Origin of the sequence: Amycolatopsis sp. WAC 04182 (assembly GCF_003947465.1) — a bacterium.
GTDB lineage: Bacteria > Actinomycetota > Actinomycetes > Mycobacteriales > Pseudonocardiaceae > Amycolatopsis.
The window spans coordinates 452,857-510,527 of the sequence record NZ_QHJJ01000007.1; the positions used below are offsets into that span (position 1 = coordinate 452,857).

General features: G+C 69.2%; 48 protein-coding genes (2 of these 48 only partly in view). 22 read left to right on the forward strand and 26 right to left on the reverse strand.

Annotated elements, in window-relative coordinates:
* From DMH01_RS34305 to DMH01_RS34325, 5 genes are all read left to right on the forward strand, one after another.
* Nucleotides 1-659, forward strand: partial view of an ABC transporter ATP-binding protein gene (locus DMH01_RS34305; protein ID WP_125682214.1) — the 3' portion only. The gene continues 409 nt to the left of window position 1, outside the view; 659 of the gene's 1,068 nt are visible here — the last part of the coding sequence; its start codon lies beyond the left edge, outside the window; its stop codon occupies nucleotides 657-659.
* Entirely contained in the window at nucleotides 656-2,512 is a 1,857-nt protein-coding gene (locus DMH01_RS34310; RefSeq protein ID WP_125682216.1) for a DUF5107 domain-containing protein, read from the forward strand. The genes DMH01_RS34305 and DMH01_RS34310 overlap by 4 nt, the downstream gene beginning before the upstream one ends.
* Before the next feature lie 126 nt (nucleotides 2,513-2,638).
* Nucleotides 2,639-3,424 (forward strand): DeoR/GlpR family DNA-binding transcription regulator, encoded by a 786-nt coding sequence (locus tag DMH01_RS34315; protein WP_125682218.1) that lies wholly within the window; start codon nucleotides 2,639-2,641, stop codon nucleotides 3,422-3,424.
* A gap of 235 nt (nucleotides 3,425-3,659) precedes the next feature.
* Complete coding sequence (locus DMH01_RS34320) at nucleotides 3,660-6,755, forward strand: TIM-barrel domain-containing protein (RefSeq protein ID WP_125682220.1); 3,096 nt, start codon at nucleotides 3,660-3,662, stop codon at nucleotides 6,753-6,755.
* Nucleotides 6,756-6,848: 93 nt separating this feature from the next.
* A complete protein-coding gene (locus DMH01_RS34325) occupies nucleotides 6,849-8,240 on the forward strand; it encodes an amidase (protein WP_125682222.1) in 1,392 nt (463 codons plus the stop codon).
* Nucleotides 8,241-8,255: 15 nt separating this feature from the next.
* Here the strand turns inward: DMH01_RS34325 and DMH01_RS34330 are convergent, their stop codons facing one another.
* Nucleotides 8,256-8,897: an FMN-dependent NADH-azoreductase gene (locus DMH01_RS34330; RefSeq protein WP_125682224.1), complete on the reverse strand. Its 642-nt coding sequence runs from the start codon at nucleotides 8,895-8,897 to the stop codon at nucleotides 8,256-8,258.
* An 82-nt stretch (nucleotides 8,898-8,979) separates the two neighbouring features.
* Between DMH01_RS34330 and DMH01_RS34335 the strand changes: the two genes are divergently transcribed.
* Entirely contained in the window at nucleotides 8,980-9,459 is a 480-nt protein-coding gene (locus tag DMH01_RS34335) for a MarR family winged helix-turn-helix transcriptional regulator (protein ID WP_125682226.1), read from the forward strand.
* On the opposite strand, the gene DMH01_RS43590 is transcribed toward DMH01_RS34335, so the two are convergent.
* A complete protein-coding gene (locus DMH01_RS43590) occupies nucleotides 9,456-9,713 on the reverse strand; it encodes a DUF6506 family protein (RefSeq protein WP_370323580.1) in 258 nt (85 codons plus the stop codon). The genes DMH01_RS34335 and DMH01_RS43590 overlap by 4 nt on opposite strands.
* Between DMH01_RS43590 and DMH01_RS34340 the strand changes: the two genes are divergently transcribed.
* Nucleotides 9,691-10,272, forward strand: coding sequence for an ATP-binding protein (locus DMH01_RS34340; protein WP_233621768.1), 582 nt, complete (start codon nucleotides 9,691-9,693; stop codon nucleotides 10,270-10,272). The two genes, DMH01_RS43590 and DMH01_RS34340, sit on opposite strands and share 23 nt — an antisense overlap.
* Complete coding sequence (locus DMH01_RS34345) at nucleotides 10,269-10,802, forward strand: hypothetical protein (protein WP_125682228.1); 534 nt, start codon at nucleotides 10,269-10,271, stop codon at nucleotides 10,800-10,802. The genes DMH01_RS34340 and DMH01_RS34345 overlap by 4 nt, the downstream gene beginning before the upstream one ends.
* 47 nt (nucleotides 10,803-10,849) lie before the next feature.
* Here the strand turns inward: DMH01_RS34345 and DMH01_RS34350 are convergent, their stop codons facing one another.
* From DMH01_RS34350 to DMH01_RS34370, 5 genes are all read right to left on the reverse strand, one after another.
* On the reverse strand, nucleotides 10,850-11,563 hold the full coding sequence (locus DMH01_RS34350; protein WP_044851129.1) for an ABC transporter ATP-binding protein: 714 nt from the start codon (nucleotides 11,561-11,563) through the stop codon (nucleotides 10,850-10,852).
* On the reverse strand, nucleotides 11,553-12,326 hold the full coding sequence (locus tag DMH01_RS34355) for an ABC transporter ATP-binding protein (RefSeq protein WP_037313341.1): 774 nt from the start codon (nucleotides 12,324-12,326) through the stop codon (nucleotides 11,553-11,555). Before DMH01_RS34355 ends, DMH01_RS34350 begins: the two co-directional genes overlap by 11 nt.
* Nucleotides 12,323-13,462, reverse strand: coding sequence for a branched-chain amino acid ABC transporter permease (locus DMH01_RS34360; protein ID WP_125682230.1), 1,140 nt, complete (start codon nucleotides 13,460-13,462; stop codon nucleotides 12,323-12,325). Before DMH01_RS34360 ends, DMH01_RS34355 begins: the two co-directional genes overlap by 4 nt.
* On the reverse strand, nucleotides 13,459-14,430 hold the full coding sequence (locus tag DMH01_RS34365) for a branched-chain amino acid ABC transporter permease (RefSeq protein ID WP_034315979.1): 972 nt from the start codon (nucleotides 14,428-14,430) through the stop codon (nucleotides 13,459-13,461). The genes DMH01_RS34360 and DMH01_RS34365 overlap by 4 nt, the downstream gene beginning before the upstream one ends.
* A 114-nt stretch (nucleotides 14,431-14,544) precedes the next feature.
* Nucleotides 14,545-15,699 carry a branched-chain amino acid ABC transporter substrate-binding protein gene (locus DMH01_RS34370; protein ID WP_125682232.1) on the reverse strand — a complete coding sequence of 385 codons (1,155 nt, stop codon included), beginning with the start codon at nucleotides 15,697-15,699 and terminating at the stop codon, nucleotides 14,545-14,547.
* Nucleotides 15,700-16,136: 437 nt separating this feature from the next.
* On the opposite strand from DMH01_RS34370, the gene DMH01_RS34375 reads away from it, so the two are divergent.
* Entirely contained in the window at nucleotides 16,137-16,949 is an 813-nt protein-coding gene (locus DMH01_RS34375; RefSeq protein ID WP_125682233.1) for a S9 family peptidase, read from the forward strand.
* Here the strand turns inward: DMH01_RS34375 and DMH01_RS34380 are convergent.
* Nucleotides 16,915-17,883 (reverse strand): LysR family transcriptional regulator, encoded by a 969-nt coding sequence (locus tag DMH01_RS34380; RefSeq protein ID WP_125682235.1) that lies wholly within the window; start codon nucleotides 17,881-17,883, stop codon nucleotides 16,915-16,917. The two genes, DMH01_RS34375 and DMH01_RS34380, sit on opposite strands and share 35 nt — an antisense overlap.
* Nucleotides 17,884-17,948: 65 nt before the next feature.
* A complete protein-coding gene (locus DMH01_RS34385) occupies nucleotides 17,949-18,377 on the reverse strand; it encodes a PaaI family thioesterase (protein ID WP_125682237.1) in 429 nt (142 codons plus the stop codon).
* A gap of 222 nt (nucleotides 18,378-18,599) precedes the next feature.
* Here DMH01_RS34385 and polA point away from each other — a divergent pair, with 222 nt between their 5' ends.
* From polA to DMH01_RS34420, 7 genes are all read left to right on the forward strand, one after another.
* A complete protein-coding gene (gene polA, locus DMH01_RS34390; RefSeq protein ID WP_125682239.1) occupies nucleotides 18,600-21,341 on the forward strand; it encodes a DNA polymerase I in 2,742 nt (913 codons plus the stop codon).
* A gap of 64 nt (nucleotides 21,342-21,405) precedes the next feature.
* A complete protein-coding gene (locus DMH01_RS34395; RefSeq protein ID WP_233621770.1) occupies nucleotides 21,406-23,010 on the forward strand; it encodes a serine protease in 1,605 nt (534 codons plus the stop codon).
* Nucleotides 23,007-25,247, forward strand: a complete 2,241-nt coding sequence (locus DMH01_RS34400) for a serine/threonine-protein kinase (protein ID WP_125682242.1) — start codon at nucleotides 23,007-23,009, stop codon at nucleotides 25,245-25,247. Before DMH01_RS34395 ends, DMH01_RS34400 begins: the two co-directional genes overlap by 4 nt.
* Nucleotides 25,248-25,257: 10 nt before the next feature.
* Complete coding sequence (locus DMH01_RS34405; RefSeq protein ID WP_125682244.1) at nucleotides 25,258-26,673, forward strand: VWA domain-containing protein; 1,416 nt, start codon at nucleotides 25,258-25,260, stop codon at nucleotides 26,671-26,673.
* Nucleotides 26,670-27,758, forward strand: a complete 1,089-nt coding sequence (locus DMH01_RS34410; protein WP_125682246.1) for a hypothetical protein — start codon at nucleotides 26,670-26,672, stop codon at nucleotides 27,756-27,758. The genes DMH01_RS34405 and DMH01_RS34410 overlap by 4 nt, the downstream gene beginning before the upstream one ends.
* Nucleotides 27,755-29,044, forward strand: coding sequence for an ABC transporter substrate-binding protein (locus tag DMH01_RS34415; RefSeq protein ID WP_125682248.1), 1,290 nt, complete (start codon nucleotides 27,755-27,757; stop codon nucleotides 29,042-29,044). The genes DMH01_RS34410 and DMH01_RS34415 overlap by 4 nt, the downstream gene beginning before the upstream one ends.
* Before the next feature lie 9 nt (nucleotides 29,045-29,053).
* Nucleotides 29,054-29,377 (forward strand): CU044_2847 family protein, encoded by a 324-nt coding sequence (locus DMH01_RS34420; RefSeq protein WP_125682250.1) that lies wholly within the window; start codon nucleotides 29,054-29,056, stop codon nucleotides 29,375-29,377.
* On the opposite strand, the gene DMH01_RS34425 is transcribed toward DMH01_RS34420, so the two are convergent.
* The 6 genes from DMH01_RS34425 to DMH01_RS34450 all read right to left on the reverse strand — a co-directional run bounded on the left by DMH01_RS34425 (nucleotide 29,374) and on the right by DMH01_RS34450 (nucleotide 35,368).
* Entirely contained in the window at nucleotides 29,374-29,952 is a 579-nt protein-coding gene (locus DMH01_RS34425) for a TetR/AcrR family transcriptional regulator (RefSeq protein ID WP_034315955.1), read from the reverse strand. The genes DMH01_RS34420 and DMH01_RS34425 overlap by 4 nt on opposite strands.
* Nucleotides 29,949-31,844, reverse strand: a complete 1,896-nt coding sequence (locus DMH01_RS34430; RefSeq protein ID WP_125682252.1) for a YhgE/Pip domain-containing protein — start codon at nucleotides 31,842-31,844, stop codon at nucleotides 29,949-29,951. Before DMH01_RS34430 ends, DMH01_RS34425 begins: the two co-directional genes overlap by 4 nt.
* The gene (locus DMH01_RS34435; protein WP_125682253.1) at nucleotides 31,841-32,530 is read right to left on the reverse strand and encodes an ABC transporter ATP-binding protein; all 690 of its coding nucleotides are present in this window, start codon (nucleotides 32,528-32,530) and stop codon (nucleotides 31,841-31,843) included. Before DMH01_RS34435 ends, DMH01_RS34430 begins: the two co-directional genes overlap by 4 nt.
* Before the next feature lie 137 nt (nucleotides 32,531-32,667).
* Nucleotides 32,668-33,597: a GNAT family N-acetyltransferase gene (locus DMH01_RS34440; protein WP_125682255.1), complete on the reverse strand. Its 930-nt coding sequence runs from the start codon at nucleotides 33,595-33,597 to the stop codon at nucleotides 32,668-32,670.
* A gap of 20 nt (nucleotides 33,598-33,617) precedes the next feature.
* A complete protein-coding gene (locus tag DMH01_RS34445; protein ID WP_125682257.1) occupies nucleotides 33,618-34,520 on the reverse strand; it encodes a GNAT family N-acetyltransferase in 903 nt (300 codons plus the stop codon).
* Entirely contained in the window at nucleotides 34,517-35,368 is an 852-nt protein-coding gene (locus DMH01_RS34450; RefSeq protein WP_125682259.1) for a class I SAM-dependent methyltransferase, read from the reverse strand. The genes DMH01_RS34445 and DMH01_RS34450 overlap by 4 nt, the downstream gene beginning before the upstream one ends.
* Nucleotides 35,369-35,672: 304 nt before the next feature.
* On the opposite strand from DMH01_RS34450, the gene rpsA reads away from it, so the two are divergent.
* On the forward strand, nucleotides 35,673-37,175 hold the full coding sequence (rpsA, locus tag DMH01_RS34455; protein WP_125682262.1) for a 30S ribosomal protein S1: 1,503 nt from the start codon (nucleotides 35,673-35,675) through the stop codon (nucleotides 37,173-37,175).
* A gap of 168 nt (nucleotides 37,176-37,343) precedes the next feature.
* On the opposite strand, the gene DMH01_RS34460 is transcribed toward rpsA, so the two are convergent.
* Nucleotides 37,344-37,577: a hypothetical protein gene (locus DMH01_RS34460; RefSeq protein ID WP_125682264.1), complete on the reverse strand. Its 234-nt coding sequence runs from the start codon at nucleotides 37,575-37,577 to the stop codon at nucleotides 37,344-37,346.
* 197 nt (nucleotides 37,578-37,774) lie between these two features.
* Here DMH01_RS34460 and coaE point away from each other — a divergent pair, with 197 nt between their 5' ends.
* Nucleotides 37,775-38,959, forward strand: coding sequence for a dephospho-CoA kinase (gene coaE, locus DMH01_RS34465; protein ID WP_125682266.1), 1,185 nt, complete (start codon nucleotides 37,775-37,777; stop codon nucleotides 38,957-38,959).
* 6 nt (nucleotides 38,960-38,965) lie between these two features.
* Here coaE and DMH01_RS34470 read toward each other — a convergent pair whose 3' ends face one another.
* The 3 genes from DMH01_RS34470 to DMH01_RS34480 all read right to left on the reverse strand — a co-directional run bounded on the left by DMH01_RS34470 (nucleotide 38,966) and on the right by DMH01_RS34480 (nucleotide 42,762).
* Nucleotides 38,966-40,486 (reverse strand): glycosyltransferase family 39 protein, encoded by a 1,521-nt coding sequence (locus DMH01_RS34470; protein ID WP_125682268.1) that lies wholly within the window; start codon nucleotides 40,484-40,486, stop codon nucleotides 38,966-38,968.
* Between the two features lie 89 nt (nucleotides 40,487-40,575).
* Entirely contained in the window at nucleotides 40,576-42,108 is a 1,533-nt protein-coding gene (locus tag DMH01_RS34475; RefSeq protein WP_125682270.1) for a glycosyltransferase family 39 protein, read from the reverse strand.
* A 138-nt stretch (nucleotides 42,109-42,246) separates the two neighbouring features.
* Entirely contained in the window at nucleotides 42,247-42,762 is a 516-nt protein-coding gene (locus tag DMH01_RS34480; RefSeq protein WP_125682272.1) for a DUF402 domain-containing protein, read from the reverse strand.
* 143 nt (nucleotides 42,763-42,905) lie between these two features.
* On the opposite strand from DMH01_RS34480, the gene DMH01_RS34485 reads away from it, so the two are divergent.
* Together DMH01_RS34485 and uvrB are read left to right on the forward strand one after the other, a co-directional pair.
* Nucleotides 42,906-44,189: a DUF5685 family protein gene (locus DMH01_RS34485; RefSeq protein ID WP_125682274.1), complete on the forward strand. Its 1,284-nt coding sequence runs from the start codon at nucleotides 42,906-42,908 to the stop codon at nucleotides 44,187-44,189.
* A gap of 51 nt (nucleotides 44,190-44,240) precedes the next feature.
* A complete protein-coding gene (gene uvrB / locus DMH01_RS34490; RefSeq protein WP_125682276.1) occupies nucleotides 44,241-46,397 on the forward strand; it encodes an excinuclease ABC subunit UvrB in 2,157 nt (718 codons plus the stop codon).
* A 71-nt stretch (nucleotides 46,398-46,468) separates the two neighbouring features.
* Here uvrB and DMH01_RS34495 read toward each other — a convergent pair whose 3' ends face one another.
* The 5 genes from DMH01_RS34495 to DMH01_RS34515 form a co-directional block, all read right to left on the reverse strand.
* A complete protein-coding gene (locus tag DMH01_RS34495) occupies nucleotides 46,469-47,878 on the reverse strand; it encodes a S28 family serine protease (protein ID WP_125682278.1) in 1,410 nt (469 codons plus the stop codon).
* A 90-nt stretch (nucleotides 47,879-47,968) separates the two neighbouring features.
* Nucleotides 47,969-48,739 (reverse strand): enoyl-CoA hydratase/isomerase family protein, encoded by a 771-nt coding sequence (locus DMH01_RS34500; protein ID WP_125682279.1) that lies wholly within the window; start codon nucleotides 48,737-48,739, stop codon nucleotides 47,969-47,971.
* Nucleotides 48,740-48,782: 43 nt separating this feature from the next.
* Nucleotides 48,783-49,205 carry a hypothetical protein gene (locus DMH01_RS34505; protein WP_125682281.1) on the reverse strand — a complete coding sequence of 141 codons (423 nt, stop codon included), beginning with the start codon at nucleotides 49,203-49,205 and terminating at the stop codon, nucleotides 48,783-48,785.
* 257 nt (nucleotides 49,206-49,462) lie between these two features.
* Nucleotides 49,463-50,422: an ABC transporter permease gene (locus tag DMH01_RS34510; protein ID WP_052121043.1), complete on the reverse strand. Its 960-nt coding sequence runs from the start codon at nucleotides 50,420-50,422 to the stop codon at nucleotides 49,463-49,465.
* A complete protein-coding gene (locus DMH01_RS34515; protein ID WP_199745733.1) occupies nucleotides 50,415-53,324 on the reverse strand; it encodes an alpha/beta fold hydrolase in 2,910 nt (969 codons plus the stop codon). The genes DMH01_RS34510 and DMH01_RS34515 overlap by 8 nt, the downstream gene beginning before the upstream one ends.
* 318 nt (nucleotides 53,325-53,642) lie before the next feature.
* On the opposite strand from DMH01_RS34515, the gene DMH01_RS34520 reads away from it, so the two are divergent.
* Together DMH01_RS34520 and DMH01_RS34525 are read left to right on the forward strand one after the other, a co-directional pair.
* Nucleotides 53,643-54,617 carry a TerC family protein gene (locus tag DMH01_RS34520; protein ID WP_125682285.1) on the forward strand — a complete coding sequence of 325 codons (975 nt, stop codon included), beginning with the start codon at nucleotides 53,643-53,645 and terminating at the stop codon, nucleotides 54,615-54,617.
* 30 nt (nucleotides 54,618-54,647) lie between these two features.
* Nucleotides 54,648-56,609: a S9 family peptidase gene (locus DMH01_RS34525; RefSeq protein ID WP_125682287.1), complete on the forward strand. Its 1,962-nt coding sequence runs from the start codon at nucleotides 54,648-54,650 to the stop codon at nucleotides 56,607-56,609.
* Nucleotides 56,610-56,841: 232 nt separating this feature from the next.
* Here DMH01_RS34525 and DMH01_RS34530 read toward each other — a convergent pair whose 3' ends face one another.
* Together DMH01_RS34530 and DMH01_RS34535 are read right to left on the reverse strand one after the other, a co-directional pair.
* Nucleotides 56,842-57,498: an RES family NAD+ phosphorylase gene (locus DMH01_RS34530; protein WP_007028108.1), complete on the reverse strand. Its 657-nt coding sequence runs from the start codon at nucleotides 57,496-57,498 to the stop codon at nucleotides 56,842-56,844.
* 97 nt (nucleotides 57,499-57,595) lie between these two features.
* On the reverse strand, nucleotides 57,596-57,671 hold the 3' portion of the coding sequence (locus DMH01_RS34535; RefSeq protein WP_125682289.1) for a DNA-binding protein. The gene runs 506 nt beyond the window's last position; the window shows 76 of its 582 coding nt (coding positions 507-582); its start codon lies beyond the right edge, outside the window; the stop codon is at nucleotides 57,596-57,598.

The following is a 57,671-nucleotide window of genomic DNA, read 5'->3' on the forward strand; positions in this document are numbered from 1 at the left end:
CCGGCGGGCAGCGGCAGCGCGTCGCGATGGGCCGGGCGATCGTGCGCGAGCCCAGCGTGTTCCTGATGGACGAGCCACTGTCCAATCTGGACGCGAAGCTCCGGGTGCAGACGCGGACCCAGATCGCCTCCCTGCAGCGGCGGCTGGGCATCACGACGCTCTACGTCACGCACGACCAGGTCGAGGCGATGACCATGGGCGATCGGGTCGCCGTGCTGAAGGACGGGCTCCTGCAGCAGTGCGACACTCCGGTGGGGCTGTTCGCGAAGCCGGTCAACGTGTTCGTCGCCGGGTTCATCGGCTCACCCGCGATGAACCTGTTGGAGACCACTGTGGACAGTGACGGTGCCGTCGCCGGTGGTACGCGGCTGCCGTTGACTCCTGCCCAACGTTCGGCGCTGACCGGCCCCGGCATCGTCGTCGGTGTCCGGCCCGAGGGCTGGACGATCGGGGACGGCGGTTTCGAGGCCGTCGTCGAGGTCGTCGAGGAACTGGGCAGCGACCAGTACCTGTACTGCCGGGACGGCGATCGCGTGCTGACGGTCCGCACCCCGGGTATGGCCCCGTGGCAGCGCGGCGAACCGATCACCCTGACACCGCAACCGGGCGCGGTGCACCTGTTCGACGCCGCCACCGGCGATCGGCTCCCGGACGCATGACCCGCCTGTACCGCACCGGGCTGGTGCTCCCGGCCGCCGAGCTGGGGCCGGAGAACCCCTTGCCACCTCTTCGGAAACCCGAAGCGGTGGCGAAGGTGTCCAATGTGGACGAGCTGCCACGGGACCTGGCGGAGAACATCGGCTACGGCCGTCTGGACACGCCATTGCCGTGCCTGCTGCAGGACGGCTATACCCGCGAGCGCACGGAACGCGAGCTTCCGGCGCTGGTGCTGGAGAACGACAAACTCCGCGCCACCGTGCTGCCGTCGCTGGGCGGACGGCTGTACTCGCTGGTGCACAAGCCATCGGGCCGCGAGCTGCTCTACCGCAATCCGGTGTTCCAGCCCGCGAACCTCGCCCTGCGGGACGCGTGGTTCGCCGGTGGTGTCGAATGGAACCTCGGGAGCACCGGGCATACGACGTTGACCTGCGATCCGATGTTCGCCGCAGAGATCGAGGGCCCGGACGGCACGCCGGTGCTGCGGCTGTGGGAGTGGGAACGCACTCGCGACCTGCCGTACCAGATCGACTTCTGGCTGCCCGACGACTCGGAGCACCTGCTCGTGGCCGTACGGGTGCGGAACCCGCACCCCTATGACGTCCCGGTGTACTGGTGGTCGAACATCGCGGTGCCCCAGAACGAAGGCACCCGCGTGCTCGCTCCCGCGACTCAAGCGTGGCACTACGGCTATTCGGGACGGCTCGACCTGGTCGACGTGCCCGGTGAGCTGACCTATCCGGCCCGCGCCGAAGCCGCGGCGGACTACTTCTTCGAGGTGACCGGAAGGCCGTGGGTCGCGGCCGTCGAGGCGGACGGGACGGGGCTGGCCCAGCTGTCCACCGGCCGTCTGCGCGGCCGGAAGCTGTTCCTGTGGGGCGAATCCACCGGTGGACGCCGCTGGCAGGAATGGCTGGCGCCCGGGGCCGGCGGCTACCTGGAGATCCAGGCCGGGCTGGCCCGCACCCAGCTGGAGCATCTGCGCTTGCCGCCGGGGGAGAGCTGGGACTGGCTGGAGGCCTACGGTCCGGTCGCCGCCGAATCGCTCACGGTGCACGGGGAAGACTGGACGGCGGCCCGCGAAGCCGTCGCCGTCGGCCTGCCGTCTGCGGAAACCCTGGACGAGTATCACGGCGACTGGCGGAAGATCGCCGACGTCACCCCGGAATCGTTCCTCGCCACCGGTTCCGGCTGGGGCGCGCTGGAGAACCGGCGCGCGCCGATGTGCCTGCCCGGCACGCCGTTCCCGGACGAGTCGCTCGGGCCGGACCAGGAGCCGTGGCTCGCGTTGCTCGACGGTACGCCGCCGGACGGTGATCCGCTCGCGGTGCCGCCGCCGACGCTGGTGAACCGGTACTGGGCGGATATCCTGGAGCACGCCCCGAAGAACTGGCTGACCTGGTATCACCGGGGCGTCGCGCACTGGGCCGCCGGACGGCATTCGGACGCTGTCGGCGCCTGGCGCGAGTCCGTCTCGGCGGCCGAGAACCCTTGGGCCCTGCGGAATCTCGCAGTCGCCACGGCCGGGCACGAGGCCGCCTGGCTGTACCGGCGTGCGGTCGCCCTCGCGCCGTCACTGCGTCCTCTGGTCGTCGAGGCCATCGCGGCGCAACTCGCCGCGGGGCTCCCGGGCGAAGCGAGCGAACTGCTGGCCGGGCTGCCCGTGGAGGGGCGGATCGCCCTGCTGACCGCCCGCACCCGGCTCGCCCTCGGCGACGTCGCCGGGGCCAAGGCCGTGTACGACACCGGTTTCGAGGTCGCGAACATCAGGGAAGGGGAAACGTCCTTGTCGGACACTTGGGCGGCGGTTTCCGGGGAACCGCTGCCGGAACAGCACGACTTCCGGATGAAGTGACCGGCCGGGCCACTCGACCGGCGTGCCGCTCGCGGTGGACAACCGCGATGCAGCATACTGCTCGAAACAGTGGCCAACAGCGCAACGTCATGCGCGATAGGCCGCAGCGAGCTAGGAGTGGCGCCGATGGCCCGGCACGAACGGCTGAGCACCCTGCTGGACCTGCTGGGGCAGCGGGAAAAGATCGACGTCGAGGACGTGGCCGAGGAGTTGAACGTCTCCGCGGCGACGATCCGGCGCGACCTCGATCACCTGGCGGAGCAGCAGTTGCTGACCCGCACCCGAGGTGGCGCGGTGGCCAACGATCTCGCCTACGACCTGCCGTTGCGGTACAAGACCGCGCGGCACGTGCCCGAAAAGCAGCGGATCAGCGTCGCCGCGGCGGCGCTCGTCGCGCAGGGCATGGTGGTGGGCCTCAACGGCGGGACGACGACGGCCGGGGTCGCGCGATCGCTGGCGACACGGTCCGATCTGGCCGGTCTCCGCGATTCGCCGGGGCTGACCGTGGTCACCAACGCGCTGAACATCGCGCACGAACTCGCGGTGCGGCCGCATGTGAAGATCGTGGTCACCGGTGGTGTCGCGCGTCCGCAGTCGTTCGAGCTCAGCGGTCCGCTGGCGACCCGCGTGCTCAGTGAACTGACGATCGACCTGCTGTTTCTCGGCGTCGACGCGTTCGATGCCGACGCCGGCGCCTTCGCGCACCACGAGGGCGAGGCGAGTATCAACCGGCTGATGGTCGAGCGGGCGGAACGCGTCGTCGCGGTCGCCGACGGTTCGAAGCTGGGACGCCGCGCGTTCGCGCGGATCTGCGCGACGACGCAGGTGCACGCCCTGGTCACCGATTCCAACGCCGATCCGAAGGTGCTGCGGGCGTTCGAGGCCGCCGGCGTCGAGGTCCAGGCGGTTTGACCCAGTCCGTGAAGGCCCCCTTTCCTACCTTCAGGGTAGGGAAGGGGGCCTTCACGTCTTTTGCGCACTCCTTGTGACATAAGGATCTTCGCGTCACCCGACGAAAGTCGGCAGCACCGCTTCGGCGGATGACTTTGCGCGAACCGTGCGCTATACAGAGACCATCTTGCGTATTCATGCGCGAAATGTGTCTCGAATGAGCAGAGTTGCGCAATCCCTGAGTTGTTTGGCCGCAGTGGCCTTACTCGGGCTTTCCCCGGTCGCCGCCCACGCCGATCCGGCCGCGGCGGCGTCCGGCAAGCTGGGCGATCTGACCGGGATCTCCGGCGAGGGCGCCACGGTCACCCTGAATTCGGGAAGCGCCGCGGTGCGCGTCAGCTTCCCGGCCGAAGGCGCCGTCCGGGTCTGGCTGGCGCCGGACGGCGCGTTCACCGATCCGGCCGGGAGCAAGATCGTGCTGCCGCGCACCGGCGACCCGGTCACGCCGAAGAGGACAGACAAGGGGGACTACTGGGCGGTTTCCACGGCCAAGGCGACGTTGCGGGCGTACAAGCATCCGTTGCGGCTCGCGTTGTACGACGGCTCGGACCGCAAGCGCCTCTGGGAGGAGTCGGCGCCGCTGTCTTGGACCGACAAGCAGACCACGCAGACCCTGGCGCGGACGGGGGCCGAGCAGTTCGTCGGCGGCGGCGAGCAGAACGGCCGCTTCAGTCACCGTGACCAGACGATCCGGATCTTCGCCGACTACAACTGGAACGACGGCGGGGCCCCGAATTCGCAGCCGTTCTACGCCTCCACGGCGGGATACGGCGTGCTGCGCAACACCTTCGCGCAAGGCACCTACGCCTTCACCGAGCCGGTGCGCACCACGCACGACGAGCGCCGCTTCGACGCGACCTACGTCGTCGGCGACGGGCTCAAGGACGTCATCACCGGCTACACCGATCTGGTCGGAAAGCCTTTCCTGCCACCGCTCTACGGTCTCGAACACGGGGACGCCGACTGCTACCTGCACAACGCCAACCGCGGTGAGCGGCACACGCTGGACGCGGTGAAGGTCGCCGAGGGCTACACCGAGCACGGGATGCCCAACGGCTGGATGCTCGTCAACGACGGCTACGGCTGCGGCTACGAAAACCTCCAGCAGACCGGCGAAGGCCTCCGCAAGAACAACATGCAACTCGGGCTGTGGACCGAGAACGGCGTGCCGAACCAGGTCGAAGAGGTCAAGGCCGGGGTCCGGGTCCGCAAACTCGACGTCGCGTGGGTCGGTCCGGGCTACCAGTTCGCCTTGGACGCCTGCGACACCGCGCACAAGGGCATCGAGGACAACAGCGACGCGCGCGGTTTCGTCTGGACACCCGTCAGCTGGGCGGGCGCTCAGCGCTGCGGCGTGCTGTGGAGCGGCGACCAGGCCGGTTCCTACGACTACATCAAATGGCAGATCCCGACCTACGCCGGCGCCACGACGTCGGGGATCGCGTACAACACCGGCGACATCGACGGAATCTTCGGCGGCAGCCCGCAGACCTACGTCCGCGACCTGCAGTGGAAGGCGTTCCTGCCGGTCTCGATGACGATGGACGGCTGGGCCGCGTCGGACAAGCAGCCGTGGCGGTACGGCGAGCCGTACACCTCGATCAACCGCAAGTACCTGCTGCTCAAGGAAAGGTTGCTGCCCTACACCTACAGCCATTCGGTGGAGGCGCACAAGACCGGCGTCGGCCAGGTCCGCCCGCTGGCGCTCGAATACCCGGACGACCCAAACGTCTGGGGCGAGAAGGCGAAGTACGAGTTCCTGTCCGGCAAGGACTTCCTGGTCGCGCCGGTGTACGAGAACTCGACCGTGCGCAACGGCATCTACCTGCCGAAGGGCACCTGGGTCGACTACTGGAGCGGCAAGACCTACACCGGACCGACCACTGTGGACGGTTACGACGCGCCGCTCGACACGCTGCCGCTGTTCGTCCGCGCCGGGGCCGTGGTGCCGATGTGGGCCGAGGGCACGAAGTCGTGGCAGACCAGGGACAAGGGCGTGCTCGACCTCGACGTCTATCCGCAGGGCAAGGGTTCGTTCACGCTCACCGAGGACGACGGTGTGACTCGCGCCTACAAGAACGGGGACCAGGCGAAGCAGACGTTCACCGTCGACGCGCCGACGTCCGGCCTGGGCACGGTGACGGTCGGGATCGGCGCCAGTTCCGGTTCCTACGCCGGGAAGCCCGCGTCGCGGAACTACCAGCTGACCGTCCACACGGGAAGCAAGCCCGCGACGGTACTGGCCGGGACTTCGATCCTGCGGCAGTACGGCAGCAAGGCCGAACTGGACGCGGCGGCGTCGGGCTGGTGGTTCGACCCGGCCGCCGGTGGGGTCGCGCGGGTCAAGACCGGCAAGATCGGCGCCGGTGACCGTCGGGACGTGCGGCTGTTCGGCACCAGCGCGGTCGGCGGGATCTTCCCCGAAGACCGCAACGGTTCGGTCGCCCTCTCCGTGCCGGCGGTCGCCGGTCCGGGGCAGACCGCGACGGGCACGCTGAGCTTCACCAACGGCACGCCGCTGCCGGTCCGGGACGTCAAGTTCTCCCTGCCCGCCAACGGTTTCCGCGCCGAGGTTCCTGCCGGGCCGCGACTGGTGATGCCCGGCGAGACCGTGCGGGTGCCGGTGAAGGTGACGCCGGACGCGGGGATCAAACCGGACGACTACCAGCTCACCGCGTCGGCGTCGTACCGGGCGCGGCTCGGGGAGAACCGCGTCACCGACTCGGTGACGGTCACCGTGCCGCACGCTTCGCTGGCCGCGGCCTACGGAAACGTCGGCGTCACCGACGCGGCGCACGTCGCGGTGGGCGATCTCGACGGCGGCGGCAGCAGTTTCCGAGCGGAAGGTCTCGCCGAAGCCGGTCTCAAACCCGGTGCGGGCTTCTCCACGCTCGGTGCTCGGCTGACCTGGCCGCAAACCGGTACCGGGCAGAAGGACAACGTCCTCGCGTCCGGTCAGACCATCGCGGTGCGCGGAACGGGGGCCAAGCTGGTGCTGGCGGGAACCGGCACAGGCACGGCGAAGGGCACTGTCGTCGTCCGCTACGCCGACGGCAGTACCAGTCAAGCCGAACTCGGCTTCCCCAACTGGTGCTGCGCCGATCCGGCCCAGTACGGAGCGACGACGGTGGCGACCGTGATGGGCAAGAACACCCGCGCGGGGGCGGCGTACCCGACCACGCCGTACCGGGTGTTCGCGAACTCCGTCCCGCTGACCGCGGGGAAGGAGGTCGTCGCGGTGACGCTTCCGTCGAACACCGCGATGCACGTCTTCGCGGCGGGCATCGGCTGAGTCAACGGTCCGTGAGGGCCTCCTTGCAGGGAGGCCCTCACAGACGCCGGAATGCATATCCGTATTCAGATACAGGTGTGTATATTCGTCGCCATGAGCGAGCTTTGGACGTGGTCCGCGGCGAAGATGGCCGACGCGGTGCGCGGCGGAAAGGTGCCGGCCCGCGTGGTTCTGGAGGTCCACGCGGCCCGGATCGCCGAGGTCAATCCGCAGGTCAACGCGGTGACGGCCGAATTCGGCGAGGCGGCGAGCGAAGCGGATCGGATCGACGCGCTCGTCCGCGACGGCGTCGACCCCGGTCCGCTCGCGGGGGTTCCGATGACGGTGAAGGAGAACATCGACGTCGCCGGACATCCGACGACCCATGGCGTCCCGCGGTTCAAGGACGCCGTGGCGAACGCGGACGCACCGCCGGTCCGGCGGTTGCGCGCGGCGGGCGCGATTCCGATCGGGCACGGCAACATGCCGGACCTGACGCTGGCGGGCAACGTCACGGTGAGCCAGTTGTTCGGCGAGACCGTCAATCCCTGGGGTGCGATCCGGACACCCGGTGGGAGCAGCGGTGGTGACGCGGCCGCGGTGGCCTCGGGGATGGCGGCGATCGGCCTCGGCAACGACTCCGGCGGCTCGGTCCGGTTACCCGCCTTGTTCTGCGGCCTGACCGCGTTGAAGCCTTCGTACGGGCGGGTCGCGACGGACCATCGGATCGGCGGGTCCGATCCGACGCTCGCGTCGCAGCTGTTCCCGGTCGACGGCCCGATCGCCCGAACCGTCGAGGACCTCGCGCTCACCTTCGACGTGCTCGCGGGCACCGATCCGGCGGATCCTCGGGCCATCCCGTACGGCGGGCGGCTTCCGGCGGTGCCTCGCCGGGTCGCCGTCTGCACGGACCCCGCCGGACTCGGTGTCGACCCGCGGATCCGGGCCGAGATCGACAAAGCCGCCGCCGCACTGGCCGAAGCGGGTTACGAGGTCGAGGAAGCCGAACCGCCGCGGCTGGCGGACGCGCTGACCTCCTACGGCACGCTGATCACCGCGGAGTTCAGCCGTCGCTGGCCGTCGATCCGGCCGCTGCTCACCGAAGAATCGGCGCAGCACATGGAACTCTCGTTCGCTCAGCGTCCTGAATCGACACTCGACGACTATCTGGACGCGACCGCAACCCGGTTCGGCGTGATGCGCGAATGGGCGGCCTTCGCCGAGCGCTATCCGGTGATTCTCGGCCCGGTCTCGACCTGGCGCCCGTTCGACGCCGACCCGTTCGACCCGGAACAGGGTCTGCGGGTCATGTTCGGCATGCGGCTGTGCACCGCCACCACCTGTGTCGGGGTTCCCGCCGTCGCCGTGCCCACCGGGATCGACGACGGCCAGCCACTCGGTGTGCAGCTGATCGGACCGCGCCATCGCGAGGATGTCTGCCTGGCCGCCGCCGGCGAACTCGAAGCCCGCTTCGGGACCTTCGGCCCCGTCCGGGAACCACGATGATTCCCTTCGAAACGATCAAGCGGGAACCGGTGTCCACAGCGCGTCGATGGCGCGTTCGGCCTCGGCCTGGCTGGCGTCGGCTAGCGGGATGAGGTCCGCCATCGCCGGGTTGATCTTCGCCAGGGTCAGCTCGGCGGTGACGAAACGCGGTTCGAGGCCGATCTGCGAGACACCATGCGGGATCCACGACTGGGCGTGGTCCCAGCCTTCGCGCGGGGTGCCTTCGCCGTAACCGCCGCCGCGCGAGGTCACGACGATGAAGTCCCGGCCGCCGAGCAGGCCTGCCCGGGTCTCGGCGTCGAGCGTCAGTCCCGGCACGATCAGGTGGTCGACCCAGGACTTGACCGTGCTCGGCGGGCCGAAGTTGTACAGCGGCAGGCCCAGCAGGATCGTGTCGGCCGCCCGGACCTCGTCGACCAGTTCCGTGATGAGCCGCCATGCCGCGGCCTGCTCCGGGGTGTGCTGTTCCGGCGGTGTCACCCTGGCCACGTTGCTCGCCGCGTCGAAATGCGGCAGCGGGTCGGCGCCAAGGTCGCGGTAGGTGACGGTGCCCTCCGGATGCGCGGCGCGCCAGGCGGCGGCCGCCCTGGCGGTGAGGCGGCGGCTGGTCGAGTGCTCGCCCGTGATGCTCGAGTCGATGTGCAGCAGGTTCGTCATGACCATTATTTTGCACAGATAGTTTGTGTAACGCAAACCATTGATGCTGTGGCGGTCATCATGGGGGACGTACACTTGACGAGTGCCCGAACTCCCGGTCGTGAACCAGCCCCCGCATCGCTGCGGCGCGCTGCTCGACCACGTCACCCGCCGGATCCGGCTGCGCAGCGAGTCCGTCCTGGCGCCGCTCGGCCTGCGGACCCGGCATCTCGTCGCGCTGACCGTGCTGCGCGACCTGCGCGGCTGCTCGCAGCAGGACCTCGCGAAGACGCTGGAGATGGACAGCACGAACGTCGTCGGCCTGTTGAACGACCTCGAGTCCGCGAACCTGATCGAACGCAGGCGGTCACCGGAGGACCGGCGCCGTCACATCGTCGAACTCACCGACGTCGGCGCCAAGCAGCTCGCCAAGGCCGAGTTCGCCCTCGCCGCGGTCGAGGACGAGGTGCTCGGCGCGCTCGACAAGGATCAGCGCGAGACGCTGTACACCCTGCTTTACCAGGCGACCAGCCGGACCGAGCCCGCCGGCTGCGTCGACGCCGCGCACCTCGAGGAGTGCTAGGCCCCGGGATCGAACAGGTCGTGAAGCTGTTTGGTGGCCTCGGCGCCGTACATGACGCTCCCGACCGGGACCTCGCTTCCCACCGCGTCGATCACCCGCGCCGTCCACACGGGACCGAACGCGCCGCACAGCTCGATCAGCTGTGCCCTTCCTCCGCCACGGCGCACAGATATCGAAGACGTCGTAACTCCACCGCCGCACAGTAGCCCCGGACCAGGCAGAATCGACGGGGTGAGTGAATGGCGTAACACCACGCACGACTGGGCCGGGTCCGTGGACGCCGCGCATCTGAGGCGTATCCGCCGGAGCCCCGAGGAGTTCGCCCCCGGCGGAGTCGCGCACCTCGTGCTCGAAGTGCTCGCTTACGCGGCGGAGGAAGCCGAAAGCATCGGCGGCGGGAATGCTGTCGTCACGGTCCATCCCGACGGCTCGGTCTCGGTGGCGGACGACGGGCGAGGCACCGACACCCGCGCGGACGGGCACGGCGGCTTCGTGAAGAAACCGGTCATGTCGACCAAGGATCTGCGCTTCTTCGATTTCCCCGGAAAACAATGGCTTCCGGACGGTCATCCGCGTCGCGGGGTGTCGGTCGTGGCGGGCTTGAGCGACTGGCTCGTGCACACCAACCGGCGTCACGACGGCTCTTGGACCCAGCGTTACGAACGCGGTGTCCCGGTCACCGATCTGACGCCGATCGCCGGCGACGGTACGACCGGAACGACAGTGCGCTTCTCGCCGGGCGCGGAAGTCGGCCCCGTGCGGCTGCCGGATGTCGACGGGTGGCCGTACTTGAAGGTGGAGGTCGTCCGATGAGAGCGTGCCTGGCAGCGGCGGCTTCGGTCCTGGCCCTGCTCACGGGGTGCTCAGCCGAGCAAGGACAGCCGCCCGCCAAACCGGTCTACGATCTGCCCGCGCGCGAGGTCCGCCCGGACGAGACCGCGCTGCACCTGTCACCGGCGACGAACGGGGAGACCGAGTTCTCGCTCATCGGCCTGGCCGCCGGGCTGCCCAGCCTCACCGGCAGCCACGCCGAATTCGAGGCGAAAGGGCAGTTCGTCCGGCTCCGGCTGGTGGTCACCGGGAAAGGCCTGTCCGGGATCCTCTTCGACACCCGGCGCCAGCAACTCGTCACCGACTCCGGTGCGGTGATCGCGGTCGACAACCAGGCCATGACGATCAAACGGCAGCCGGACAAGTTCGAGCTCGGGCGGGGCGTGCGGGTCGAGTTCGACCTCTACTTCGACCTTCCCAAGGAGGCGAAACCCGTGCTGCTGCGGGCTTTCGGTGGTCCGACGCTGACCGACATGAAGAACCTCACCGGCACCGACATCAAGCTGGGATGAGAAAAGGGCCCCGCCGCGAAACGCGACGGAGCCCTTCCCGAGAGGCGTCAGACGCCCAGGTCGCCACCGAGGTAGGCGGCCCGCACCTGCGGGTCGTCCAGCAGCTCGGCACCGCGGGCGCTCTTGACCACTTGACCGGTCTCCAGCACGTACGCGCGGTCGGAGAGCTTCAGCGCCTGCTGCGCGTTCTGCTCCACCAGCAGGACCGTGGTCCCGCGTTTGTTGATCTCGCGGATGATGTCGAAGATCTGCGCGATCAGCATCGGCGCCAGGCCCATGGACGGCTCGTCGAGCAGCAGTACCTTGGGCTTGGTCATCAGCGCGCGGCCGATGGCGATCATCTGCTGCTCGCCACCGGACATCGTGCCGCCGAACTGGGTCTTGCGCTCGTTCAGCCGCGGGAACAGCTCGTAGACCTCGTCGAGGTCGGCCTTCAGGTCGTCCTTGCGGGTGTAGGCACCCATCAGGAGGTTCTCCTGCACCGTCATACCGGGGAACACGCCCCGGCCTTCCGGTGACTGGCCGATCCCGAGCTCGACCCGTTTGTGGCCAGGCGTCTTCGAGATGTCCTTGCCGTCGAAGAGGATCCGGCCGCTGGTCAGCGGACGCAGGCCCGAGATCGTCTTCAGGGTCGTGGTCTTGCCGGCGCCGTTGGCCCCGATGAGCGAAACGATCTCGCCCTCGCCGACCTCGATGCTCATTCCCTTGAGCGCGGCGATCTTCCCGTAGTGGACGTTGATGTCCTGAACCTCAAGAAGCATCTTCCGCCACCCCCAGATACGCCTCGATCACCTTCTGGTTGTTCTGCACCTCGTGGGGGAGCCCTTCTGCGATCTTCTGGCCGAAGTCGAGCACGGCCAGCCGGTCGGCGATCTGCATGACCAGGCCCATGTCGTGCTCGATGAGCAGCACGGTCCGGCCGTCGTCACGGATCTTGCGGATCAACTGCTGCAACGAGTTCTTCTCCGCCGGGTTCATGCCGGCGGCGGGCTCGTCGAGCAGCAGCAGCTTCGGGTCGGTCGCGAGCGCACGCGCGATCTCCAGACGGCGCTGGTCGCCGTAGGAGAGGTTCTTCGCGGTGTTGTGCTCGACCCGGCCGATGCCGACGAAGTCCAGCAGGTCCCTCGCCAGCTCACGGCCCCGCTTCTCTTCCTTGCGGTGCACGGGCAGGCCCAGCGTCGCCGAGATCGCGCCGGTCTTGTGGTGCGAGTCCGCACCGACCATCACGTTCTCGAGCGCCGACATGTTGTGGAACAGCCGGATGTTCTGGAACGTGCGGGCGATCCCGGCCTGGTTGATCTTGAACCGCTTCATCCCGTCGACCCGGGTGTCGCCGAAGCGCACCTGGCCTTCGGTCGGCCGGTAGACACCGGTGACCACGTTGAAGACCGTGGTCTTCCCCGCGCCGTTCGGGCCGATCAGGGCGAAGATCTCACCCTGGTTGATGGTGAGGTCGACTTCCTTCAAGGCCGTGACACCGCCGAAGCGCATCGTCACGTTGTCGAATTCGAGCAGTGCGCTCATTTCGTCACCTCCGCCGAAGCCTCGGAATCCGGACCCGCGACTTCGGCGCCCATGGCACCCATCCCGCCCGTTCCTTCGTGTAGTTCCGCCTTGCGCTGCCGCGACGGCAGCAGACCCTCCGGCCGCAGCGCCATCATCAGCACCAGCACACCACCGAAGATCAGGATGCGGTACTCGGACAGGAACCGGAACCGCTCCGGAAGCCAGGCGACCAGGAAGGCACCGAGCATGACGCCGGGCAGGTTGCCCGCACCACCGAGCACCACGGCCGCGAGGATGGTCGCGGACAGGATGAACGGGAAGTTGTTCGGCTCGATGAAGACGGCCTTGCTGGCGTAGACCACACCGGCCATACCGCCGAGCATGGCGCCGATGGCGAACGCCAGCAGCTTGAACTTGAACGTCGGGACGCCCATCAGCTCGGCGGCGTCCTCGTCCTCGCGGATGGCCGCCCACGCCCGCCCGACACGGCTCTTGTGCAGCCGCACCGAGAAGATGATCGCGATCACGATCGCCGCGAGGATCAGGTAGTAGTACGGCGCCGGGTCGAGCAGGAACTCGGTCCCGAACATCGGCTCCGGGTGCGGGATGTTGGTGATACCGCGGGCGCCACCGATGCTGTCGGTGTTCGTCGCGGTGATCCGGACGATCTCACCGAAGCCGAGGGTCACGATGGCCAGGTAGTCACCGCGCAGCCGGAGCGTCGGAGCGCCGAGGATCACCCCCGACATCGCCGCCAGGAAGATACCGAGCACGAGCGTGCCCCAGAATCCCCAGCCGTGCTGGGTGCCCATCACGGCGAGCGTGTAGGCGCCGATCGCGAAGAACGCGACGAACCCGAGGTCCAGCATGCCCGCGTGACCGACCACGATGTTCAGGCCGATCGCCAGCAGGATGTACACCCCGACCGGGAAGATCAGGACCGTGGTCCAGTCCGATTCCGGCGACATGAACGAACCGATCGCGGGCGCGGGCAGGATCAGCGCGCCGATGATCAGGGCCAGGTACACGCCATAACGTTGCCAATGCGGGGCGCGTGCCCACCAATCCCGCATGCCGTCCACGGGGTGGAAGCCGGCGCGCGTCGGCTTTCCGTTCTCTGGGGACTTTTCAGCCACTTCTTCGTTGCCCTTCATGCGCGTGCCCGCTGCAGCGATTCACCGAGGATGCCGGTGGGACGGAACATCAGGACCAGCACCAACACCACGAAGGCGGTGACGTCCTTCCAAGCCGAACCGAAGAAGATCGAACTCCAGTTCTCCACCAAACCGAGCACGATGCCACCGAGCAGAGCGCCGCGCAGGTTGCCGATACCTCCCAGCACGGCCGCGGTGAACGCCTTGATACCGAGGAGGAATCCGATGCGGTAGTCGGTGTTCTCGTACTCCATCACGTACAGCGCGGCGGCGACACCGGCCATCGCGCCGCCGAGGAGGAAGGTGAGGCGCACGATCTTGTCGATGCTGACGCCCATCAGCACGGCGGCTTCGGGATCCTGCGCCGTGGCGCGGATACCTCGGCCGATGCGGGTGCGGCTGACCAGCTGGTCGAGCACGACCATCATGATCACGGCGCCCACGACGACGAACACGTGGTCCGTGCGGACCACACCGTTGCCGATGTGGAACAGCTCCTCGTGCGGGATGAAGCGCGGCGCGTTCTGTTGCACGCGGCCGGACTTGTCCGTGATCCATTCGATGATCTCGAGGCCGAACAGTTCCTGCAGGAACAGCGAGGCGCCGATGGCGGAGATCAGGGCGGCCAGCCGGGTGGCGCCCTTCTTGCGGAGCGGCCGGTACGCCACTTGCTCCAGCAGCACCGCCGCGCCGCCGGACACGGCGGCCGAAGCGATGATGATCAGCAGCAGTACGGCGATCATCCCGAACACGCCGAGCGTGATCGGGGCGGTACCGCCCGCGATGGTGATCAGGACGAACAGGGACGTGACCGTCCCGATCATGAAGATTTCGGAATGCGCGAAGTTGATGAGCCGGAGTACGCCGTAGACCATTGTGTAGCCGAGGGCGATGAGGGCGTAGATGCTTCCGGCGACCAGTCCGCCGATGGTGCTACCGAGGAACTGGGCTTGCAGATCTTGAAGCATGACGTGGATGCCTTACGGGACGGGGCGAGGATTTCTTTCGCCACATTTGCGGGAAGCGGGGGTGCTGTGTTCGCACAGCGCCCCCGCTTCCGTTAGGTGTTCCTATCTGCTCCGTCAGCCGTTGAGCTTGGCTTCGGTCGAGACGCCGAGGTTCTTGAGGACGCCACCGGTGACCTGGTAGATGTTGATCGCGTCCGTCGACGGTTCGCCGTTCTCCTTGAACTTGATCTGCTTCGAGGCACCCTTGAAGTCGATCGTCTTGAGGGCCTCGTTGATCTTCTCCGAGGTGTTGGCGCCGGACTTGACCGCGTTGATGATGGCGGTCGCGGCGTCGTAACCCTCGCTCGAGTAGATCGCCGGGTCCACGTTGAACGCGGCCTTGTACTTGGTGCTGAACTCGTCGGTGGAGCCGGCGTCCGGGATGTTGCACGGGCAGCCGACGACGGCCTTCTCGGCGGCCGCGGCACCCGCACCGCTGACCAGCTGGGCGTCGAGCGAACCGTCACCGGTGGCGAAGGTGGCGGTCACGCCGCCGTCACGCAGCTGCTTGAGCAGACGGCCACCCTGGGCGTAGTAACCACCGAAGAGGATGATGTCGGGGTTCGCGGCCTTGACCTTCTGCACGGTCGAGGAGTAGTCCGACGCGTCCTTGGCGAACTTGTCGCGCTCGGACGGGACGTTCTTCTCCTTCAAGGTCTTCTCGAAGTTGTCGGCCAGGCCGACACTGTATTCCTGGTCGTCCGAGATGATGTAGGCCTTCTTGGGCGACTTCGCCGTGATGAGGAAGTTGGCGATGGCCGGCCCCTGGCTGGCGTCGCTCGCGACGACGCGGTGCCAGTACTTCCATCCGTTCGAGGACAGACCCGCGTTGGTGGCCGACGGCGAGACGCTCGGGATCTTGTTCTGCTCCAGCTGACCGCCGATGGCCTTCGACTCACCGGAGAAGGCCGGGCCGATCAGCGCGGTGATCTTGTCCTGGCCGACGGCGGTCGCGATCAGCGACGTCGCCTGCTCGGGCTTGCCCTGGCTGTCGTACTCCTTGAGTTCCAGCTTCGTCGCCGGGTTCGTCTTGTTGTACTCGTCGATAGCGAGCTTGGCGCCGTTGCGGGGCGGGATCACGATCCCGGAGTTCTCACCGGTGAGGTCACCCATGAACCCGATCTTCAGCGTGCTGCTGTCACCGCTGCCGGACGAGCTGCTGCCGCCTGCACAGCCCGCCAGCGCCAGCGACGCAGCCGCCGCGACGGCGAAAACCCGTCCAAAACGCACTCCTGACACCGACTACCTCCCATGACCAACCAGCCGCCGGTAGGCGTTGCCCCCGACACAGGGGCTAGGTTAGGGCAGGAAGATATCCCCCTACGCCATGATCTGCCCAGACGCCCATCACTCTGTGTCCACATCGTGACGGTCGAAACCAGAACGAATTGCACGAAAAGGCGAATGTTGCCGGTTGGCGAGTCTTCGCTGGTCACGCTGGGGATTCACCGCTACCACGTCGATCATGCTCGTGGGTAAGGATCATGTTTCGGCCGCGTATCTTGCGCTTTTTCAGGTCCTTCGTGGGCGGCCGTTCGTCGTAGCAATGCTGCCCCAAAGGGCGTCAACCGTGCCCGCTCTTCTCTTGTGCCGTGACAACCGATGGTTGTCGTCGTGGTCCGGACGGCTGTTGGATCCCGCCCCTGACCTCGCGATTAGCTGTCTCCATGACGATGAGTACCGAAGTGATCGAAGGCGTTGCCGCGGGAGTTCCGTTCGTGGCGGTGCCGCCGTCGGACGCGAAACGTCCGGCGCCGCTCGTACTGACCTGGCATCTGCTGGGCGCGCCGTTCAGCGAGGCGGCCATGGCGGCGGCGCTGCCGATGCGGGATCTGCACGCCTGGCGGGTGCACCTCGGGTTGCCGCTGACCGGTAAACGGTTCCCCGAGGGTGGTTTCGAGGGCTTCTTCCGCCTCGCGAGCGAGGACAACGTGCTCAACGTCGTCGAACCGCTCACCAGGCAGGTCGAGGCGGAGTTCCCGGCCGCGGTGGCGGAACTGCGCTCCCGCCTGTCCATTGAGGACGGACCGGTCGGGCTGGTCGGCGGCTCGCAGGGCGGCGCGGTCGCGTTGCAGATGCTGACGCACCCGGAGATCCCGGTGGCGGCGGCCGCGCTGGTGAACCCGGTGACGCAGCTGGCGCCGGTGATCGCGGCGAACGAGCGGGTCTACGACGTCACCTATCACTGGTCGGACCGGTCCCGCGCGGTCGCGAACGAGTACGACTACGTGCGGCGGGCGGACGAACTGACCGCGCCGGTCCTGCTCGTCATCGGCGAGGAGGACGACGTTTCGATCACGGAACCGGCCGCGGCCCTGCACAAGGCGTTGGGGGAGCGGCGATCCGAGCTCGTCACCATCCCGGGGATGGCGCACGAATTCGCCGATGCGCCCGGCCTCGAACCTGCCCCGCAGACGGAACACGCGAAGCTGGTCGACACCGAGCTCACGCGCTGGTTCGCCCGGCACCTAGCTGTCTGAGGTCGTCGTCCGGCAGCCAGGACCGCGCGGGATCGTAGGTGCACCAACCTTCTTCGTGGCTGGTCCGGCCGGCGAGCGCCAGCAGGCGCCGCAGGGCCGGGCCTTCGCCGCGCCGCCACACCACCGACCACGGGAACAGCGGCGACGGCTCGAACGGCAGGACCCGCAGATTGAGATCGGAGGCGAGGTCCATGTCCGCGCCGGCGAGCGTGACCCGCTGCTTCCCGTAGCGAGTCTGTTCCAGTGTGTGTCTGAGGTCGTAACTGACACCGGAGTCGTCGATCGGGACGTCGAATTCTTTGCATAGGCGTTGCAAATAAGAAAGCCATTCGATCGGCCCGCCCAATTGCGGAATCCAGATGCCCTCACCGCGGAGATCGGACAGTTTCAGGACATCGTTGCTCGCGAGTGGGTGTTCCGGTGCGAGAAGAGCGACCAAGGGCTCCAGCCGGACAAGTCGGTGCTCGAGCTCCGCAGGCACTTCGCGGCCGAGATCCGCGACGCGGCCGAACGCGAGATCGATCTCGCCGCGGACCAGCGGATCGAGGGCGTTGGCCAGCCCGCGCCCGGCGACGCGCTCGACCGCCAGCGCCGGGTCCCGCTGGGCGATGCGGCGCAGCATGTACAGGGGGGACAGACGCGGATCGATGACGTCGAGGCGGGGCGGGCGGTCCTGCAGCCCCATCGCCGCGACGGCGGCGTCGGCCGCGCGGATCAGCTCGCGCGCGTGGGGGAGGAACCGGTCGCCGTCGGCGGTCAGCTCGACGGACCGGTTGGTGCGCCGGAAGAGCTGGACCGACAGAGCGTCCTCGAGCTTCCGGACGCGTTTCGACAGCGCCTGCTGGGTGAGGAACAGGGATTCCGCCGCGCGACCGAAATGGCCGTGGTCGGCGGTGGCGACGAACGCGCGCACCTGGGCCGTGTCGAGATCCACGTCCCTGAAGGTACGTGAAGGCCCCCTTCCTGTACCTAGGCGCAAGGAAGGGGGCCTTCATGTACTCACATGCCCGGCGGCCGCTCCCGCACCACGCACGTCAGCCGCGCCGTGCACGACCGGCGACCCTGGTCGTCGGTCAGCACGATCTCGGCGGTCACGGTGCCGCGCCCGACGTGCACCGGCGTCGCCACACCGGTCACCCGGCCGGACCGGACCGCCCGGTGGTGCGTGCACGAGAGTTCGAGCCCCATCGTCGCCTTGTCGGTGCCGGCGTTGAGCGCGCAGACCATCGAACCGAGCGCCTCGGCGACGACGGCGTTCGCGCCGCCGTGGAGGAGGCCGTAGGGCTGGAGGTTGCCCTCTACCGGGATGCTGCCCACGACGCGTTCGGGACCGAATTCGCTGATCTCGAGCCCGAGCTTGTCGTTGAGCTGCTGTCCGGCGAAGGCCGGGTCGATCCCGGCGAAGGATTCGAGGGCTTGTTCGGTCACGCAACGCTCCTTAACATTCGTGAACCCGCGACCACGATCGCGTCGCCAGGGCGCACGTTATCGAGTTTTTCTCACGTCCTGCCCAAGGGCGCCCTGCCGCCCCGATCGCGGGGCCTCCGGCCAGGCGGGTTCCTGCGCCAAGGGGGTCTGAGCAGCTCCGCCGACAGGCCGCAACAGACACGACAGGTAGGACTGTCAGACCCTCACCCTAGACTCGCTCCCGTGAGCCCGAGTGAGAACACGACCGTTGCCAACGCCACACCTGCCACCGCACAGGCCGAGCGGCCCAAACTGCTGCTGATCGACGGCCATTCGATGGCGTATCGCGCGTTCTTCGCGCTGCCCGCGGAGAACTTCAAGACGAAGACCGGGCAGACGACGAACGCGGTATTCGGGTTCACCTCGATGCTCATCAACCTGCTGCGCGACGAGGCGCCGACCCACCTCGCGGTGGCGTTCGACCTCTCCCGCAAGACGTTCCGGTCGGAGACCTTCGCGGAGTACAAGGCCAACCGCAGCACCACGCCGGACGAGTTCAAGGGCCAGGTCGGTCTGGTCGAGGACGTGCTGAAGGTCCTCGGCATCCCGGCGCTGACCAAGGAGAACTACGAAGCCGACGACATCATCGCCACGCTCACGACACAGGCGACCGCCGAAGGTTTCGACGTCCTCATCTGTACGGGCGACCGTGACGCGCTCCAGCTGGTGACCGACCAGGTCACCGTGCTGTACCCGAAGCGCGGCGTGTCGGAGATGACCCGGTTCACCCCGGAGGCGGTCGAGGAGAAGTACGGCCTCACCCCGGCGCAGTACCCGGACTTCGCCGCGCTGCGGGGCGACCCCTCGGACAACCTGCCCAGCATCCCGGGCGTCGGCGAGAAGACGGCCGCGAAGTGGATCAGGCAGTTCGGGTCCTTCAACGAGCTGATCGACCGGGTGGACGAGGTCAAGGGCAAGGTCGGCGACGCGCTGCGCGAGCACCTCGGCGCCGTCATGCTGAACCGCCAGCTCACCGAGCTGATCCGCGACGTCGAGCTGGAGCTCGGCCCGACCATGCTCGAGTTGCGCCCGTGGGACCGCGAGGCCGTCCACGCGCTGTTCGACGAGCTCGAGTTCCGCGTCCTGCGAGACCGGCTCTTCGCCACCCTGCAGAGTGCCGAGCCCGAGGCCGAGGAGGGTTTCGAGGTCAGCGGTTCGAAGCTCGCGCCGGGCGCGCTCACGGAATGGCTGTCCGCGCACACCGGCCAGGACCAGCCGGTCGGCCTGGCGTTCCGCACCACCGGGGCCTCGGTCCGCTCCGACCTGAAGGCCATCACGTTCGCCGCCGCGGACGGCGAAGGCGCGTACGTCGACGTCACCGCGATGGACGCCGAGGACGACAAGGCACTCACGGCCTGGCTCGCCGACGAGAAGATCCAGAAGATCGGCCACGAGCTGAAGGTCCCGCTGCACGCCGTCCGGGCGCGCGGCTGGACGTTCGCCGGGCTCGTCATGGACACCGCGCTCGCGGCGTACCTGGTCCGCCCGGGGCAGCGCACCTTCGAGCTCGACGACCTGGCCCTCCGGTACCTGCACCGTGAGCTGCGGTCCGAGGCCGACACCGGGGACGGGCAGCTTTCGCTGCTCGACGGTGGCGCCGAGGACATGGAGCAGAAGGAGATCCAGGCCGAGCTGGTCAAGGCCCGCGCCGTCGCCGAGCTCGCGGGAGCGCTGACCAAGGAGCTCGAAGAACTGGGCGGCGCGCAGCTGCTCGCCGAGCTCGAACTGCCGCTGCTGCAGGTGATCACCGGCCTCGAATCGGCGGGTATCGCGGTCGACATCGAGCACCTGACGAACCTGGAAGCGCACTACCTCGGCCGGGTGACACAGGCCGCGGAGGAGGCGTACGCGGTCATCGGCAAGCAGGTCAACCTCGGTTCGCCGAAGCAGTTGCAGGTCATCCTGTTCGACGAGCTCGGCATGCCGAAGACCAAACGCACGAAGACCGGCTACACCACCGACGCCGAGGCGCTGCAGAGCCTGTTCGAGAAGACCGAGCACCCGTTCCTGCAGCATCTGCTGGAGCACCGGGACGCGACCAGGCTGCGCACCACGGTCGAGGGGCTGATCAAGTCGGTCGCCGACGACGGTCGCGTCCACACCACGCTGCTGCAGACGATCGCCGCCACCGGACGGCTCTCTTCGGTAGACCCGAACCTGCAGAACATCCCGATCCGCACCGAGGAAGGCCGCCGCATCCGTGACGCGTTCGTCGTCGGCGACGGGTACGCCGAGCTGATGACGGCGGACTACAGCCAGATCGAAATGCGGATCATGGCGCACCTTTCGCAGGACGAAGGGCTGATCCAGGCCTTCAACAGCGGCGAGGACCTGCACACTTTCGTGGCGTCGCGCGCGTTCTCGTTGCCGCCGGAGGAGATCACGCCGGAACTGCGCTTCCGGGTGAAGGCGATGTCGTACGGCCTGGCGTACGGGCTTTCGGCGTACGGGCTTTCGCAGCAGCTGCGGATCTCGACCGAAGAGGCCAAGGAACAGATGGAGGCGTACTTCTCCCGTTTCGGCGGCGTGCGCGATTACCTCCATTCGGTCGTGGGCGACGCGGCGAAGGTCGGGTACACCGAGACGATCTTCGGCCGCCGCCGGTATCTGCCGGACCTCAACAGCGACAACCGGCAGCGCCGCGAAATGGCCGAGCGGATGGCGCTCAACGCCCCGATCCAGGGCAGCGCGGCCGACATCATCAAGGTCGCCATGCTCAACGTGCACAAGGCGCTGACCGAGGCGAAGCTGAAGAGTCGCGTGCTGCTGCAGGTCCACGACGAGCTCGTCCTCGAGGTCGCCGAAGGTGAACGCGAGCAACTGGAAACGTTGGTGCGCCAGGGAATGGGCTCCGCCTACGAACTGGCCGTCCCGCTGGAGGTCTCGGTCGGCTACGGCCGGTCCTGGAACGACGCCGCGCATTAGGCCTCGTGAGTGGTAATGACGGTTAGAGCCGTCATCACCACTCACGATCGGTAGGGTCTTTCGCGTGACTTCCGAGCGCAGACGCTGGCGGGTGCGGCTGCGCGATCACCGTGGGCGGATCCTGGGCGCCGGGACCATGCTCGACGGCGAACACCTCCTCACCTGCGCTCATGTGATCGAAGGCCACGACGACGTCGCCGTGGATTTCGTGGCGCTTCCGGGTGTGGAGCCGGGAATCGCCACGATCCTCGCGCAGGCGGCGCCCATCGGCGACGACGGCGGGGACATCGCGTTGCTCCGGTTGCGTGACCCCGAGGAACAGATCTCCGGCGCCCCGCTCCACCGGACGGCTCTCGAAGACGGCCAGCGAGTCCGCGCGTACGGCTTCCCGGCCGGTTCGGACGGTATGTGGTCGCTGGCGACCGTCGTCGGCGACGGCGGGCACGGGCTCGAACGCGTCCAGCTGCACCGGACCCCGGACGCCGAGCCGATCACCCACGGCTTCAGCGGTTCCGCGGTGATCGCCGAGAAGACCGGGCACGTCGTCGGCATGGTCGCGACCCGGTACGCGACCGAGGCCGCCCGCGTCTCGTGGATGATCCCGGTCGAGACCATGCTCGGGTACCTGCCCGCCCTGCGCCGCTGGGCCGAGGGCAGTCCCGCGATCGATCCCGGCTTCGTGCGGTACCCGGAACCGCCCGCCATCGATCCGCTGTTCGCCCGCGAGTTCGCCGGCTGGCTGGGCGGGCACGGCCAGACGGACGTCCGGGTGATCATCATGGGTGAGGACGATTCCGCCGTCGCCGCCTCGCTGCGGCGCGCCGTCGTGCTCGCCGACCGCGAACGCGGCGCCGGCCGGAGCGTGACCGGGCCGACGGTGCCGCCGCTGGGCAGTGTGGTGCTCGCCGTCGACGCGGTCGGCAAGACCGCCGACGAGGTCCGCCGCCGGATCTCCGACCGGCTCGACGTCGCCGCGGATTCACCCGCCGGCCGTCACGGGTCCGCCCGCACCGTCGTCGTCTCCGGGATCGACGAAGCGGCCGAGCCCGACGCGCTCGTCGGTGAGGTGCTCGTGCCGCTGGCCCAGCGCGCGCACGAACTCGGGCTGCGGCTCGCGCTGGCGTTCCGCGAGGAGACCTCGCCGGGGGTGGGCGTGGTCCGGTCGAGCACGGACGTCCTGCCCGCCGAGGAGGACGACACCGAAGGCCGTCTCGCCCTCCTGGAAACACGGTTGGGTGAACTCGACAGTCTGGAGAAGGAGAATCTGGCCGACGCGCCCCGTTTCTCCGACGCCCCGCACATCCATCCCAAGACCCGACGGCTGAGGGGCGCGTTGACGCAACTGCGTTCGGCGGAGAAGGACGGCGAAACCGAGTGGGTGCAACGGCAGCTTCCGGTCTGTGAGCGAGCCGTGGCCAAGACCGTCGAGCGCGCCCGCGCCCTTCGTCGTCTTCTCGACGAGAACCTCGCGCGGCGCGCGGAACTGCGCGCCCGGCTCGACGCGTACGGGGAGATGGCGCGTAACAGCGGCCTCGTCGAAGACGTCGAACTGGATGCCGCCTACGCACCCGCCTGGCGGATGCTCTTCGAAGGACCGTGCGACCTCGCGGTCGCGGCGGCGGCCGTCGAGCGGTACGCGGACACCGTACGGAAACGGATCGACGGATGACGGCCTGCGGACACGACGGCTGCCCGGGTGTGCTCGGCAGGACCGGGTTCTGCAAGATCTGCGGATTGCCGCCCGGGAAACCGGAAGAGCCCGCGCCGCGGGAGAAACCGACCCTGGTGATCCCCGGCCCCGCCGAGGCGCCGACCAGGATCACCAGCACGGTGGTCACCCGTTCCCAGCAGATCGCGGGCCACGCGAGCGCGGACGACCGGGTGCCGCTGCCGGTCGTCGAACTCCCTGCCGTCGCGGGCCGCCTGCTCACCGAGCCGCATGTCCCGGAGGAGGAACGGTTCTGCGGAAAGCACGGGTGCGCCACCCCGGTCGGCCGTTCGATCGGCGGCGGGCCCGCGCCCACCGAGGGGTTCTGCCCGGTCTGCCGGACGCCGTTCTCCTTCTCGCCCAAGCTCGCGGCGGGTGACGTGGTCGACGGCCGGTACCACGTGCTCGGCTGTGTCGCGCGCGGCGGGCTCGGGTTCGTCTACCTGGCGACGGATTCCGGGCTCGGCGACCGGTACGTCGCGCTCAAGGGCCTGATCAACACGAACAACACCGCCGCCGTCCGGATCGCGGAGACCGAAAGCCAGGTGCTCACCGCGCTGGACCATCCGAACGTCGTCCGGATCCTCGACGTGGTCGAACACGAGGACCTCCGCTACATCGTCATGGAGTTCGTCGACGGCCTTTCCCTGCGGGAGGTCAAGAACCGCGGCCGGGCCGCGCTGGACTCCAGCGAAGGACGGCTGCTCGTCGAGCACGTCGTGGCGTACGGGCGCGAGATCCTGACCGCGCTCGACTATCTGCACGGTGAAGGCCTGCTGTACTGCGACATGAAGCCGGACAACGTGATCCACGGCGAGAAGCGGATCAAGCTCATCGATTTCGGCGCCATCCGCAAGATCACCGACGACGAAAGCCCGATCGTCGGCACCGAGCACTATCAGGTGTCCCCGCGGGAACGGGCGAAACACGGGCTCACCGTCCGATCCGACATCCACACCGTCGGCGTGACGCTGCGGGAGCTCTTCCAGGCCAGCGACGGCTGGTCGGTCACCACCGACGCGCGCGGCGTCCGGTTCGGCATCGAATCGTTCCTCCGTGTCCTCGACCGGGCGACCGCCCCGTTCGAGCAACGGTTCGCGACCGCGCGCGAGATGCTGGTCCAGCTCGACGGTGTGCTCGGCGAGATCCTTTCCTTGCGGGACAAGCAATCCAGGCCCGCCGGCTCGACGTTGTTCGCCGAAGGGGCGGTCCTGCTGGACGCCGGGCTCGGCCAGGCGCCGCCGCTGGAGCACTGGACGCGGGGGACACCCGTCTCGCTCGGCGCGCGCCCGAGCGCCGCGGAGATCGCCGTCGGTCTCCCGGTGCCGCGCGAGGATCCGGACGACCCGCAGGCGAACTTCCTCCGCGCCGTCCGCGCGCCCGACGCCGCGCGGCTGCTGAAGAAACTCGACAAGGTGCCGGGTTCGGTCGAGGTCGAGTTCCGTCGATGCCGGGCGCGGCTGGAACTCGGGGCGACCGTCGACGGCGTACTGGCGGTGGCGGAGGCCGAACGGCTGCTCGGCGAACGCGCCGCCCATGACTGGCGAGTGGCGTGGCATCGGGGCCTGCTCGCGCTCGGCGCGGGCGATTTCGCCGCGGCCAAGGAGAAGTTCACCGCGGTGTACCGCGACATCCCCGGCGAGGAGCCGCCGAAACTCGCGCTGGGGCTCTGCGAGGAGCACCTCAACGGCGCGGCCGCCGCCGAGCGGTACTACGACGCGCTGTGGGTGCGGGACCGGTCGCAGGTCAGCGCGGCGTTCGGGCTCGCGCGGGTCCGGCTGCTGCGCGGCAACCGCGCCGCCGCCGTCGAAATCCTCGACCAGGTCCCGGAATTCTCGCGTTACGACGAGGCGGCGCGGATCGCCGGGGTGCGGGTCCTGTCCGCGTCGATGCCGGGGACGGGTGATCTCCCGGCGTCGGCCGAACTCGACGACGCCGTGGTCCGGCTGACCGCTTTGGACCTCGACGGCGATTCCCTCGACAGGCTGGTGACGGCCGTGCGCGAGACGGGACTGGCGGCCGTGCTCCTCGGGCAGGACGGGATCACCGACGGCGAGCTCCTGCGCTCCACCGAACCGGGCGCCCGCACCGTGCTGGACAAGGCGTACCGGCGGCTCGCCCACCACGCGCCGACGCCGGAAGCGCACGACGTGCTGATCGATCTCGCCAATTCCGTGAGACCGGTGACCATGGTGTGAAGGGGGAGCGATGAGCGGGGAGCCGAGTCTGGGCCTCGAAGTGCACCAGAACAAGTTCCTGGCCGAGGGGGACCGGGCGATGACCGCGATCGTCCGGGTCGTCTCCCGCGGCGGTGAGGCGGCCGTGGCCACGACGGCCGCCGAAGTCCTGATGATCGACTGTTCCAGTTCGATGCGTTTCCCCAGCACCAAGATCGGCGAGGCCCGGCGGGCGGCAGCGGCGGCCATCGACGTCCTGCCCGACGGCGTGCGGTTCGCCGTCATCCAGGGCACGGACCGCGCGAAGGTGATCTACCCGGCTGAGGACGGCCTGGTGACCGCTTCCGCGGCGACCCGGGCGGAGGCACGCGCCGCCGTCGAACACCTCGCGGCCGTCGGCGGCACCGCGATGGGCGCCTGGCTCGCCAAGGCACGCGACCTCTTCGACCTCGTGCCCGGCGCCGTCCGCCACGCGATCCTGCTCACCGACGGCCGCAACGATTCGCAGACCAGGGCCGACCTGATGAGCGTGCTGAACAGCTGCGAGGGGCGGTTCGTCTGCGACGCCAGGGGGATCGGCGACGGCTGGGAGCCCGCCGAACTCACCCAGATCGGCCGCGTGCTGCGCGGGAACGTCGACTCGGTCGTCGAGGACGACGAACTCGCCGAGGACTTCCGGCAACTGGTCGAGAGCGCGATGACGAAGGTGCTGCCCGAGGTCCGCCTGCGCGTCGGCACCATGCCGTTCAGCAGGCTGCGGTCGATCAAGCAGGTGTTCCCCGACGAGTACGACCTCACCGACCGGTGCCGGGAGGTCGCCGTTCGCGAGCAGGAGCTGTCGCTCGGTTCGTTCGCGAGCGACGAGACACGGGATTACCAGCTGATCCTGGATCTCGATCCGGACCTCGAACCCACCCATGGGCAGGATCGTCAGCTGGCGTGGACGGAACTCGTGCCCGTGCCGGGAGCCACGGTCGAGGAGGACGCGCTGGCCATCGCGGGGAGGTGGACCCGTGACCCGATCCCGCCGACGCTGATTCACCCGATGGTTTCGAAATACGCCGCCCAGGCCGATCTCGGCGAAGCGCTGACCGCCGGCGGCGATGCCTATGCGGCAGGAGACCGGGCCGGGGCCGAGCAAGCCTGGGGCCGGGCGGTCGCCTTGGCCACCGCCGCGGGCGACGAAGAGACGCTCAGCCGTCTCTCGGGGGTGGTGGAGATCGTCGACGCGGAGAAAGGTCTCGTACGCCTGCGGCCGGACGCGACGCGCAGTCACGTGTTGCACGTCGTCATCCCGTCGAGGGTTTCGGAAATCGCTCTTCCGCAGGAAGATCGGCGGATGCCCGAAGGAGCACCGCTCACCTGTGCCGCCTGCCCCGCGCTTTCGCCCGCCGGGGCGAACTTCTGCGTCGGCTGCGGAAGACCGTTCGGCGAGGCGGTTTCGTGACGGCCACCCGGGTGCGGCTGGTCCGGCTCCGCACCGGCCTGCTGGCGCTCACCCTCGCGGTGCTGGTGGTGTCGCTGTGGGCGTTCCAGAACGTCCAGAACACGGCGGAGACCGTCCGCGACCGCACCGCGCACGCGGTCCTCGAAGTGACCGCCGCCCGGGCCGCGCTGGTGGCCGCCGACGCCGCGGCGATCGCGAGTTTCGCCTCCGGTGAGGCGAAACTCGCGGGGCCGGGGCAGGAGTATTCGAACCAGCTGGCGCTGGCGAGCCAAAGTCTCGCGAGGGTCGCGGAGTTCAACCAGGCGGGTGAGGAAGGCGGTAACACGCTCCAGGTGATCGAAAGCCAGGTCGCGGCCTACTCCGGCTCCATCGGACAGGCCGACGTGCACTTCCGTCAGCCGGACGCCGCCGTACTGGGCGCGGTCGACCTCTGGCACGCCTCACGGTTGCTGCACGCCCCGGGCGGTGTCCTGGAGGAGCTGGAACTGTTGCAGGGCAGGCAACGCGAGGCGCTGGATCGCCAGCTGGCGTCCACCGGGATGAGCCTCGCGATGCTCCCGCTGTGGCTTCTGCCGGTGCTCGCGCTCCTGGTGCTGCTGGTCTTCACCCAGCTGTACCTGAGGAAGCGGTTCCGTCGCGTGGCGAACGTCCCGCTGCTCGCCGCGACCGTGCTGATCGCCGCCATCGGGGTCGCCCTGGTGTTCACCCTGATCAGCCGCGACCGGCTGGACTCGGTCGGGGAGCGGCTCGACGGCGTCGCCGCCGCGCGGGCCGCGCAGATCCAGGCGGCCGACGACGAAGGCCAGCGAAGGCTCGCCGATCTGCTGGCCGGGTACTGCGACGAGGAGCAGGGATGCGGGGTGACCGTCGACGGGTTCCGGGAACGGGCACGGCAGGCCGCCGCGCCGTCGACCGACAACACGCGGGTGGCCACGGCGGGCGCGAGGGCGGTGGCGGCCGACGCCTCCGCCGCGGCCGAATCCGGCGGGCGGGAGTTCCTGATCCCGGCGGGCACCCTGCTCGCGGGCGGGCTCGTCCTGCTCGGCCTGCACGCCAGGATCGACGAATACCGGTACCGCCCGTGAAAAGACTGCTGGCCGTGGTGATGGCGCTGTCGCTGGTCGCGGGCGGCTGTTCGGCGTCGGCGGCGGACGGGCCGGTGGTCGTCCTCGCGTCCTGGACGGGGGAGGAGGAGAGGGCGTTCCGCCAGGTGCTGGACGCTTTCAAGGCCGACACCGGGATCGACTACCTCTACGAGGGCACCCGGGCCGTCGACCAGGTGCTCGCTTCGGACGTCCAGCGCGGCACGCCGCCGGACGTGGCCGTCCTGCCCAACGCCGGAGTGCTGGCGAAGTACCAGAAGTCGGGCGACCTGCTGCCGCTCGACGAAGACCTCTCCGCCGCCGTGACCCGATCCTTCAGCCCGCAATGGGTCACGCTGCAGCAGATCGGCACCGAGAAGCTGTACGCGGTCGCCGTGAAGGCCGACCTCAAGAGCCTGATCTGGTACAACCCGGCGCGGATGACCGGGGTCCGTCCCACGACGTTCGCCGGGCTTCGCGAGTACTCCGCCGGGCTGACTGCCGCCGGGGGAACGCCCTGGTGCGTCGGGATGGGCGCCCCGCCTGCCTCGGGCTGGCCGGGAACCGACTGGATCGAGGACATCCTGCTGCACTCGGCGGGCCCCGACAAGTACCGGCAGTGGGCGTCCGGCGGCCTCGAATGGACGTCGCCGGAGGTCGAACAGGCCTGGCTGGACTGGGGTTCCGTGCTCGAGCCCGCCGCGATCCGCGGCGGCACCGCGGCCGGCCTGCTGACCGACTTCGGCGACGCGGGCAAGCCGATGTTCACCGATCCGCCCGGATGCGCGCTCGAACACCAGGCGTCGTTCATCATGAGCCGGTACCAGAACTTCAAGCGACCGGACGGGACGTTCCCCAAGCCCGGCACCGACTTCGACTTCCTGACCTTCCCCGGACGCGACGTCTCCGAGGTCGCCGCCGACCTCGCCGGGATGTTCCAGGACACGCCCGGTGCGCGGAAGCTGATCGAATACCTCGCTTCGGAGAAGGCGCAGCGGATCTGGCCGTCGATTCCCCGCGCGAACGCCTTCTCCGCCAACCGGAAGCTCGGCCTCGACGTCTATCCGGACCCGGTGAGCAGGAGGGTCGCGGACACGATCACCACGGCGTCCGCGCTGTGCTTCGACGCCTCGGACCTGATGCCCGCGACGATGACCGGCGCGTTCCACCGCGCGGTCCTGGAGTACCTGAGCAACCGGGACCGCCTGGAGATCCTGCTGAGACAGCTCGAAGACGTCCGGAAGAGCATCCAGCCCGGCGAATGGTTGAAAATCCACTGTGGACAGTGAGGAGCATCGGTGAACGACCTGGCGCGGTTCCCCCTCGAAGGCGGCGGTTCGGTGGTCGTCGAGATCGACCCGGTCCCCGGAACCGCCCGGGTCTCCCGGCGTGACGACCTGGTCGAGGACGCCAAGGGGTCCTTCGAAGCGGCGCTCGCGAACGTCAAGGACGCGGCCGTGGCGGCACTCGACACCTTCCGGTCGATGACCAGGGGACCGGACGAGGTCGAGCTCAAGTTCGGCGTCAAGCTGACCGCGCAGGCGGGCGCGGTCATCGCGAAAACGGGCCTGGAGGGCAACTTCGAGGTCAAGCTGAAGTGGGCCCGGGAGGCCGGAGCCTAGCGGCCGAGGCCCCGGATCAGCACCATCACCGATTCCCGCACGTCGGCCCGCGTCCGCTTCGGCTGGAACACCTGCCAGTCGAGGGCGACCACCAGCATCGTGCCGAACAACCCGGCCGCCGCCGTCGGGATCTGGACGCCGTCGGGCAGCCGCCCGGCGGCGTCCAGCCGGTGGAGCTGTTCGCGCACGATCGAGATGATCTCCTCGCGCAGCAACGTCAGCGTCTCGTGCCAGGTGCCGGGCGTACGCCACATCTCGCTCACCAGGATCTGCGAGAAACCGGGGTATTCGGCGATGAACTCCAGCGCACCGTCCACTTGCGACTCGATGACGTCCATCGGGTCGCCGTCGCCGGTGGCCGCGCGCAGCCGGTCCGCGAGAACTCCGACGCCGTAGCGCAGCAGCGCGTCGACAAGACCGTCCTTGCTGCCGAAGTTGTAGTAGACGGTGCCCTTCGCGACCTTCGCCTCGGCCGCGATGTCGTCCACCGTCAGCCCGACGAGGCCGCGGCTGGCGGACAGCCGCAGCGTCGCCTCGAACAGCTTCTGCTTCGTCGCCTCGCCCCGGGGACTCACAACGCCAGCTCGGGTTTCAGCGCCGAAACCGTCCAGGTGCGCCGTTTCCGCGCCGCCAGCGTCGAGACCAGGATCCCGCCGACGAGATACGCGACCAGGACGCCGATGTCACCGAGGATCTCCATCGAGGCGCCACTGTAGAGCAGGTGCCGGAACCCGTCGATCGCGTAACCCATCGGCAGCACGATGTGCAACGGGTACAACGCGTCCGGGATGGTCTGCCACGGGAACGTGCCGCCCGCGCTCACCAGCTGAAGCACCAGCAGCACCAGGCCGAGGAACTTCCCGACGGCGCCGAAGAACGCGTTGAGCGCGTGCACCACGGACGTGAAGGTCAGCGACACCAGCACGGCGAACCCGATCGCGCCGAGCGGATGCGCGACGTCGATGCCGACCAGCCAGGTCACCGCGCCGAACAGCACGATCACCTGCGCGATCCCGAGCAGCGCCGAGGACAGCCAGCCGCCGAGCGCGACCTTGAACGGCGACGCGCCGGCCGTCAGCGCGCGGGTCGAGAGCGGGCGCAGCAACAGGAACAGCACGAACGCGCCGATCCAGGTCGCGAGCGAGATGAAGAACGGAGCGAGACCGGCGCCATAGGTCCCGGCCGAGGCGACGCCCGAGGAGTTGACCGCCACCGGGTCGGCGATGGTGTTGGCGGTCGCCGCGCGGGTGGGGTCGTCCGGGTTCGGGATCTCCTTGAGCCCGGCGGCGAGCCCGTCGCGCAGTTGCACCGCGCCGTCGGAGAGCTGGTTCGTGCCGGTGACCGCGGACTTCTCGCCGTCGTTCAGCTTCGCGGCGCCGTCACGGATCTGGTTCGACGCGTCGGCGGCCTGCGCGATGCCGCTGGTGAGCTGCGGGGTGGCCGAGGCCAGCTGGTGCGCGCCGTCGGACACCTGCCGCGCGCCGGACGCGAGCTGGGCGAGCTGGCTGTTCGCGCCCTGGATCTTCGTGTTCGCCTGGTCGACCGGTGACCGGAGCGTGTCGAGGCGGCTCAGGATCTCCTGGACCTTCGTCTCGGGGAGGCCGGCGTCGCGCAGGTCCTGCGCGAGCTGGGTGCGGTATCCGTCGAGTTTGGCCTGGATGTCCCCGGAGGCCGTCGCCGCGAGCGAGGCGGCGTCGGCGACCTTCTGGTTCCCGTCGGCGACCTGACCGGCGCCGTCGGCGAGCTTCTGCGTCTGCGCGGGGAGCTGGGCGGTACTGGATTTCAGGGTGCCGAGCCCGGTCGCCAGCTGGGAGCTGCCGGAGGCGAGCTGGGAGGCGCCGTCCGCGAGTTGCTGCTGGCCAGACTTGAGCTTGCCGGCGCCGTCGGCGAGTTGCGAAGCGCCGGTCGAGGCTTCCTGGATCTTGCCGTAGATCGTGGAGAACCCGACCAGGAACTTGTCCGCGGCCTCGCTGCCGACCTTCTCCGCGATCGTCTTGCGGACCTGTTCGGCCACCTGTTTCGCGATGGTCCCGGACAGATAGTTGTTCGCGTCGTTGGTGGTCAGCGTGATCGTCGCCTGCTGGGGCTGGAAGTTGCCCGAGGACAGCAGCGCGGTGGAGAAGTCGCGCGGGATGCCGATCGCGAACGAGTACTTGTCGTCGCGGACGCCCTTCGCCGCCTCCTCAGGCGAGACCTCATGCCACTGGAAGGTGCCGGACTTGACCAGTTCGTCGGTGACCTCGCGGCCGACGTTGCGTTCCGCACCCGCCGAGTCCTTCGCGCCGGTGTCGGCGGTGAAGACGGCGGCGGGCAGCTTGTCCAGGCGCGAGTACGGGTCGTAGTTCGCGTAGAGGTAGAAGGACGCGTAGAGCAGCGGCACCAGGACGAGTGCGGCCATGGCGAGCTTCGGCAGGGTGCCGCTGCTCAGCCGGCGCAGCTCGTTGGCGGCGATCCGGACGGGGTTCATTCCTGGTCTCCTGAAGTCTTTTCGATCTCCGCGGTTTCGGCGGGCTCGGGCTCGACGGGCGCGCAGCGCACCGGGTCGGGCTGGTCGAGGGCGCCGCAGCGGGCGGGTTTCTCCGGCAGGGCCGAAATCGGGGTGGTGGCGGTCAGCACGATGACGGCGAGGCCGCGTTCGGCGTGCTCGCGGGCGAGCTTCGCCCAGCTGTCGACGTCGCTGGTGTGCCGGTCCGGGGTGTCGAGCACGAGGACGCCGACCCCCTTGCGGTCCGCGGCGAGCGCGGTGAGCAGCCGCGTGCGCGTCACCGGTTCGAGGTTCTCGAAGCGGGTGGTGGCGAAAGCGGCGGCGTCGTGCTCGGCCAGCCAGCTCGCGACGGCCGCCTTGTTCGCCGGGCGCTTCGCCAGTTCGAGTTCCTCCCCGACGACGACCTGCAACGACAACGCGCCGTCCGGCTCGCTCACGCCGGGGGCGTCGACGATCGCCACGACCTTCCGCGGGTCGCCGCCCTCGACGGTCACCGTCCCGGTGGCGGGCTTCAGCCTGCCCGCCAGCGCCAGCCCGAAGGCGGTGACGCCGACCCCTGGCTCGCCGTGCACGATCGCCAGCTCACCGCCCGAAACGGTGAGCGAAGTAGGCGACAGCAACGTGCCGTGGGGTCCGGTCACGGACACCCTGTCGGCTTGAACCCGCACGAAGAACTCCCAGGTCGGTGACACGGAACTTTAAACTGACTGGTCAGTTCAAAAGTTAGCCCTGACCTGGGAGGTGCACAACCGTGGGGGGCCCACGTCACACGCAAGAGTGACGAAACCCCCGCAAACCGGACGGGTTAACGCAGGGCCCAAGCCGGATGGACCTCCCAGGACGTCCACAGTGGACGATAACCCTGCCGGTGCCAGAACACCGAAGAAAGCGGGTTGGTCGGGTTGTAGTAGAGGTACGTGCCGTCCGCCCCGCCCGCGGCGAACTCCTCGTGCACCGCCGCCATCAGTGTGCGGCCGAGGCCGCTCCCGCGCAGGGCGGGAACGGTGACGACGTTGTTGACGTACCCCCAGCGGCCGTGGGGGAGCAGCTCGGCCTCGGCCGAACCCGGTGACGAGGTGATCCAGGCGCCGTGCGCGAACGCGGCGATCCGGGCGTCCCGTTCGGCCAGCCACAGCAGCGGGCGGTCCTTGTCGAGGGCGAGTTCCAGCGCCGGGGCGAGCAGTTCGGCGGCGTTCGGGCGGTACCGGGTGGCGACCTGGCCGATGTAGTCGTGCGTCGACACGGCCAGCCCGAGCAGGGTGTCGAAGTCCTCTTGCCGGGCCCGGCGGACGGTCACGCCGTCGGCGCCCGGATCGTCGCGATGGCGGCCGGTGCGCACGGCGAGCGCGGACATCGGCACCAGCCCGTGGTCGAGGAAGGCGCGGATCGCCTCGGCGTCCCGGCTCGGCCAGTTGATCACGCAGGACGAATCCTCGCCGGGGGTCTCGGCGTCCATCCGTGTCCGCCACGCGCGCAGCAGCACGTCCATGCCCTCGGTGCCGGTGGTGCCGACGAACGGGAACAGCTGCCGCGCGTCGGCGGCCGACCAGAGCAGGGTGACGTCGTCCGGACCGTGCAGCTGACGTTGCACCACCCCGGTGACCTGGACACCCGCCGCCGTGGCGGCGTCCACGCGCTCGCCGCCGACCGGGGGCGGCGCGGCTTCGGGCAGGAGCCGGTCGAGCGCGGCGAACCTGGCGCGGTGCGCGTCGAACAACGTCTTCTCGATTTCCATCCCGTCCCCCGGGTCGGCCGCTACCGCAGGGCCGCGGCGGGGCAGGCGGCCCACGTCGTCCACAGTGGACGATAACCCTGCCGGTGCCAGAACACCGGGGAGAGCGGATTGGCCGGATTGTACGAGACGAAGGTACCGCGCAGTGACGGCGAGAACAGCTCGTCGTGCGCGACGGCGGTCAGCGCGCGCCCGATCCCTCGCCCTCTCGCGGCCGCGGTCACCGCGAGCGTTCCGACGTAACCCCATTCGCCCGGCGGCAGCCGCCCGGCGAGCGCGTCGCCGGGGATGGGGGAGCGCTTCCCGCTGGTCACCATCCCCACCGTGACGCCTTCCTCTTCGGCGATCCAGACGCGGCCGCCGAACTGCAGGCCGCGCCGGACCTCCTCCGCGAGCAGGGCCTCGGCCCCCGGCCGGACGACACCGTGGCCGACCAGCGAGGTGTAGCGGAGTTCTTCGAAGCGCAGGCCGACGATCTCTTCCAGGTCGCCGCGGGTCGACGCGCGGACGGTCACGCCGGGCACGGAATACGCCTCGCCCGCCGCGGGCGACCGGACGGCCAGCGCGAGTTGTGGCGCGAGCCCGTGGTCGAGCAGGGCCCGTGACACCGCGACGTCACGGCTGGGCCAGGTGACCGTGCACGACGAATCGGGTTCGGCGTCGGCGAGCGCGATCCGCTCGCGCCACGCTGATAGCAGCGCGCTCATCCCCGCGCCGGCGTCGAGCGGGAGGATCGCGGAGAGGATCTGCAGATGGGCCGGGCTCCAGAGCCGTTGCCAGGAACCCGCCGCGAACCGCACGTGCGCGATCGTCCCGAAGGCACCGCCCGCCTCGACGGGTTCTCCGGCCGGGAGCGGGGGTGGCGGCGGGAGCAGCGGGTCGAGCGCGGCGAACCGCGCCCGCTGCCGCTCCGCCGCCGGGGTCATCCCCGCTGGGTGCAGAAGATCGCCGTGCCGGGGAAGAGCTTGCCGCGCAACGGGCTCCACTGCCCCCACGTGCGGGAGTGGCCCTCCGGCCAGGCGGGCTCGATGAGGTCGGTCAGCGCGAACCCGGAGTCGGCGAGCGCGCGGACGTAGTCGCCGAGGGTGCGGTGGTACTCGACGTAGGTCGCGACGCCCTCTTCGTCGACCTCGACGTAGGGCGTGCGGTCGAAATACGGCTGGGTGACGGTGAGGCCCAGCGGACCGGGGTCGTCGGGGAAGATCCAGCGCATCGGATGGGTCACCGAGAACACCCACCGGGCCCCCGGGCGGAGCACCCGGTGCACCTCGGCGAACACGACGTCCACCGAGGCCACGAACGGGACCGCGCCGAAGGCCGAGCAGGCCGCGTCGAAGCTCGCGTCGGCGAACGGGAGCGACTCCGCCGTCGCCTGCACGAGCGGGACGGGGGTGCCGGTGCGCTCGTTGCCCTCTTTCGCGTGCCGGAGCATGCCGCCCGACAGATCGGTCGCCACCGCGTCGGCGCCCTGCGCGGCGAGCCAGCGCGAGCACGCCGCCTGTCCGCAGCCGACCTCGAGGATCCGCTTGCCGCCGACTTCACCCAGAAGCGCGACGTCGGCCTCGCGGACGCCCTCGGGGCACCAGACGAAGTCCGCGTCGCCGAGGAAGCCGCCGTGGGTCGCCTGGTAGTCGTCGGCGTCGGCGTCCCACCACGCCAGGTTCGCGGCGGTGGCCTCCGGCGCCGAGACCGCCCGGTAGGCGACCCCCGCGGTGCCGAGCCGCTCCTCGGCCTCTGCGTGCCGTTCGGGCTCGGTGACGGACTGCTGGCTCAAACCGATATCCTTTCCCCAGGTCAGGGCTTCGCGGGACAGTTTATCCGCCCGCCGTGATCGTGGGGGCGACCCTGATTGTGCCGTGTACAGGGGGCCGCGTAGGATATCTGTTAGCGCAGTGGGTTCGCGCTACTCTTTCCCCCGGTTCGCTCAGCGTCCGGGTCAGGGGGTCGCGTACCGGATGCGGTGATGCTCGCGGTCGTTCCCTGTGGACGTTTGCTTATGTGGTCGCCTCATGTCGGAAGAGCCCATGGTGCCCTAACCGCAAACCCACTACTTCCCATCCACCGGAGCAACCCGCCTAATGACGACCGACACCGCCACCGCCCCGACCGCCCCCATTGGGGCCCCGCAGGTCGCTATCAACGACATCGGGTCGGAGGAAGATTTCCTCGCAGCGATCGACAAGACGATCAAGTACTTCAACGATGGCGACATCGTCGAAGGAACCATCGTCAAGGTCGACCGTGACGAGGTCCTGCTCGACATCGGCTACAAGACCGAGGGTGTCATCCCCTCGCGCGAGCTCTCCATCAAGCACGATGTCGACCCGGCTGAGGTTGTCACCGTCGGCGATGAGGTCGAAGCCCTGGTCCTCCAGAAGGAGGACAAGGAAGGCCGTCTGATCCTGTCCAAGAAGCGCGCGCAGTACGAGCGCGCCTGGGGCACGATCGAGGAGCTCAAGGAGAAGGACGAGCCCGTCAAGGGCACCGTCATCGAGGTCGTCAAGGGCGGCCTCATCCTGGACATCGGCCTGCGCGGCTTCCTGCCGGCGTCGCTGGTCGAGATGCGCCGCGTGCGCGACCTGCAGCCGTACGTCGGCCGCGAGCTCGAGGCGAAGATCATCGAGCTGGACAAGAACCGCAACAACGTGGTCCTGTCCCGCCGCGCCTACCTGGAGCAGACCCAGTCCGAGGTGCGCAGCGAGTTCCTCAACGCGCTCGCCAAGGGCCAGGTCCGCAAGGGCGTCGTGTCGTCCATCGTCAACTTCGGTGCCTTCGTGGACCTGGGTGGCGTCGACGGCCTGGTGCACGTCTCCGAGCTGTCCTGGAAGCACATCGACCACCCGTCCGAGGTCGTCGAGGTCGGCCAGGAGGTCACGGTCGAGGTTCTGGACGTCGACATGGACCGCGAGCGTGTCTCGCTGTCGCTGAAGGCGACCCAGGAAGACCCGTGGCGTCAGTTCGCCCGCACCCACGCGATCGGCCAGATCGTGCCGGGCAAGGTCACCAAGCTCGTCCCGTTCGGTGCGTTCGTGCGCGTCGAGGAGGGCATCGAGGGCCTGGTGCACATCTCCGAGCTGGCCGAGCGCCACGTGGAGATCCCGGAGCAGGTCGTCCAGGTCAACGGCGACGTGATGGTCAAGGTCATCGACATCGACCTCGAGCGTCGTCGCATCTCGCTGTCGCTGAAGCAGGCGAACGAGGGCGTCACGCCGGAGACCGAGTTCGACCCCACCCAGTACGGCATGGCCGCCGAGTACGACGCCGAGGGCAACTACATCTACCCCGAAGGCTTCGACCCGGACACCCAGGAGTGGCAGGAAGGCTTCGACAAGCAGCGTGAGGAGTGGGAGCGTCAGTACGCCGAGGCTCACACCCGCTACGAGGCTCACATGAAGCAGGTCCAGAAGGCAGCCGAGGCCGACGCCGAAGCCGCCGCGGACGCCGCGACCGGTGTCACCTCCAGCGACTCGGGCGAGCAGAGCTACACCTCCGCTCCGGCCGAGGCCAAGAGTGGTGGCACGCTCGCCAGCGACGAGCAGCTCGCGGCTCTCCGCGAGAAGCTGTCGGGCGGCGCTGCCTGATCCAGGCGCTCAGCCACTAGCTGACAGACAGCGGCCCCGGTCCATCACGGACCGGGGCCGCTTTCTTTGTCCGCGCTCAGCCTTGTCCGCGTTCAGTCCTCTGGACGCGTTCCTTGCACGCGCAACTACCGCATTTAGAGGACTAAATGCGGTAGGGGAGAGCGGGGGTCAGGAGGTGGCGGTCCGGACGGACGGGACCGACGGCACCCAGATGCGTTCGAGCGCCGCGGCGCGGGCCTTGCGGCGGAGTCCGGCGAAGCTGTGCTTGGCGGGAACGAGGAGCGCGCTCAGCCACGTGCGCCGGTATTCGGCGAGGGCGTCGGCCACGGGACGATGGAGGACACAGTGCACCAGGCCCGGCGTTCCGAGCCGGTGCCTTCCGACGTGCTTACCGTCTGCCATCGTTCCTCCGTGTGGGCTACCTTCGCCGCGCACGGTACGCAATCAAGCTCCCGAAGCGCGGTAACCGCACGGCGTGTCACCCATAAAGGTTGAGTCTCGCGTCACTATGAACTTGCCTTTTGTCTCCGTCTGTGCCGGATGTGCGCATCCTGTGACCCTGCGCGGTCGGCCCAGGTCGCGCCACTAGGCTGATCGACATGCTGCGTGTGGGCCTGACCGGCGGGATCGGCGCCGGAAAATCGACGGTGGCGAACCGGCTTTCCGAGCACGGCGCCGTCCTCATCGACTCCGACAAGATCGCCAGGGAGGTCGTCGAGCCGGGGACACCGGGGCTCGCCGAACTCGTCGAGGCGTTCGGGGAAGACATCCTCGCCGCCGACGGCGCGCTGGACCGGGCCGCGCTCGCCGCCAAGGCGTTCGCCGGCGAAGAGTCCCGCAAGCGGCTGAACTCGATCGTCCATCCGCGGGTCGGCGCCAGGACGGCCGAGCTGATGGCGGCCGCGGCGCCGGACGCGATCATCGTCCACGACATCCCGCTGCTGGTCGAAGGCGGACTCGCGCCGATGTACCACCTCGTCGTCATGGTCGACGCGCCGGAGGAGGTCCGGGTCCGCCGCCTGGTCGAGGCGCGGGGGATGGCCGAGAACGACGCGCGCGCCAGGATCAAGGCGCAGGCCACGACCGATCAGCGCCGGGCGGTGGCCGACGTCTGGTTCGACAACAGCGGTGCGCCCGACATCGTGCTCGCCGAGGTCGACGCGCTGTGGGCGGACAGGCTGACCCCGTTCGAGGCGAACGTCCGGCTCCGCAAGCCGCGTGCGCCGATGTCGCCGAAGATCGCGCCGTACGACGAAACCTGGCCCGTGCAGGCCGAGCGTGCGCTCGCGCGGATCCGCGTGGTGGTGGGTGACAACGCCGTGCGGGTCGATCACATCGGTTCGACGTCCGTGCCGGGCCTGCCCGCCAAGAACATCCTCGACCTCCAGCTGACGGTGTCCACTTTGGACAAGGCCGACGAACTGGCCGAGGCCCTCTCCGACGCGGGGTTCCCGCGGGCGGAAGGGGAGTGGTTCGACGACGCGCACGGTGAAGAGGGCACCTGGCCGAAGCGGTTCCACTTCGGTGGCGACCCCCGCCGCCCGGTCAACCTGCACGTCCGCTCCCAGGAGACGCCTGCCTGGCGGCTCGCGCTGCTGTTCCCGGAATGGCTGCGGCAGAACCCCGACGAGCGCGACGCCTACGCCGCGGTCAAGAACGCCATGGCCGCGAAGCACTCCGGCGACGGGACGGTCGAGCGGTACACCGACGAGAAACAGGGCTGGGTCGACGCGGCCTTCACCCGCGCCGACGCGTGGGCGGACTCGACCGGCTGGACCCCGTAGACCTGGTCATACCCGGAATTCTCTCAGGCCGGGCCACGCCGCGGCCCAGGTTTCGGTGTGGCCGGTGACCAGCCAGATCGGCATCCCCCGGCTCACGTTGCGGACGCCTGCCGCGTTGTCCACGCGGGAGACGATCCGGGCGTCGGTGAACGAACGCAGCAGCCGCGCCGGATCCGGTCCGACGAACAGGACGCTGTCCGCGGTCTCGGGCGGATGTCCGAAGTACCAGAACCCCCGGCTGGGGCTGTACACGGCGGGGAGCCCGTAGCCGGCGCCGTACCGGTCCAGCGCTCCGGCCTGCCAGTACCCCGCCGTGACGAGCGTGGTGCGCGCCCGCTGTTCCGGCGGGAGCCGGTGATAGGCGTCCGCGACGGAACGGGCGAGGTCCGGCCAGCCGATCTCCTCCAGCGCGTACGCCGGCCGCGGGACGTCCCGGCCCTCCGCGAGCCAGGCGGACGGCCACACCGGCAGCGCGTACGGGAGCGTGTACAGCGCGGAAAGCAGGAACACCGGCCAGGTCGGGATCCAGCGGAACCACCAGGACGGCCGCAACCGTCCGAAGTGGACGGCGGCGCCCGCCCACAGGACGCCGAACATGCCCGCCGCGTAGTAGTACCGGCCGTTCGACAGGATGAACAGTGCGATCACGCCGACCGCTGTCCAGCCGAGGAACCGGTACTCGCGCAGCCTTGACGAGAACAGCAGGACTACAAGTCCATAAAGGACACCGACGACACCGATGCCGAGCCCGGCGCCGGTCAGCAGGGCGGGCAGGAATCCGGCGCGGCCGCTCCAGCCGCCGGTGGTCTCGTGCGCGATGACGTCGCCCATCTCCAGTTGCGGCCAGCCGTTCGCGGCCTGCCACCAGAGGGTGGGGACGAGTGAGAGCGCGGCGATTCCCGCGCCGAGCCAGAGTTTGGGCCTGCGCAGGAGATCCCGTGGCCCGAAGAGCAGGATCGCGACCCCGGCGGCGACCCAGAACGTCGCGATCAGGAGCTTGACGTTCAGCGCGACGGCCGTCGCCACGCCCAGCCACAGCAGCAGATCGTCGTCGCGGGTGCGCATCCACCGCACGAGCAGCCACGCGATGAGCGTCCACAGCGCCGGGTCGATCGTCGAGGTGGCCAGGTAGTGCCCGCTGCCGAGGAACTGGCCGCAGATCGCGTACGCGGCGGCGGCGCGGGTCTGCGCCCGGCGGTCCCCGCCCATCTCGTAGGCGATGAGCCCGGTGAACACGACACCGGCGGCCGTCGCGACGACGGCGGGGAGGCGGAAGACGAAGACGTTGCCGGGCGCGAGCGTGTCCATCGCCAGTGCCAGGGCCGGGAGCACTGGCGGCTGGTCCGCGTAACCCCAGGCTAGCCGCTTGCCCGCGGAGAGGAAGTACAGTTCGTCGCCGAAGTAGCCGTAGCGCCATGCCGTCGCCATCAGGACGGCCGCGGCCGCGGCGGCGAGGAGCCCCACCGGGAGCCGGGCGAACGCCGCACTGGACACGGTCGGTGTTTCGGCCGCGCGGGCGGCTTCCATCCATTCCTCGCAGATCCCTCGGGTGCCGGTCCTCTCGCACCTTACGTGCCACCGGCGTGGCGCGTCGGTCGTGAGAGGACCGGTGAGGCTCAGAAGCCCCAGTCCGCGAGTTTCGGCCACACCGTGTCCCAAGTCCCGTTCCGGCCGGTGGCCAGCCAGATCTTCATGCCCTGACTCACGTTCTCGATCCCGGCCCCGTTGTCGAGCGCGCCGACCTCACGCACCTGCGTGAAGTACGGCACAAGCCCCGAAGGGTCGTTCCCGACGAACAGGATGTCCCGTGCCGATTCCGGCGGCCTCGGCAGCGTCACGTAGCCGCGGTTCGGGCTCGACGGCGACGGAAGCCCGAGCTCCGGTCCATAGTGGTCGATGGCACCGGCCTGCCAGTACTTCGCCGTGACGACACCGGTCCGGGACGGATCGGGAACGGTCCGGTACACCCGCGCCACCGACTCCGTGACCTCCCGCCAGCCGACCTCTTCGACGGCGAAGATCGGCCGCGCCCACATCGGAGCGCTCGCCAGGTCCGCACGCGGGAGGATCGGGAGTGCCTGCGGGATCGCGATCACCGCGGCCACGAGGTACACCGGCCAGGTGGCGACCCAGCGCCAGTACTTCGACGCCCGGCCCGCCTCGATCTCCACCGCCGCCGCGGCGAACAGCGGGGCGAACATCCCGGCCGCGTAGTAGTAGCGCCCGTTCGCCAGCAGGAACAGGGCGAGGACGCCGAGCGCGGTCCAGCCGAGAAACCGGTACGGCCGCAGGCGTTCGGACCGCAGCAGGCGCCACAGTCCATAGCAGACCAGGATCGCGCCCACCGGTACTCCGGCGCTCAGCACCAGCGTCGGGACGAAGGTGACCCGCCCGCCCCAGCCTTCCGAGACCTCCTGGGAGATCGCCGCGCCCATGGTCAGCTGCGGCCATCCGTTCGCCGCCTGCCAGACGAGGGTGGGCGCGATCATCGCGGCGGCGATCGACGCGCCGAGCCACAGCGCCGGACGGCGGACGAGATCACGGGGCCCGACCGCCACCGCGGCGGCCAGTACGACGACCCAAAAGCCCCCGACGAGGAACTTCGTGTTCAGTGCGACGCCGGTCACCACGCCGGCCCAGACCAGGAGCCTGTCCGTGCGGGTCCGCACCCAGCGGACGAGCAGCCAGAGCAGCAGCGTCCACAGGAACGGGTCGATCGTGCTGGTCGCCAGGTAGTGCCCGCTGCCGAGCATTTGGATGGACACCGCGAACGTCGCCGCCGCGATGGCCTGCGCTTTGCGGCCGCCGCCCAGTTCCCTGGCGATGAGCGCGGTCAGCACGACACCCGCCACCATCGCCAGCATCGCCGGGATCCGCAGGACGAACGGTGAATCGGCACCGAACGCGTCCATCAGGCGCGCCAGCAGCGGCAACAGCGGCGGTTGGTCGGCATACCCCCAGTCCAGATGCCGACCGGCCGCCAGGAAGTACAACTCGTCGCCGAAATAGCCGTAGCGATCGGCCGTCGCCGCGAGGACCGCCCCCATCGCCCCGGCGATCACCAGCACCGGTGCCCTGGCGAACGACGCGACCTCCGTGCGTTCTCGCCCACCGGACCGTTCCCGGTGTCCCTCGGCCTCGATGACCACGGGTATCCGCCCCCTCTCGATCGGTTACGCCCTTGATCGAGAGTCCCGCGGCACCGAACCTCCGGGTATCCATCGGCCGGTCAGGATCGACTCACCCAAGGGATGAGCCAGGATCAACCGATCGATGGATGCGAGGGGTCAGTGCCGTCGCCAGCCGAGTGAGATGTCCTTTGTGGACAGCCAGCCGCGCAGGTCATGGCCGTGCGTGGCCAGTCCGTCGACCGTCGTGTGGCTGACGCCGAGCGCGCGTTCGCCGTCGGCGGGGGACAGCAGCCCGGCGGTGACCGCGGCGAGGAGTTCGTCGGTGTCGATCACCTGGACGGATTTCTTGTCCCGCAGGACGAGGTCGAGATAGAGATCGGTGGCCACCCAGACGCCGTTCTCGCGGCGGATGTCGACGACGTCGAGGTAGAAGTCCTGATCGCGTTCGTGGCCGGGGGTGAACCAGAAGTCGGTGATCCGCAGGCCGAGATCCGGCAGCAGCCAGGACTCGAGGTAGTGGAACTGGGTCCGCCCCGGCGTCGGCCGCGCCATGTACAGGCCGAAGGGCTCTTCGCGATATTCCTCGACGTCCCTCACGATGCCCTTGGGGTCCGTGTTGGTCTTCGCGGCCGGGTCGAAGTACTCGACCTTGGGCGGATGCAGCGCGGTCATGCGCCCATCTTGGAAGGCGGCGCCGCCCGCGAACACCGCCCAACCGGGTGGACGATCACGGTTTGCGGGTTCCGGGGGAGTAGCGGCGCCCGGCCGGATAAGGTGCGCTGGTTCCGCCATAGGGGTGAGTGGGGAGTCGACGCATGTTCGGAATCATCAGGCCGTGCCGCCATCGGCTGTCCGCGGGGCTGCACGCGGACTGGCTCGCCCATCTCTGCGGTCTCTGCCTGGCGTTGCGGGACGAACACGGACATCTCGCCCGAATGGTGACGAACTATGACGGGCTGATCATCTCGGCGCTCGTCGAAGCCCAGTCGCCGCGCGCGGAAGGACGTCGCGACGCCGGCCCTTGCCCGCTTCGGGCGATGAAGGGGACTTCGGTCGCGAAGGGTGGCGGCGCCCAGCTCGCGGCGGCGGTCTCCCTCGTGCTGGCGTCGGCCAAGATCAACGACCACGTCGAGGACCGTGACGGTGCCTTCGGGCGGCGTTCCGTCGCACTCGCCGCGAGGCGGGTCGCGACGCGCTGGGCGGATCAGGGGAGCCGCACGGGGATCCGCGTCGGCTTCGACACGGCGGTCCTGACCGAGGCCGTCGACCGGCAGGCCGAGATCGAAAACGCCGTCCGCCTCGGTGATTCGGCCGTCCTCGCCACCGAACCCGCCGAACTGGCGACGGCGGCCGCGTTCGCGCACACCGCGGTCCTGGCGGGCCGCCCGGAGAACGCGGCGCCGCTGGCCGAGGCCGGCCGCCTGTTCGGCAGGGCCGCGCATCTGCTCGACGCCGTCGAGGACCTCGCGGAGGACGAGGCCGCCGGTGCGTGGAACCCGCTGACGGCCACCGGGACCGGGCTCTCCGAGGCTCGGCGGCTGTGCGACGACGCCGTGCTCGGCGTCGAACTCGCCCTTCGCGAGGTGCGGTTCGATCAGCCCAAGCTGGTGCACGCCCTCCTGGTCCACGAACTGCGGCAGGCGGTGCGCCGTGCGTTCGGGCACAACCTCACCGGGCACGGCCATGGTCCGCAGCAGCCGCCGCCGGGCTGGATCGGGCCCGGTCCCCAGCCGCAGCAGCATCCCCACCAGCCTTATCCGCCCCAGCAGTACCCGCAGGGCGGCTACCAGGCGCCGCCTCCGCCGCCGGGCGCTCCCGGCAGCGGCCCGCCGCAGGAGCCGCCGAAGAAGAAGCGGAAGCACGGCGGCCCGCCGACCGACGGTCAGGGCGGTTGCTGCTGGACGCCGAAGTTCCGGGTGCCCGCCCAGCCGAGGGGGTTCTTCTTGGGTTGCGCGGTGGCGACCTATATGTGCTGTTCGTGCCAGTTCTGCTGCCGCGACCCGTTCCCCGGGGCGTGGAGCGGGAAGCCCCACGAGGCCTGGTGCAACAACAACTGTGACGGTTGTGACTGCTGTAACTGCTGCGACTGTAACTGCTGATCCGACCAGGCGAAACGGAAACTGTCGGACCCAGCGCTTACTCTTGAGGACGTGGCTTTCGCAACCGAACACCCCGTGCTCGCCCAGTCGGACTTCCGCCCCGTCACGGACATCCCCCGGACCGGCGGCCGGTTCGAGGTGGTCAGCGAGTACAAACCCGCCGGTGACCAGCCGGCGGCCATCGACGAGCTCGAACGCCGGATCAACGCGGGCGAGAAGGACGTCGTGCTGCTCGGCGCCACGGGTACCGGCAAGTCGGCGACGACGGCCTGGCTGATCGAGCGCGTCCAGCGTCCGACCCTGGTGATGGCGCCGAACAAGACGCTCGCCGCGCAGCTGGCGAACGAGCTGAGGGAGCTGTTCCCGCACAACGCGGTCGAATACTTCGTCAGCTACTACGACTACTACCAGCCCGAGGCGTACATCGCGCAGACGGACACCTACATCGAGAAGGACTCGTCGATCAACGACGACGTCGAGCGGCTGCGGCACTCGGCGACGATGAACCTGCTGTCCCGGCGCGACGTCATCGTGGTCGCGAGTGTCTCGTGCATCTACGGTCTGGGCACGCCGCAGTCGTACCTCGACCGGTCGACGAAGCTGAAGGTCGGCGAGCAGCTCGACCGGGACGTCTTCCTCCGCGCACTGGTGGACGTGCAGTACACCCGTAACGACATCGCCTTCGCGCGTGGCACCTTCCGCGCCCGCGGGGACACGGTCGAGATCATCCCGGCGTACGAGGAGCTGGCGATCCGCGTCGAGTTCTTCGGCGACGAGATCGAGAAGCTGTACTACCTGCACCCCCTCACCGGAGACATCGTCAAAGAGGTCGACGAGGTCCGCATCTTCCCGGCCACCCACTACGTGGCGGGCCCGGAGCGGATGGAGAAGGCCATCGGCGGCATCGAGGCCGAGCTCGAGGAGCGGCTGGCCGAGCTGGAGAAGCAGGGCAAACTGCTCGAGGCCCAGCGGCTGCGGATGCGCACCGCGTACGACATCGAGATGATGCGCCAGGTCGGGTTCTGCTCCGGCATCGAGAACTACTCGCGGCATATCGACGGCCGCGGCGCCGGCACCGCGCCCGCGACCCTCATCGACTACTTCCCGGAAGACTTCCTGCTGGTCATCGACGAGTCGCACCAGACCGTCCCGCAGATCGGCGGCATGTTCGAAGGTGACATGTCGCGGAAGCGGAACCTGGTCGACTTCGGGTTCCGGCTGCCCAGCGCGGTCGACAACCGCCCGCTGACCTGGGAGGAGTTCACCGACCGGATCGGGCAGACGGTGTACCTCTCGGCGACGCCGGGGCCGTACGAGATGGGGCAGGCGGGCGGCGAGTTCGTCGAGCAGGTCATCCGCCCGACCGGCCTCGTCGACCCGAAGGTGGTCGTGAAGCCCACCGAGGGCCAGATCGACGACCTGGTGCACGAGATCCGCGAGCGGGCCGAGAAGGACGAGCGCGTCCTGGTCACCACGCTCACCAAGAAGATGTCCGAGGACCTCACCGACTACCTGCTGGAGCTGGGCATCCGGGTGCGGTACCTGCACTCCGAGGTGGACACGCTGCGGCGGGTCGAGCTGCTGCGACAGCTGCGCGCGGGCGATTACGACGTGCTGGTCGGCATCAACCTGCTCCGTGAGGGTCTCGACCTGCCCGAGGTTTCGCTGGTCGCGATCCTCGACGCGGACAAGGAGGGCTTCCTCCGCAGTGGCACGTCGCTGATCCAGACGATCGGCCGCGCCGCCCGAAACGTGTCGGGCGAGGTGCACATGTACGCGGACAAGATCACCGACTCGATGCAGCACGCCATCGACGAGACCGATCGCCGCCGCGCCAAGCAGGTCGCCTACAACAAGGAACGGGGTGTCGACCCGCAGCCGCTGCGGAAGAAGATCGCCGACATCCTGGACCGCGTCTACAGCGAGGCCGAGGACACGGAGTCCGTCGCCGTCGGCGGCTCGGGCCGAAACGCTTCGCGCGGCAAGAAGCCCGAGCAGGGCGATCGCGTGCGCAGCTCCGGGATGCTCGCCGACAAGGACGTCGCCGGGATGCCGCGCGCCGAGCTGGCGGATCTCATCCAGCAGATGACCGACCAGATGATGCAGGCCGCGCGCGACCTGCAGTTCGAGCTGGCCGCCCGGCTGCGGGACGAGGTCGCGGACCTCAAGAAGGAGCTCCGCGGCATGGACGCGGCCGGCATCAAGTAGCCGTATTTCGTCCTCTGATCGCGATCCTTGCGCGTGCAAGTACCGCGATCAGAGGACGAAACGCGTGAGGGTCAGAGGCGACGGCGTTCCAGCATGGTCAGGTCGGCGTCGAAGTCCGGGAACCCGGCGGGTACCGAACGCGTGCTGACACCCGGCGAGACCGGAGGCAGACCCGCCCACCGCCGCACGGTGTTCGTCGCTTCGGCGGCCTGGGCGGCGGGAAGCTGCGCGATCCGGGCGCCGTGGTTCCCGCCCGGCACCGTGTAGCTGTAGGAGTCCTTCGTGCCGAAGCCGAGCTTGAACGGCTCCGCGCTCCACGGGTCGTTCTCGCCGTTGACGAACATCAGCCGCTTCCCCTGGGACTTCACCCAGAAGTCGATGTCCGGCATCGCCAGATGGTCGAACCGCGGGATGTCGACCGATTCCGGCACGAACGTCCGCGACACGTTGGAGCCCGGGTAGCGCAGCAGATCCCGCAGATAGCCTTCGTAGGACTCGGGGGCGCCGAGCTGGTAAGCCGCCTGGAAGTAGTACGGGACGTAGATCTCGAGGTTCTGATCGGAGTAGGTGTTGAGGCTCTCGACGCGTTCGAACCAGGCATAGATCTCCGCCGCCGGAGCACCCGCCTTCGGGATCGTCGCGCAGTCCGACTGCCTCTGGTACTGCCAGAAGGCGAAGTACGAGTCGATCACGGAGATCTCCAGTGACACGTCCGCCGAGCCGACGGTCTTGAACGTGTAGCCGTTCTTGGCCGCGTCTTCGGCGGCGAGCGCCGCGAACTCGGGACGCCGGGTCAGCACGTCACGCTGGATCGCCTTCAGCGCCGACCGGCAGGCCGGATCGTCGCCGACGTTCGCCAGGAACCGGTTGTAGCGGTCGTGCGCGTTGATGACGTCGTTGGGCGCGACGTACGGGATCGTCGCGTCGACGTCGTCCGGGAAAAACCTACGGAAGTAGGTCGCCGTCATGCCGCCCTTGCTGCCGCCCGTCGCGAGCCACTTGCCCGGATAGATCCGCTTGAACGCCTCGACGGCGCGGTGCTGATCGGCGGCGGCCTGCCAGATCGTCAGCTGCTTGCCCCAGTCCGGATGGTCCGGCCGGGAGGGGGTGAAGAACCGGTACTCCATGGAGAGCTGGTTGCCGTCGACGATCTGGGTCGGCTCCGAGCGGTTGGGCGATTGCGAGACGTTGTACCCGCTCGTGTACATCACGGTCGGCGACCGGAATTCCTTGTGCAGCAACGTGAACCGCTGCTGGAACGTGCCACGGTCGGGCCTGCGGTGGTCGACCGGCTGGGTGTAGGTGAGTTTGAAGAACCGGTACCCGGTCGGCGCCGGGTTCTCCGAGACGACGGTCAGCCCGGGTATCCGCCCGAGCGCGTCCTCGATGTCGCCGGGTGCCGCCTGCGCGGCCGGGGTCAGCCCGGCCAGTGCGAGAACGGTTGTCGCCAGAACCGACCACGCGGCCGTGAGCTTCCGCATCCATGCCCTCCCCATCGGGACCTGTTGAGCGGTCGGATACTCACAGAGTCCCCGCCGGTGGGCAATCGCCTATCCGGTCGAGCCCGAAGATCAGGCCTGGCCGCTGAGCACCCGGTCGACGTAGGCCTTGATGGCCGCGAGCGCCTCGGGGGAGCTCCACAGGTCGAGGACGTGGGCGTCGTCGCCGGTGCGGTGCTCGGCGATCCGCTCGTGGAACGGCCGGTGCAGCTGCGCCTTCGTGTGCGCGTACGCGGCGGCCGGGATCTCGGCGAGCTTCCGGGCCACCTCCACCGCCCGTTCGACTACGTTCCCGGGCGCGGTCACCTCGTTCACCAGGCCGAGCCGGAGCGCGTCCGCGGGCAGATGGGTCTCGCCGAGGAACGCGAGTTCGGCGAGGACGTCCGCGCCGAACCCGGACCGCAGGATCTCCAGCGCCGCCAACGGGAACGGCACGCCGACGAGCAGCTCGGTGATCCCGATCCGGCCGGGTCCGTCGGCGAGGACACGGCGGTCGCAGGCGGCGGCGAGCACCGCCCCGCCGGCGATCGCGTGCCCGTTGACGGCCGCGACCACCGGGCCGGGGAAACCGAAGACCGAGAGGAACGCGTCCGACAGCGCGGGCAGGAAGTCCTCGAGATAGGCCGCGCCGCCGTCGTGCACCCGCCGCAGGTCGACACCCGCCGAGAAGATGCCGCCGGTCCCGGTCAGCACGACACCGCGATGGCCGGCGAGCTGGACGTCTTCGAGCCGGACGATCAGTTCCTGGCAGAACTCGGTGTCGAGGGTGTTCGCCTTGCCGTGCTGGAGGGTGACGACGGCGATCCCGCCTTCGTCGTCCACGCGGATCGAGGAGGTGGCCATGGCCCCGACCGTACCCGAGCCCGCGGGGATCTACAGTGGACCGCTAATCCCGCAGCTGCACGGTGACCGTCGGGCTGAAGGACCGCTTGCGGTTCCAGCCGGTCTCGGCGCCGATGCTGAGCTGGATGGCGCGGTCGGCGGGCGCCCAGTAGCCGGTGCGCACGAAGTAGGCGTCCATCGAACACAGCCTGGCGCAGGACTTGCGGTTGCAGATCGTCTCCCAGCCCCACTGCCTGCCGCTCTCTTCGACGCCGTTGCGCCGGACGAAAAGATGCGGGTTGCCGATCTCGCGGCAGTAGGCGCTGCCCTCGGAGATGTAGAGGACCCCGTCGATCTTGTAGAACCGATTGTTGTCGAGAAGCGTCACCTGGCCAGAGACGGCGAAGCCGACCCGGCCGCCCTTTCCGGCGCTCATGGTCCAATCAAGAGAGAATTCTCGGACCGGAGTCTCGACTGACTGGGTCATGGTGACATCCCCGCTTTCCGCTCGCGTCGGCACCTTTCCACTGAAGATAAGGATTTCCCGGAGGTCCCCGAAGATGAATGCGAGGTTTTCACCCAATGAGTCGATGATCGGAAAATCGATGTTCTCATGCGCATGAAACACCGGTTACCGGCGCTAATGGGTGAAGGTCGCCACGGCCAGTGAAAACCGGGGCCCACCAGGGAAGAGGATTTCGTCTTCCCGGTGGACCCCGGTGCTTTTCCGGTACGGAAACGCTCTCAGCTGGTGATGTCCTTCGTCGCGAACCGGCGGCCCGCCAGAAGGAAGAACACCGTGCCGTACAAGGCCGCGGACAGCATGCCGTTGGCCATGTTCGTCCAGTCGATGTCGGTCGAGATCAGGTCCATCCACGAGAACGCGAAATGCGTCGGCAGGTAGTCGCGCAGCCCTTCCAGCGCGGTGATCTGATCGAGGATCTGCGAGACGATCGCGACGATCACCGCGCCGCCGACGGCGCCCAGCGGGGCGTCGGTGGCGACCGAGAGCAGCATCGCCAGACCGGCCACCCACGCCAGCTGCAGGATGATGTAGATCGTCGCGAGCCCCATGGCGACGAGGCTGTCGCCGAACGACACCGCGTCCCCGGTCGGGCTGATCGCGTCGCCCGCGCCGTACCAGATGACGCCGACCACCAGCGAGACCAGCGGCAACAGGATCAGCGCGACCGCGGAGAGGATGCCGGAGACGATCGCCTTCTGCCGCAGCACCCGATGCCGGGGGACCGGCATCGCGAGCAGGTACTTCAGGCTCGACCACGACGCCTCGCTCGCGATCGTGTCGCCGTAGAACAACGCCACGATCATCGGGAGCAGGAACGTCCCGGAGACGAACAGCGCGAGCACCACGAAGTTCGGCGCGCTCGCGGTGGCGAGGTCGACGAAGCCGCCGCTGCGGCGGTTCGGGTTGGCCTGCCCGATCTCGAACGCGATCACCAGGATGAACGGCAGCAGCGCGACGAACCCCAGCATCAGCTGGGTCCTGCGCCGTTTGAGCTGCCGTTTCAGTTCGACGCCGAGCCGCAGCGTCCGGTCGGCGCGGTACCCCGCCACCGCGCCGTCGGGGCCGACCTCGGTCGGTTCGTGCGACGCGACCTCGGTCAGCTCCAGCAGTGCCGCAGGATCGGTGTGCACGCCGTGATCCGCCCGGGTCGCCGGGCCGGAACCATTGGTCTTACTCACCCTTCGAGTCCTCTCCGACCAGCTGCAGGAAAGCGTCTTCCAGACGGCGCCGCGGCCCGGCCTGCTCGACCGCGACCCCGGCCCGCACCAGGACGGCGACCGCCTCGGCGCGGGCGAGACCGTCGAGATCCGCGTGGACCAGTTCGCCGTCGACGTCGACGCCGGAAACACCGCCGACCTTCCGCAGCGCTTCGGCCGCTTCGGCGGGCTTGTCGACGCGGAACGTCGCCTCGCCGCTGGACGCGGCCAGTTCGCCGACCTCACCCGAGGCGACCAGCATGCCGCGGTGCATCACGACCACGTGCGTACAGGTCTGCTCGACCTCGGCCAGCAGGTGGCTCGAGACCACCACGGTGCGCCCGGTCGCCGCGTAGCGCTGGAGCACCTCACGCATCTGGTGGATCTGTGGCGGGTCGAGCCCGTTGGTCGGTTCGTCGAGCACCATGAGCTCCGGGAGGCCGAGCATCGCCTGCGCGATCGCGAGCCGTTGCCGCATGCCCTGGCTGTAGGTGCGGACCCGCCGGTTCACCGCGTCGCCGAGCCCGGCGATCTCCAGTGCCTCGGCGAAATGCGCCTTCTCCTTCGGGCGGCCCGTGCTCGCCCAGTACAGCTCCAGGTTCTCCTTGCCGGACAGATGCGGCAGGAAGCCGGAACCCTCCACAAAGGACCCGATCCGGGAAAGCACCGGCGCGCCGGGCGCGATCAGGTGGCCGAACACGCGAATGGTGCCCGCGGTCGGCGTGATGAGCCCCATCAGCATGCGCAGGGTCGTCGTCTTACCTGCGCCGTTCGGCCCGAGCAGACCGAGGACCTGACCGGGTTCGACACGGAACGACAGATCCTTCACCGCGACGAACCCACCCGCGTAGGCCTTGCGCAGGCCTTCGATCACGAGCGGCGTCTTCGCCAGGCTCTCGTCGACGTCGTGGGCACGGCGGCGGCGGAACGCGGCGATCACGGTGATCGCGATCCCCGCGAGCAGCGTTCCGGCGATCCCGAGCAACTGCGCGGTGGGCGCGCCCGCGCCGACCGAGGTGCCGGGGACGACCGGCACGCCGAGCCGTCCGCCGTCCGCCAGCCCGATGCGGAACACGGCGGGCTCGACCGGCGTCGCGAACGCCTGGTCCGTCGTGGCGACGACCAGCCGCAGTGTGTGCCCGGCCTCCAAGGGCCGCACGATGCCCGGCAGGGTCACCGTCACCTCGACCGGGCTGCCGTCGGCAGGCAGGCCCGAGACGCGGAAGGGCGCGACGGCGTTGGCCGGAAGCGTCCGGACACCTTCCGAGTTGACGTCGTAGAGCTTCGCGAACAGGACGGCTTCTTTCTGCGGAGCCGCGGCGGACGGATCGGCCGAGACCTGCAGCCGGACCGTCGACGAACCGGCCGCGATCGTCTGCGCGTCGAGCGGCGGTGTCGCGAACTGCGCGGCCTGCCCCGGCGGGTCCAGGCTGAACAGTCCGGAAAGCCGGGACGAACCCGCCACCGCTCCGTTCAAGCCGGGGATCCCGCTCACCGCCGCGGGATTGCCGCCGGCGGGCCGCACGACCGGCTGGGCCGGACCCGCCAGAGTGAACTGCCGCCGCTCGGTGGCCTCCCCGGTCGCTCCCGGGTACGCCGGCGCGGTGACGGTCCGGACCGAGGGGGCGCCGTTGGCCCGCAGCGTGCCCTGGATGTCGTAGCTGAACCCGGTGCCGGGATCGGTGCCCTGCCCGGTGAGGGAGAACTTGAGGAAGTCGGCGATCTGCGCGCGCAGCTTCTGCCCGGGCTTCCCGCCGTCGTGGCCGCCGGTGTACCAGATCGTGCGGACCTTGCCGCCCGCCGCGGTGATCTGCCGGGCGGTCGCGTCGGACTGGTCCAACCCGAACAGCGTGTCACTTTCACCCTGCACCAGCAGGGTCGGCACGGTGATCTTGTCCGTCACGGACGCCGGGGAGACCCGGCGGAGCAGGTCGACCGTCTTCTGGCTCGCCTTCCCCGTGGTGGCGAGTTCGGTGTACGCCTGGCAGACGTCGGCGGTGAACCGTCCACAAGGGTCGGCCGGGCCGGACGGGGGCCGCTGCCCGTTCTGGCCGCCGAGCGGCAGTGACTGCGCCGCGGCACCCGCCGCGCCGGTGCCCTGCGCCGCACCGGATTCGCTCGTCTCGTCGCCGGCTTCGGGCGCGTCGTTGGCGGGGGAGCCGCTCTGCGCCGCGCCGGAACCGGCGGAGAAGAAGATGCCCGCCCACGACTTCTTGAAGACGCCGTCCGCGGTGAACGCGCCGGCGGCCGGGGTGGTGGCGTCCGGCGCGGCCGCGGCGGCCGCGTTCGGGAAGAGGCCCTGCGCGAGATCGTTGTAGGTGATCACCGGCGCGATCGCGTCGACCCGCTTGTCGGTCCCGGCGAGCAGCAGGGAAAGCGCGCCGCCGTAGGAAGCGCCGGACACGGCCACCTTCGGGTCGCCGTTCTCACTGAGGACCTCGGGGCGCGCGGCCAGGCCGTCGATCAGCTTCTTGGCGTCGGCGACTTCGCGGTCCGGGTCGTTCAGCGCGATCTTCCCGGTGCTGCGGCCGAAACCGCGCGCGGACCAGGTCAGCACGACGAAACCCTTTTCGGCGAGTTCGCGGGCCTCGGTGGCGACACTGTTCTTGTCACCGCCGAAACCGTGGGCGAGCAGGACGGCCGGAGCCGGGGTCTGTTCGGGCAGGTACGTGGTCGTGTCGATCTTCACGACCTCGGACGAGCCCGGGGTTTCGGGCAGGTCGAGCGTCGCGTCCTGGGTTCTGACCGCGGACGGGGCGGGTTCGCTGTTCGTCCACACGACGGCCGCGGCGGCCAGGACCACCACGACCGCGGCGAGCGCGGTGAGCTTCGCGCTGCGCGTGCGAGGGAGCGGGATTCGGGGCACGGAATGACCGTATTTCACCGAAGCTGAGAACCGCTTCCCCGGCACACACGGACCACACAAGGGTGGCGTTAGGCCGCCACCGGAACGGGTACTCATGGAGTGAGAAGGTGTGGGTGTGACGGGAGTTACGCCATCTTCTTGGTGACAAGGGCAACCTTAACTGGCGTCATGCGTACAGACAGGTCAAACTGGACCAGCTGTGAGGGGAGTATTCCTTCGCGGCGGTGTCGTCAGCACGGTGGCCTTCGCAGGCCCCCGGCACCGTCGGCCGGTTTCGCACCGGCGGAAGAGACCTCCGGTTAGTTGCTGCTGTGCACTATCCGGAGGGTTGGATACATGTCTGTTCCCCTGTGGCTGTGGATCGCCACGGTCGGTGGCCTGCTCGCGCTGATCGCGCTGGACCTGGTCATCGTCGATCGCAAGCCACATGAGGTCACCACCGGCGAAGCCGCCAGGTGGGTCGTCTTCTACATCGCCGTGGCCATCGCGTTCGGTGTCGGCGTCTGGGTCTTCGCCGGACACGACTACGGTGTCCAGTTCTTCACCGGTTACATCACCGAGTACTCGCTGAGCGTCGACAACCTGTTCATCTTCATGATCATCATGACGTCGTTCAAGGTGCCCGCGATCCACCAGCACCGGGTGCTGCTGATCGGCATCCTGCTCGCGCTCGCCATGCGCAGCGTGTTCATCGCCGTGGGCGCCGCGCTGATCGCGCAGTTCGTCTGGGTCTTCTTCCTCTTCGGCGCCGTTCTCGTCTGGACCGCGATCAGCATGGTCCGCAACAAGGACGAAGAAGAGGAGTACGAGGAGAACGCGCTCACCCGCTGGGTGCGCAAGCTCTTCCCGGTCACCGAAGAGTGGCACGGCCACAAGTCCTTCGTGAAGAAGGACGGCAAGCGCTGGATCACCCCGATGTTCCTGGTGATCGTCGCGATCGGCAGCGCGGACCTGCTGTTCGCGGTCGACTCGATCCCCGCGATCTTCGGTATCACGCAGGAGGCCTTCCTGGTCTTCACCGCCAACGCGTTCGCGCTGATGGGTCTGCGCCAGCTGTACTTCCTGCTCGGTGGCCTGGTCACCAAGCTGGTGTACCTGTCCTACGGCCTCGCGGTGATCCTCGCCTTCATCGGCGCCAAGCTGTTCCTGCACGCGCTGCACGAGTACCACGTCGTCCCGGACTGGCTGGACATCAACAACTGGGTCTCCCTCGGCGTCATCGTCGTGGTCCTGACCGTGACGACGGTGGCCAGCCTCGCGAAGGCGAAGAAGCTGGAAGCCGCTGAGCAGGAGTCTTCAATCAGTAGTTAGAGCTGCTAAGGATCGGGTACCGTCGGGGCCGTGCGTCCCGTTGACATCGAAGCCCTGACGGTCCCCGGCATCCTCGCGCTGCACGGCGACCTGCTGCTCACCGCGGTGAGCAGGCCTGATCTGAAGACGAACAGCTACCGCGGAGCCCTGCGCAGGGTCGATCCGGGTGGCGGTGGCGAAGGCGCCTGGACCCACGGGACCAAGGACTCCGCCCCCGCCATCTCGCCGGACGGCCGGTGGGTCGCGTTCCTCCGGGCGGGTGAGGGCTCCGGGCGCGCGGCCAAACCGCAGGTGCACGTGATGCCCGCGGCCGGCGGTGACGCGAAGCGGATCACCGATCTGCCCCTCGGCGCGGGCGCCCCGGTCTGGGCACCCGATTCCCGGAGGATCGCGTTCGTCGCGCGCGTGCCCGAGCCGGGCCGCTACGGCACCGAGAACGCGGACGGCGAAACGCCGGAGCCGGGTGAAGAAGCGCCGCGGCACATCACGAACCTCTTCTACCGCGTCGACGACGTGGGCTTCCTCGACGACCGTCCACAGCGTCTGTTCGTCGTGGACGCCGTCGCCGCGCTGGACGAGGAGTCGCCTGCCGAGCTCGCGCCGCTGACGGACGACCAGGCCGACGTCGACCATCCCTCGTGGACCGCCGACGGCGAGCAGGTCCTGTTCACCGGCCCGCGTGAATGGGCCGCCGAGGACACCGTCCGTACGGATGTCTACGCCGTGCCCGCGGGCGGGGGCGAACCCCGGCTCCTGGTCCGGACCCTGGGCACCGCGTACCGGCCGGTCGTCGCCCCGGACGGTTCGATCCTGTTCTACGGCAACGAATTCCCCGGTCTGGAGGACGTCGCCCGCAACACCGGCCTCTGGCGGGCGCCGTGGCCTTCCGGTGACGAGCCTTCGTCCCCGCGCCGGCTGACCGACGTCGAAACGGTGGACTGCGACAACGCCGCGGGCGCTCCGGTCGTCGTCGGCGACGAGGTCCTCGTCGTGGTCAGCACCCGCGGTTCCGCCGAGCTGCGTGCCGTTCCCCTCGACGCCGAGCTGGCCGAGCTGAAGTCGCTGCGCCACCTGGTGGGTGAACGCACCGCCGTGAAGTCGTTCGCCGCGGACGGCGAACGGATCGTCGCGGTGGTCGGGACGCCCGAGAGTTCCGGTGACGTCGTGCTGCTCGCGGACGGGGAGTCGCGTGTGCTCACCGACTACTCGAAGGCGTTGCGCGACACCGGGATCCTGCCGCTGGAGGAACTGAACGCGACCGCTCCGGACGGCTACCCGGTCCACGGCTGGGTCGTTCGGCCCGAAGGGGACGGGCCGCATCCCGTGGTCCTGATGGTCCACGGTGGACCGTTCGCGGCGTACGAATGGAAGGTCTTCGACGAGGCGCAGGTGCTCGCCGCCGCGGGTTACGCCGTCGTCCTCGGCAATCCGCGCGGTTCCGCCGGCTACGGCGAAAGCCACGGCCGGAGCATCGTCCACGGCCTCGGCACCGTCGACGCGGACGATCTGCTGGCACTGCTGGACGAAGCGGTCAAGCTGCCCAATCTGGACGGTGACCGGGTCGGCGTGATGGGCGGCTCGTACGGCGGCTTCATGACCAGCTGGCTCGCCGCGCACCACGGCGGCCGGTTCCGCGCCGCGTGGAGCGAGCGCGCGGTCAACGCCTGGGACTCGTTCGTCGGCAGTTCCGACATCGGCTGGTTCTTCGCCGGGGGTTACGCCGGCGACGACGTCGAAGAGCAGCGCAAGCGCAGCCCGCTGACATACGCGGGGAAGATCGACATCCCGTTCATGGTCGCGCACTCCGAGCAGGACTGGCGTTGCCCGCTGGAGCAGGCGCAGCGGATGTACGTGGCACTGCGGCAGAACGGCGTCGCGGCCGAATTCCTGCTGTTCCCCGGGGAGGGGCACGAACTCACGCGTTCGGGGCTGCCGCGGCATCGGGTGCAGCGGTTCGACGCCGTGCTGGAGTGGTGGGGCCGCCACCTCTGAGCCTCGTGAGTGGTGAGGACGGTTAGAACCGTCCTCACCACTCACGAGACCAGACACACTCGGTACCGGAGTTGTGCTGGGTGCTGGGCTTGGCCGGGGGTTGCGAAAGCCACTTTCGCAACCTTCAACGTTGCGAAAGTGGCTTTCGCAACGTCGGCCGTGGCCGGGCCCGGCATCACCAACGGCCGGAAGCGTCACCCTCGGCTAGAACCGTCCTTACATGACATTCGGGTCAGCTGAGAAGCGTGTAGTTCAGCTCTTCGCACACCCGGCCCAGCGGGACATCGAGCCCCGGATGGTCCAGCGGGAGCAGCACGTCCGGCGCGACCGGCAGCGAATTCCCGGCGGGCGGGTCCCACAGCGCGAGCGCGGGGCCGCCGGAGTCCATGGACGACCGGTACCAGACGCCGTCGAGGTCGCCGAAGGCGGCGCGGATGGCGCGCGCCCAGGCCTGGGTGATCTTCTTCGGGCCGCTGGAGATCTCCTGCGAGGCGCCGACCCTGGTCGGCCACAGGCCGGCGAGGTCGAGCAGCCGCAGCGTGCGGGTCGGCCGGACGACGACCAGGCGCGGGCCGCGGGACTTGCGGTCGACCGTCGACGTGGTCTGGAAGACCTCCGCGATGCTGGTGCGCACGGTGAGACCGAAGTACAGGACGCCGTTCCCGGGGTCGGTGACCGGGCGGCCGCCGCGACCGGGGGTCTGCGGGTCGAACCGGCCGTGCGGGAGCGGGCCGCTGTAGCGGAACGAGTTCCACTGCTGGGGGTGGTTGCCGTGCGCGGTGAAGATCCTGACCAGCCTGGTGCCGGGGTGCACCGTCACCACGTCGTTGGTGCGGTGCAGCTCCTTGACCAGGACAGAGCGTGCGGGCGGCAGGGGGAGCCGGGCCATACCTCGGGAGTCGTCCGTCCTTGTCGGGTGATCTTGCTCGGTGGGGTCAGCCTACGGCCTACCCCCGACTGGAATTTTCCGTCGTCGGGCAAGGATCTCAGAACGGCGAGCCCAGGGTGGCCACCAGTCTCGCGACGTGCTCGGGATCGCCGCCGGAGAGGAGCCATTGGCGC

Bases quoted from the DNA above. Each gene is read 5' to 3' on its own strand.
- DMH01_RS34530 (WP_007028108.1), bottom strand. From the start codon at position 57,498: ATGGCCCGGCTCCCCCTGCCGCCCGCACGCTCTGTCCTGGTCAAGGAG.
- DMH01_RS34330 (WP_125682224.1), bottom strand. From the start codon at position 8,897: ATGACGAACCTGCTGCACATCGACTCGAGCATCACGGGCGAGCACTCG.
- DMH01_RS34480 (WP_125682272.1), bottom strand. From the start codon at position 42,762: ATGACCGCGCTGCATCCGCCCAAGGTCGAGTACTTCGACCCGGCCGCG.
- DMH01_RS34360 (WP_125682230.1), bottom strand. From the start codon at position 13,462: ATGAAGGGCAACGAAGAAGTGGCTGAAAAGTCCCCAGAGAACGGAAAG.
- DMH01_RS34500 (WP_125682279.1), bottom strand. From the start codon at position 48,739: ATGGCCACCTCCTCGATCCGCGTGGACGACGAAGGCGGGATCGCCGTC.
- DMH01_RS34355 (WP_037313341.1), bottom strand. From the start codon at position 12,326: ATGAGCGCACTGCTCGAATTCGACAACGTGACGATGCGCTTCGGCGGT.
- DMH01_RS34460 (WP_125682264.1), bottom strand. From the start codon at position 37,577: ATGGCAGACGGTAAGCACGTCGGAAGGCACCGGCTCGGAACGCCGGGC.
- DMH01_RS34310 (WP_125682216.1), top strand. From the start codon at position 656: ATGACCCGCCTGTACCGCACCGGGCTGGTGCTCCCGGCCGCCGAGCTG.
- DMH01_RS34405 (WP_125682244.1), top strand. From the start codon at position 25,258: ATGAGCGGGGAGCCGAGTCTGGGCCTCGAAGTGCACCAGAACAAGTTC.
- DMH01_RS34430 (WP_125682252.1), bottom strand. From the start codon at position 31,844: ATGAACCCCGTCCGGATCGCCGCCAACGAGCTGCGCCGGCTGAGCAGC.
- DMH01_RS34495 (WP_125682278.1), bottom strand. From the start codon at position 47,878: ATGCGGAAGCTCACGGCCGCGTGGTCGGTTCTGGCGACAACCGTTCTC.
- DMH01_RS34485 (WP_125682274.1), top strand. From the start codon at position 42,906: ATGTTCGGAATCATCAGGCCGTGCCGCCATCGGCTGTCCGCGGGGCTG.
- DMH01_RS34505 (WP_125682281.1), bottom strand. From the start codon at position 49,205: ATGACCCAGTCAGTCGAGACTCCGGTCCGAGAATTCTCTCTTGATTGG.
- DMH01_RS34315 (WP_125682218.1), top strand. From the start codon at position 2,639: ATGGCCCGGCACGAACGGCTGAGCACCCTGCTGGACCTGCTGGGGCAG.
- DMH01_RS34345 (WP_125682228.1), top strand. From the start codon at position 10,269: ATGAGAGCGTGCCTGGCAGCGGCGGCTTCGGTCCTGGCCCTGCTCACG.
- DMH01_RS34440 (WP_125682255.1), bottom strand. From the start codon at position 33,597: ATGGAAATCGAGAAGACGTTGTTCGACGCGCACCGCGCCAGGTTCGCC.
- DMH01_RS34520 (WP_125682285.1), top strand. From the start codon at position 53,643: ATGTCTGTTCCCCTGTGGCTGTGGATCGCCACGGTCGGTGGCCTGCTC.
- rpsA (WP_125682262.1), top strand. From the start codon at position 35,673: ATGACGACCGACACCGCCACCGCCCCGACCGCCCCCATTGGGGCCCCG.
- DMH01_RS34350 (WP_044851129.1), bottom strand. From the start codon at position 11,563: ATGCTTCTTGAGGTTCAGGACATCAACGTCCACTACGGGAAGATCGCC.
- DMH01_RS34470 (WP_125682268.1), bottom strand. From the start codon at position 40,486: ATGGAAGCCGCCCGCGCGGCCGAAACACCGACCGTGTCCAGTGCGGCG.
- DMH01_RS34325 (WP_125682222.1), top strand. From the start codon at position 6,849: ATGAGCGAGCTTTGGACGTGGTCCGCGGCGAAGATGGCCGACGCGGTG.
- DMH01_RS34375 (WP_125682233.1), top strand. From the start codon at position 16,137: ATGACGATGAGTACCGAAGTGATCGAAGGCGTTGCCGCGGGAGTTCCG.
- DMH01_RS34445 (WP_125682257.1), bottom strand. From the start codon at position 34,520: ATGACCCCGGCGGCGGAGCGGCAGCGGGCGCGGTTCGCCGCGCTCGAC.
- DMH01_RS34365 (WP_034315979.1), bottom strand. From the start codon at position 14,430: ATGCTTCAAGATCTGCAAGCCCAGTTCCTCGGTAGCACCATCGGCGGA.
- DMH01_RS34400 (WP_125682242.1), top strand. From the start codon at position 23,007: ATGACGGCCTGCGGACACGACGGCTGCCCGGGTGTGCTCGGCAGGACC.
- coaE (WP_125682266.1), top strand. From the start codon at position 37,775: ATGCTGCGTGTGGGCCTGACCGGCGGGATCGGCGCCGGAAAATCGACG.